Below are 56,749 nucleotides of genomic sequence, written 5' to 3'. Positions count from 1 at the left end.
CCAGCGCCAGCGCATCACCATCGCGATGGCGCTCGCCTGCGAGCCGGACCTCCTGATCGCGGACGAGCCGACCACCGCGCTCGACGTCACCATCCAGGGCCAGATCCTCGACCTCATTGCCGATCTCGTCGAGGAGCGCGGCATGTCGATGATCCTGATCTCGCACGATCTCGGCGTCATTGCCGAGAACGTGCAGCGCATGATGGTGATGTATGGCGGCGCCGTCGTCGAGAGCGGACCGACCGACGAGGTCTTCCGCCGCATGGGCCATCCCTACACGCAGGGCCTGTTCCGCGCGCGGCCGAAGCTCGGCGCGCGCAAGGGGACGCGGCTGCAGACGATATCGGGCACGGTGCCGGAGCTGGCTGATCTGCCGGCGGGGTGCACCTTCTCCGACCGCTGTCCCCTGGTGATCGATGCTTGCCGCGCCGCGCTGCCGCCGATGGTGGAGGTCGGACCGCGCCATGGCGTGCGCTGCATCAGGACTGATGTGTCGATGGCAGAACGCGTTGGAGCGCTGACCGCATGACCGCCGCGCCGCTTCTCGACGTGAAGGATCTCGAACAGCGCTATGCGCTGCCGCGGGAAAGCCTGTTTCGTCCGCCGGGGCAGGTGCGCGCGCTCAATGGGGTGAGCGTGCAGGTTGCCGCGGGCAAGAGCCTCGGCGTGGTCGGCGAATCCGGCTCGGGCAAGTCGACCTTCGCGCGGCTGGTGATGGCGCTGGAGCGGCCGACGTCGGGACAGGTCGCGCTGCTCGGCCGTGATCTCAACCGCATCCCCGCGGATGAATTGCGCCGCGCCCGCCGCGATTTCCAGATGGTGTTTCAGGATCCTTACGGCTCGCTCGATCCGCGCCAGACCATCGCGCGCATCGTGGCCGAGCCGCTGACCGTGCTGGAGGGGGTCGACCGCTCGACGTTTCGCGACCGCGTCGCGGCGGCACTGCGCCAGGTCGGCTTGCGCGATGCGGACATGGAGAAATATCCGCACGAGTTCTCCGGCGGCCAGCGCCAGCGCATCGCCATCGCGCGCGCGCTGATCACCCAGCCCAAGCTGATCGTCGCCGACGAGCCGGTCTCCGCGCTCGACGTCTCCGTGCAGGCCCAGGTGCTGAACTTGATGCAGGATCTCCAGGAGCAGTTCGGCCTCAGCTACATCCTGATCAGCCATGACCTCGCCGTCGTCGACTATCTCTGCGACGAGGTCGCGGTGATGTATCTCGGCCGCATCGTCGAGCAGGGGCGGCCCGAAGACCTGTTCGAGCATTGCGCCCATCCCTATACGCGGGCGCTGCTGGAGGCCGTGCCGCGGGCGCGTGCCGGCGGCGGTCGGCGGCGGCGCGGCGGTCAGGCGATCGCCTCGCAATCGGCGGCGACGGCCGGATGCCCCTATGTCGCGCGCTGTCCGCTCGCCGAGCAGCATTGCCGCGAGGCCCTGCCTGCGTTACGCAAGGTCGGCGAGGGACACCTTGCCGCCTGCCACAGGGCGGAGGCCGTGATGGCGTTGCCGCAGGTCGCCATGGAAGGTTAGTGTCCGGCGCCGGATTGGCGTAGGCTGAAGAACGGAACAGGCCGGGGAGTTACGCATGTTGAGGAAATTGTCGATTGTTGTCGTTGCGGCCGCGCTCGTCGCGGCGCCGTTGCCCGTGCTGGCGCAGAGCAAGAAGGACAGCGTCGTCATGGGGATGACGCTGGAGCCGCCGGGGCTCGATCCCACCAATGCCGCCGCCGCCGCGATCGCCGAGGTCACGCTCTACAACATCTACGAGACGCTGACCAAGATCAACGAGGACGGCTCGGTCTCGCCGCTGCTGGCCGAGAGCTGGACCGCTTCGCCCGATCTGAAGACCTACACCTTCAAGCTGCGCAAGGGCGTCAAATTCCACAACGGCGAGCCGTTCGATTCCGCGGCGGTGAAGTTCTCGTTCGAGCGCAACGCGGCGGCGACCAGCACCAACAAGGACAGGAGCCTGTTCCAGGCGTTCGAGAAAGTCGAGACGCCCGACGCCGACACCGTCGTGATCGCGTTGAAATATTCCGAGCCGAACCTGCCGTTCCTGCTGGGACAGGCGAGCGGCTCGATCGTCGAGCCCAAGAGCGCGGCGACTAACGTCACCCAGCCGGTCGGGACCGGACCCTATCAGCTGGGCGCCTGGGCCAAGGGCTCCTCGATCACGCTCAACAAATGGGCCGACTATCGCAACGCCTCGGCGATCAAGCTCTCGAAGGTGACGATCCGCTTCATCTCCGATCCGGCCGCCCAGGCCGCGGCGCTGCTCTCGAACGATGTCGACGCATTTCCGCGCATCGCAACCCGCGTCGTTGCTCAGTTCAAGAGCGATCCGCGCTTCACGGTGCTGATCGGCGGATCCAGGGCCAAGACCATCGTCGCGATCAATCATCGGAAGAAGCCGCTCGACGACGTCCGCGTTCGCCGCGCCATTCTCGCTGCGATCGACCGCAAGGCATTGATCGACGGTGCCGTCGAGGGGTTCGGCACGCCGATCGGCAGCTTCTACACGCCGGGATCGCTCGGCTATGTCGACACCACCGGCGTCAATCCCTACGACCCCGAGAAGGCCAAGAAGCTGCTCAGTGAGGCCGGCGTCACCGCGCCGCTCGAGCTGTCGCTGAAGCTGCCGCCGCCGCCTTATGCGCGGCAGGGCGGCGAGATCGTCGCGGCCCAGCTCGCCAAGGTAGGCATCGTCGCAAAGATCGAGAACGTCGAGTGGGCGCAGTGGCTGTCGCAGGTGTTCGCCGGCAATGGTCCGCACAATTTCGACCTCACCATCGTCAGCCATGTCGAGCCGTTCGACCTCGTCAAGATCACCGAGCCGGACTACTATCTCGGCTACAACAACGAGAAGTTCAACGCGCTCTACAAGCAGATTGTGTCGACGCCGGAGGAAGCCGCCCGCGCCAAGCTGCTCGGCGACGCCCAGCGCATGCTGGCCACCGACGCCGTGTCCGCCTACCTGTTCCAGCCGCAATGGCCGACCGTCATCAACAAGAAGCTCAAGGGCGTCTGGAAGGAAGTCCCGCAGTTCGAGAACGATTTTTCGGCGTGGGCCTGGGAGTAAGAGCAGCACTCGATCCAGTCGAGCCTCTCGCTTCAATTTTGGCCTCTCCCGTCGGGAGAGGCCAATCGTTTGGCAGGTCCAAGACAAAAACTGAAGAACAACCCCATGCACAGTAGCCGGGCGTAGTCATTTCAATGGCTTGCGCGTTGCGCGTTCAACGGTCGAGGCGATGCGCCGGGATGTTGATGCGTCGGGCAAAACACCGGCAATCGACCATCATCGCGTTCGCGTGGCTGGGGACGCCGTGAGGCGGCACGCCGTGAGCGGAGCGACCGATTGATCGACGTGCAATCCACCGCTTCACGCTTCGCCGCCGATCGAAGAGGCCGACCTTGGAAGGTTGTCGGCTGGTCGCGCCGGCCGTCGCCACGCAGTGGGAACGTAACGCAGTTCCCTGCGCGCAATCAAACTCTCTCCCGAATTCCTGCAAATCTCTGCCATGTGCCAAAGGTAGACTTGCTCCCGGTGAAGCGTGGTCAACAACGCGTCTTGCAAAGAAAAGAATTCTGCAGGCGTCAGGCCCGCTTCCGACAATGAAATGGGAGATACGCCATGCAGCATCTGCCGAACGACACCATCGACGTCCTGCTCGACCAGTTTGGCCAAATCGAATCCGTCATCGGAGATCCGAACTTTCCGACCGCCATGGACGCGTGGGGCGGCAACGACACCGTGACGGCGACCATCGGCCAGCCCGAAGCAGAAGTTACGATCTTCGGCGATGACAACACGACGCTGCATGGCCTGTCCCGCGGTGGCAACGACACGCTCACCGTCAATTTCAACTACGGCTGGAACGAAGCCCTCGTGGTCGGCGATGCCCAGGCGATGATCGACGACGCCAGGGGCGGCAACGACACGATCAATGTCGAGGCCGACTCGCTGTACACCAACGTGCATGCTTTCGGCGACGTCGCCGGCGACATGTCGGGCAATGCGCGGGGAGGCAGTGACACCATCACCGGTGCCGTGGGCTGGCGAAGCTACGACAATGTCTACGCCGGCGATGCCGGCGGTTCCATGAGCGGCACCGCGCAGGGCGGCAATGACACGCTCGAGATCGGTGTGAACACCCGGGAGGGCTCAGCGAACGCCAGCGGCGATGCCATCGGCTCCATCGGCGGCGATGCGCATGGCGGCAACGACAACATTACCATCACCTTCGGCGGCGACATTGTCATGACCGGCGGGTTTGCGTACGGAGATTCGGCGACCTCACTGACCGATAATGCCCAGGGCGGAGATGACATTCTGACGCTCAAGGCCGATGGCCCTGACACGCTCCAGCTGACGCACCCAACGCTTTACGGCGATGCACCGACCATGTCCGGCAATGCCCAGGGCGGCAACGATATTCTCACCGGCACAGTAACCAGTGATTTCCTGTATGGCGATGCGAAGGTCTATGCCCCGGCGGCGCCGGGCTCGATCACCGGCGGCCGCGATATTCTCGACGGCGGCGGCGGCGATGACCAGCTTTCGGGTGGAGGAAACAGCGACACCTTCGTCTTCAACGCCGGCTCCGGCAATGATCTCATCACCGACTTCGATCAAGGCAACACGGCCGTGGGCAGCACCATGACTGAGCACGATCTGATCGACGTGCAGGACTACGGGTTTGCGGACTGGACGGCGCTGTCGAGCCTGATCAGCGACAATGCCGCCGGTGATGCCGTGATCCATCTGTCGGCGAGCGATACCATCACGCTCGACGGCGTCCAGGCGGCGAACCTGCATGCGACCGACTTCCTGATCTGAGCGAATTGCTTTGGGCGTAAACGTCTCGCCCTGCCTCCAGCGGGGCGAGACACCGGTTACACCTTCGCCGCCGGCGGCACGACCATTTCCCCGCTTGGACGCCCGATCCTGTCCCGGCACCGAAAGAGCGGAGCGTGTCAGCCTCGCCGGCGATTCAGACTTCGATCCGCTCCGTGATGAGAAGCGCGTCGTCCACGTCCCACCTAAATATCGAGCGATGTTCACAATTCTTACGCCGCTGAACAAGAATTCGGCGTTAACCATCGCTGGCGGTTCCAATCTGAACGAACTCGCTTCGAAGTTTCTTAAAACTTGCTGGATACCTCTCTTGGGCATGGCGACCTGGGGAAGCAAATGAGCAAGCGGGCCAAGCGTAAGAAGGCGGAGACGCTCGCAATACCAATGGCCGCCAGAGTTGCAATTGGCGCCGTGGCCGTCGCCGCATTGGGCTACGGCTTGCTGTCTCGCCCGGCGAGCGTGCAACCGGCGCGGAAGCCGTCCGCGCCCCAAGCCCAGGCATCGTCAACGCCGGTTTACGTGGCACCTCCGGTTCATGCATCAGTGTCGGCTCCCGCTCCGGCTCCGATTCCGGCCCCGGCGCCTCTGGTCGAGCCACCAAAAGCCGCTGATGGTCCCGGCGCTTTTGTCCGGCAGGTGGTTGACTATGCAAGCCGCCAGGCACCGGGCACCGTGATCATCGATACCAAGAACACGTTTCTTTATTTCGTCCTGAACGACACGCAAGCGATGCGCTACGGCATCGGTGTCGGCCGCGAAGGTTTCACATGGTCCGGTGAACAGACTGTGGCTCGTAAGGCAGAATGGCCGGATTGGCATCCGCCCGCGGAGATGGTCTCGCGTCAGCCCTATCTGCCGCGGTTCATGGCAGGTGGCCCCGGCAACCCGCTCGGCGCCCGGGCGATGTATCTGGGCGACACCGAATATAGAATTCACGGCACCAACAAGCCCGATACGATCGGGAAGCGGGTTTCGTCCGGCTGTATCCGGCTGACCAACGAGGATGTGGTCGACCTCTATGAACGGGTGAAGATCGGAGCCAAAGTGATCGTGCTTCCGACGAGTGCTGCGCGTCGACCCTCCCAGGGCGGGCCGTCCGACGCCGCCTTCCGGTTGCCGGACCCGGCATCGCCGTCGAACCGGTCCTTGGCAGCCAACGCGAAGATGCCGTCGTTTGGACCGGAAATCGCCGAGGCCCGGTAACTCAACCCTCCGTCCGAGTGAAGGTGGCGGCGCATCGTTCGGAAAACGATGCGCCGCCCCTCTCATGCGGCTTTCGCTTCAAGATTGCCGATCCAGTCGTGGGCGAGCGTCACGTCGGCTTGCGACAATTGATGGCCCGCCGGCAGGACCCGGTGGGTCACGCTCGCGCCAGCTTGCGAGAGCAGGGCCGCAAGCCTTGCCGAATTGCCGGCCGGCACGATCGGGTCGCCTTGCCCGGACGACAGCAGGATTGGCTTGCCTGCAAGATCCGCCGTTGGCGGATCAGACAGCGGCACCATCGCGCGCAGCAGGATCGCGCCGGCAAGCACGTCCGGCTCCAGCAGCAACAGCGCGGCGGCGATGTTGGCGCCGTTGGAGAAGCCCACCGCGACGGGCGCGGCGATGCCGTAGCGCTGCCGCGCCTCGCTCACGAAGTCGCCGAGTTCATGCGCGCGGCGGCGCACATCAGCCTCGTCGAACACGCCTTCGGCGAGGCGGCGGAAGAACCGGGGCATGCCGTGCTCGAGCACGCGGCCGCGGGGCGAGAGCAGGGCGGAGCCGGGCGAGATCATCTTGCCGAGCCCAAGCAGGTCGTTCTCGTCGCCGCCGGTGCCGTGCAACAGCAGCAGCGGAGGGGAGCCCGCGCGGGTCGCGGGCTCGAAGCGGTGGATGAAGGCACTCTCGGTCATGACGCGGTCTCTTCCAGGCTCGGCAGCACGCCCTCGATCTGCTTGCGGTGCTGCTCGAGGAAAGCAGGCAGCTTGAGGTCCTGCCCCAGCGTCGCGACGGGCTCGTCGACGGCGAAGCCGGGGATGTCGGTCGCGATCTCGAACAGCACGCCGCCGGGCTCACGGAAGTAGATCGAGCGGAAGTAGTTGCGGTCCCTCTGCTCGGTCGGATGCAGGCCGTGATTGCTCACGAGCTTTTGCGCCATGCTGCCCTGCTCGGCATCGTCGGCCGCGCGGAACGCGATGTGATGGACCGACCCGCCGCCCTGATGCCCGCGCAAAAATCCCTTGGCCTCGTAGATGTCGACGATGCTGCCTTCGGCATCGCCCGCAGCCTTGAAGCGGATCACCGAGCCTTCGCGGCCGGTCTCCTTGAAGCCGAAGACGTCGGTGAGGATGGCGGCGGTCTTCGCAGCGCTGTCGAGCAGCAGGGTCACGCCGTGGAAGCCGCGGATGGCATGCTCGGCGGGCACGTCGCCATTGCTCCAGCCGGGTTCGCCTTCGGCGCCTGATACCCCGACCAGCGCGAGCGCCATGCCGTCAGGATCGGTGAACGGCAGCACGGATTCGCCGAAGCGCTTCTCCAGCGCCTCATAGGCAATGCCCTTCTCGGTGAAGCGCTGGGTCCAGTAGCCGAGCGAGCGCTGCGGCACGCGGAAGGCGGTCTGATGGGTCTCGCCGACGCCGCGGCGTCCGGGCGACACGCCGGCCCAGGGAAAGAAGGTCAGGATGGTGCCGGGGCGGCCGGTCTCATCGCCATAATAGAAGTGATAGGTGCCGGGATCGTCGAAATTGACCGTCTTCTTGACGAAGCGCAGGCCCAGATCCCGGGTGTAGAAGCCGAAATTGCGGATGGGGTCGCCGGCGATCGCGGTGACATGGTGCAGTCCAGACATGGTCGTCCTCCTGAGTTCGGGGAGCGTCTTGCTCTGGCCGGAAATATTGTTCCGCTTTGGATTGGAGACAATCCATGCAAATATGACCGCTATGTCTACGATTTGGAAACAATCGGCGAAGGCGGCCCTTGGATAAGCTCGGCAGCCTCCGGGCCTTCGTGAAGGTGGTGGAAAGCGGCAGCTTTGCGGAAGCCGGCCGGCAGCTGCGGCTGTCGCGCTCGGCGATCAGCAAATACATCGCCGACCTCGAGGAGAGCCTCGGGGTCCAGTTGCTTATCCGGACCACGCGGCACGCCAGCCCGACCGAGAACGGCAAGCGCTATTTCGAACGCGCGCTCGTCATCCTCTCGGAGGTCGAGGCGGCCGACCAGGCGGTGACGCAGGCGCAGTCGGCGCCACGCGGGCTGCTGCGCGTCAACGCGCCGATGTCGTTCGGCACGATGCGGCTCGGTCCCGTGCTCGCCGATTTCATGGCGCGATATCCGGAGCTTCAGCTCCAGATCGTGCTCAGCGACGACCTGCTCGATCCGGTCCAGGACGGCTTTGACGTGACGTTGCGGATCGCGGAATTGGAATCGTCGAGCCTGATCGCGCGAAAGATCATGCCGGTGGCGCGCATGATCTGCGCTTCGCCGGATTATCTCGCCCGTCACGGCACGCCCAGGCATCCGCAGGATCTGCGCGAGCATGTCTCGCTGACCTACGGCTTCCTGCTGACCGGCAATCAGTGGAAGCTCACAGGCCGCGATGGCGACCACTGGATCCAGCCGGCCTGGTCGCTTTGCGTCAACAATGCCGAGGTGCTGCGTGATGTCGCGATCAAGGGCAGGGGGCTGGCGCTGCTGCCGGAGTTCATCGCTGCCGACGCGTTGACGAAGGGCGAGCTGCGAGCCGTGCTCGACGATTATGCCGCGCCGCCGCTCGCGCTCTATGCGGTGTATCCGCCGACGCGGCATCTGTCGGTGAAGGTGCGGCTCTTCATCGACTTCCTGGTTGAGCGGTTTGGCCGCGAGGACGAGGGCGTGCGAACGCGCTGAAGACAACTCATGATCGCGCCTAAGTCAGGTCTCGATTTCGAGCCGAACTTCCACATCCTCACCAATGCGGGCAAGCCTGCGCGCTCGTGTCTCCGCAATCGCTGAGGCGCTCCCATTGCAGCCTTGAGCGCTAGTCGAAAGTCCTGAGCCGTTTTCCAACTGCTTGCATCGAGTTGTATGTCGTGCATGGCATACCAAGTGATTGTCTAGCCGACCGTACGCTGCTCGGCCGGCCGCAGCAATTGGTCCAATGCGTCCATCGAGGCCTCCTGAAGCGCAGCGAGTCCCTGCGCGGCTTCTTCGCATTCGGCGGGAGACATCGAGGGCGCAGCCAACTCGACCTCGCGGCAGCGTTCGAACAGGCGGACGAGGCCGAGCGCGCCGGCGGCGCTGCCGAGCTGGTGCGCGGAACGCGCCACCTGCTTGTGATCGCCGGCTGCCGCGGCGCTGACGATGTCGGCGATCAGCCTGTCGCTGGTTTCCCGTAGCAGACGGTGCAGGCTTGCGATCTGTGCGGCACCCAGCAGCTCGCGCTGGTCGTCGAAAAAATGCCGGTCGATCAATGCGCCCGCGGCAAGCTGCGTGGCGGTCGGCTCGGCTTCCGGATCGTCCTCGATCGCCTCGCGCAGCGCGCCGATCAGGATCGGCTTGCTGATGATCCGGACGATGCCGGCGTCTGCGAGCCGCTCGCGCGCGCTGGACGACACGTCCGCCGTCACGGCGATGATGCGCGGGATCTTCGGCAGATCGAGCGCGCCGATCCGGGTCGCGGCCTCGACGCCGTCCATGTCGGGCATGTGCAGATCCATCAGGATGACGTCGAACGAATGATCGCCGGCGAGCTCGACGGCCGATGCGCCGCTCCTGGCGATCGTGGGGTGATGGCCAAGCCGCTTCAGGATCGCCTCCCCGACCTCGCAATTGACGGGATCGTCGTCGACCAGCAGCACGCGGCGCGGCCGCGACGGCGGCGGAAGCGCGCCCTGCGCGATGCCGCCTGCGGCCGGGCCCAGCGGCACCTCAAAGCTGAATGTGCTGCCCACCTCTGGCGTGCTCGCAACCGTCAACTGGCCGCACATCAGGCGGGCCAGGCGCCGCGCGATCGCAAGGCCGAGGCCCGTGCCGCCGAACCGTCGCGCGATGCTGTCGTCGGCCTGGACGAAATCCTCAAAAATCCGCTCGTGCATATCGGGGGCAATGCCGATGCCGGTGTCGCGCACGGTGACGCGCAGCAGGACATGATCGTCGTGCCGCTCGGCGGCCGCGGCCACGGCGATCCCGCCCGACGGCGTGAACTTGACGGCGTTGCCGATCAGGTTGAGCAGGATGCGATTGAGCCTGACGGGGTCGCCGTGCACCGAGGTATGGACCGACGCATCGCAGGCAAGATCGAAGGTCAGTCCCTTGCCGACGGCCTGCGGACGCATCAGCTCGGCGGCGGTCTCGATCAGTTGGTCGAGGCGGAAATTGCGCGGCTCCAGCGTTTCGGCGCTGGCCTCCAGGCGCGCATATTCGAGGATGGTGTCGACCAGCGCGATCAGCGTCTCGCCCGACGCGGCCGCGGTCGCGAGGTGGCGCCGCTGCGCCTCACCGAGGCTGCCGTCGTCGAGCAGCTGCACAACGCCCATGACGCCGTTCAGTGGCGTGCGCAGCTCGTGGCTGACGACGGCGAGGAAGCGCGACTTGGTCTCGTTGGCCGCCACCGCCGCGCTGCGCGCGCGCTCGGCGGCATCGTGCTCGGCGAGCGCGTGATCGCGAGCCTTCTCCAGCTCGGAGGTGCGCTCGATCACCTTGCGCTCGAGCGTCGCGTAGGACTCGCGCAAGTGTGCCGCCATCCGGTTGAACTGGTCGCCGAGCGCTTCCAGCTCGTCGCCGGTCCTGATCGCGAGCCGCAGACCGAGATCGCCGCTGCCGATCCGCCGGGCGCCCTGCGTCAGCAGCTGGATCGGCACGGTCATGCGCCGGCTGAGGAAGAGCGACACCAGCACCGCACCGATCAGCAGGACGACGAGGAGAAAGGTCGAACGGCCGATCGATGCATAGATCGGCGCATAGGCTTCGCTGAGCGGCAGCTCGACGAACACCAGCCAGCCGAGCGAGGGCACCGTCGCATAGGTCGACAGCACGCGCTGGCCGGTCAGACCCTCCTTGACCAACCCGCCCGAGGGCGGCCCCACGCCATCGAGCGCGGCGCGTACGTCCGCATGGCCGGAGAGATCGCTGCGCTGCAGTGCCCGCCACAGATCGGGATGGGCGATCAAGACCCCCATGCGGTCGACCACGTAGGCCTTGCCGGTGTTGCCGACCCTGATCCCGGTGACGAGGTCCCAGATGAAGCGCAGATTCACCTCGGCGACAATCACGTTCGGATTGCGGCCGGTGCCGCGCGTGGCGAGCGTCATGAACGGCTCGGTGTCGGCGAAGAAATAGACCGGCCCGTAAAAGGCGCGGCTTTCGTTGGCGCCGCGGAAGGCGGGCGAAGCGGACAGATCGGCCTTGCTGCCGGTCCTGTCGGCGACGCGGCGGGACACGCGCACCTGCTCGAGCCCGCGCGAGTCGAGCTCGGCGATTTCCGCGATCGCCGGCGAAAGGCGCAGGAGACGGATGGCGTTGAGGCGCTCGTCTTCGTTGGTCGACAGCTCCGGCGGCAGGCGCGAGAGCCATCTGATCTGGCTCTCGATCTGGCCGACGAACTGGCCGATCTGGATCGCCGCGGACGCTGCCTGCTCGCGCTGAGTTGCCGCCAGAAGCTGCTTCTGCTCGCGATAGGAGAACCAGACGTCGAAGCCGGTGTTGATGGCGAGCGCGGCAAAGGCGAGGGCGAGGATCGAGTAGAGATATTTGCGGAACAGCCGCCCGGGAGGCGTCCGCAAATGTCCCTGGTCGACCGTCTCGTTCACTCGCGGATCTCGTCGGCGCGCGCGAGCAGCGTGAACGGAATGGTCAATCCCAGCGAGCGCGCAACCGTGCGGTTGATCAGGAGCTCGTATTTCCGCGGCGATTGCACCGGAAGATCACCTGCCTTGGTGCCGCGCAGGATGAGATCGACATAGTCGGCCGAGCGTACTTCCAGCGTCGGCCCGTAGCTCATCAGCCCGCCGGCATCCATGAAGTAATGGAACGGATAGATCGTCGGCACGCGATACTTGACCGCCGCCGCGACGACCGCCTGCCGGTTGACGATGAGGAAGCTGTCGACCAGCGCAATCATCGCCGCCTTGGGCGGTTCGGAGAAGCGCCTGACGGCTTCGTCGATGTCCGCCGGCGCATTGACGGGGGCGGGGAGGACCGACACGCCGGACTCGGCCCCCTGTTGCTCGATGGAGTCGAGGAAGAAGCGTCCCGCCCGAGGCGAGGTCGCCGGATTGAACATGACGCCCACGCGCGCGAGATCCGGCACGGCCTCCCGGATGAGCTGAAGCCATTTGCCGCCCATCTCGGCGGTGCTGTTGGTGAAACCGGTCACGTTGCCGCCGGGATGGGCAAGGCTATCGACGAAGCCATTGCCGACGGGATCGTTGGCGGTCGCAAAGACGATCGGAACGGTCTTGGTGGCGGCGAGGACCGCTGCGGTTTCGACGGTCGATCCCGTCAGGATCACATCCGGCTTGAGCTCGAGCAGTTCCTGAACGGCCGCCTTCAGCCGGTCCGGTGCGCCGAAGCTCGAACGCAGCTCGAGGCGGAAGTTGACGCCTTCGACCCAGCCGCGCTGTCTCAAGCCGACGATGAGGCTGCCGAGACGAGAGGTCGCGCTGTCGATCATGCTCCGCCTCGTCAGCTCGTCGTCGAGCGGCAATGCGGTCAACGATGCGACGATCCGCATGCGGTCCGACGTTGCGCCGAGCGCGATCCATCCCGCGGCGGTTGCTCCCGCAACACGAATGAAGCCGCGGCGATCGACCGCGAAAGCGGAAGGCCGTTTGGTCATGGAGTGCTTTGCATGATGGCTTGCCCCGGTTCGGATGCTTAGCGCGAACGGCCGGTGTCCACAATTGATCAAAAAGCGCTTGTGAATGTTCATTCGCAGCGTTTGGCAGCTCGATACCGTTTTCGTACGCGGCCCGAGGGATGGCGCGGTGCGCTAACGCCGCAGCGTAAACTCGTCCGCCCCGCGCCGATGCTCCCATCTCGCCTGCTCCAGCTCCGGCCGGTCGCATTCGGTCTCGGGATAGCCGATGCAGAGATAGGCGATGAACTTCCAGGGATCTGGCACGTCGAGGATCGCGTGCACGCGATCCGGATTGAGGATCGACACCCAGCCGAGGCCGATGCCTTCCGCGCGCGCGGCGAGCCACATCGCGGTGATGGCGGCGACCACGGAATATTCCGTGGTCTCAGGCATGGTCGCGCGACCGAGACCGTGGCCGATGTCGCTGGTCTTGTCGGCGAACACGGCGAGATGGCCAGGCGCCTGTTCAAGGCCCGACAGTTTCAGCGTGGCATAGCGCGCGGCGCGTTCGCCGGAATAGCAACTCAGCGCATCGGCGTTGCACGCCTTGAAATCGTCGATCACGGCGCGGCGGCGCACGGCACCGTCCACGATGACGAAGCGCCAGGGCTGGCTGAGGCCGACCGAGGGCGAGAGGCAGGCGGTCTCGATCAGGCGGTCCATGGCGCTGTCCGGCAGGGGATCGCTGCGAAAGCGGCGCACGTCGCGGCGCCACACGAACAGCTCGCGCAATTGCCGGCGGAAGGTGTCGTCGAATTCGACCATGAGGTCAGCCTCCCGTCTGGAAGGAAGCGGCGACCAGCAGGATGAGAATCTCGCCCAACTGCTCGAACGCGCCGAGGATGTCGCCGGTCTGCCCGCCGATCTGGCGGACCGCAAGCCGCGCCAGCATCAATCCAGCGAGCGACAGCAGGACCAGGCCGACCAGCGCCTTGCCCGGCCCCAAAGCCAGGGCGAGCGCGAGCGTTCCGACTGCAAAGGCGATGGCGATGCTCCGGCCCGGCGGCGCGCCGGCGCTTGCCGACAGCCCGTCCGGCCGGGCGGGCGGGACCAGGGCCATGAAGGCCGGCACGCCGGCGCGGGCTGCAGCATGCGCGGCGCAAAGCGCGAGTGCGACGGAATACGGATTGGCGATGGTCGCGAGCGCGCTCCAGCGCAGGCCGAATGACAGGATCAGCGCGCAGACGCCGTAGGTGCCGATCCGGCTGTCGCGCATGATCTCCAGCTTGCGCTCGCGCGTGCGGCCGCCGCCGAGCCCGTCGGCGGCATCTGCGAGACCATCCTCGTGCAGCGCGCCGGTGATGAGGGCGGTGGTCGCCAGGGCGAGCAGGGCAGCAAGGTTCGGCGTCAATCCGAAACGGATAGCGACCTTGTAGGCGAAAGCGCCGGCAAGGCCGACCAGCAGTCCTGCGACGGGAAGCGCCCAGGTCGCGCGCGCGACGGCGCCGTCGGCCGCCGGCTTCGACGATGCCACCGGAAGGATCGTGACGAACGATGCCGCCATCCTGAGATCGGCAATGACGTCCTTGAGAAGCTCGGCGCGCGGCATCATTTCAATTTCATGGGAAGGCCGGCGACGACGAACTCGACTTCATCGGCGGCGGCCGCGATCGTCTGGTTCATGATCCCGGCGGCGTCGCGAAAACTGCGCGCCAGCGCGTTGTCGGGCACGATGCCGAGGCCGACCTCGTTGGTGACGAGGACGACGGGGCTCTTCAAGCGGGGCAGGGCGCTGGCGAGCTCGGTCACCTCACGCTCCCAGTCGCGCGTCGCATGCATCAGGTTGGAAAGCCACAGCGTCAGGCAATCCACCAGTCGTGCGCCGCCGCCATCGCTCGCGACCAGCGCATCCACGAGATCGAGCGGCACCTCGCGCTCGATCCAGTCGGCTCCGCGCCGCGCGCGATGTTTGGCGATACGTGCTTCCATCTCGGTGTCGAGCGGCTCGGCCGTCGCGACATAGACCGGCTGGCCGGGAAAGGCGCGCGTGCGCATTTCCGCGCGCTTGCTCTTGCCCGATCGCGCTCCGCCGGTGATCAAGATGACGGCCATAAAGGTCTCCTGGAGGCCTGACTAACCACCAATCGCGGCCAAAGACAAAGCCGAAATCGGGCGTGGAGGGGCTTGCGCTCGCGCCTTGCTTTGCGCAACAGGGGCGGGACAGGAGGCAGGATTGGGCTTTGCGGGCGCGATGGTGGTGGCGATGGCGGTGGATGCCCTCTCGGGCTGGCCGTCATGGCTGTTCGCGCGGATCGGCCATCCCGTGACCTGGCTGGGGCGGCTGATCGGCGCCATCGATCGCGGCTGGAATCGCGCAGCCGATCCGCCGGCGCTGCGCCGTGCGGCCGGCATCGCCGGAGCGCTTTTTGTGATTGCAGTCTCCGTTGTGATCGGCTGGATGATTCAGACCTTGCTTCCCAAGGGTTGGATCGAGATCGTGCTGGTCGGCATCCTCTCCTGGCCTCTGGTCGCGCTGCGCTCGCTGCACGATCATGTGGCTGCCGTGGCGAAGCCGCTGCGGGCCGGCGACATCGCCGCCGCACGCGAGGCGGTCTCGCGGATCGTCGGCCGTGATCCCGCGGCGCTCGACGAGGCCGGCATCGCGCGCGCGGCTATCGAGAGCCTCGCGGAAAACGCCTCGGACGGCATCGTTGCGCCGGTGTTCTGGGGCGCGCTGTTCGGCCTTCCCGGCATTCTCGGTTACAAGGCGATCAACACGCTGGACTCCATGATCGGCCATCGCAGCGAGCGGCACGAAGCCTTTGGCTCGGCCGCGGCGCGCATCGACGATATCGCCAATTTCATTCCGGCGCGCCTGACCGGATTTTTGTTCGTGCTGCTGGCGGCGCGGCGATCGGAGGCGCTGTCATGCATGACGCGGGATGCGCGCCGTCACCGCTCGCCGAATGCCGGCTGGCCCGAAGCGGCGATGGCCGGCGCACTCGGCGTACGGCTCAGCGGTCCCCGCATCTATCACGGCAGCATCACGAACGAACCCTGGCTCAACGAGGGCGCGCGCGATCCGCTTGCCGCGGATATCGGCGAGGGACTGACGGTCTACCGCCGTGCCATGCTGCTGCTCGCCGGCGTGCTTGCGATCCTGGCCTTCGCGTGAAAGAACGGGGCATGCGCGAGCACGGCGGAAATCTCGATCAAGCCCAAGAGCGTTTTGGCGGACGCGCCGAGGACTGGATCGACCTGTCGACCGGGATCAACCGGTTGCCTTATCCCGTCGGCGAGGTGAGTGCGCGTGCGTGGAGCGCGCTGCCCTCGCGCGCCGAGATCGAGGCGCTGCATCAGGCCGCGCAGCACGCCTACCGCACCAGCGCGCCGATCGTCGCGCTCGGCGGCGCGCAGGCCGCCATTCAATTGCTGCCGCAACTCGCGCCGCCCGGCCGCGCGCGCATCCTCGCGCCGACCTATAATGAATATGTCGGCGTGCTGTCGGCCGCGGGGTGGGATGTGCATGAGGCCGGCGAGCTCGACGCGCTGGCCGGTGCGGACCTCGCCGTCGTCGTCAATCCCAACAATCCCGACGGCCGGACTCATGCGCCGAAGGATTTGCTGGCGCTGCTGCCGCGCGTCGGCCGACTCGTGGTCGACGAGAGCTTTGCCGATGCGGTTCCGCTGTCGCTTGCACCTGAGGCGGGACGACCGGGGCTGCTGGTCCTGCGCTCGTTCGGAAAGTTTTATGGCCTTGCCGGCCTGCGGCTGGGCTCTGCTCTTGGCGATGCGGCTGATGTGGCCAAGCTCGCGGCGGCTTCAGGGCCATGGCCGGTCTCAGGGGCAGCGATCGCAATCGGTTGTCGCGCGCTGCATGACGATGCCTGGGCCGAGGCCACATCCGCGCGGCTTGCGCGCGACTGCGTTCGCCTCGACGGGATGGCGCGAGCGCAAGGCTGGACATTGGTCGGCGGCACCCCGCTGTTTCGTCTCTACGAGACGCCTGACGCACGTGCTGCGCAGGAGAACCTGGCTCATGGCCATGTCTGGTCGCGCGTGTTTGCGCGAGAGCCGACATGGCTGCGGCTCGGGCTTCCCGGCAGCGAAGCCGAATGGACGCGCCTCGCCGAAGCCCTAGCGCGCTAGCGCGAGCAGGCCTGCGACGTCGAGATGTTTTTCGATGTGATCGGCCAGCGCCTCGAGCGCGCTTTCGACCCGGGCCATATAGGGCTCGTTGCCGGCGGGAATGTCGAGCTTGGCCAGATACGCCTTGCGGAAATCATCCGACGTGAACAGGCCGTGCAGATAGCTGCCCTGCACGCGGCCGTCGCGCGAGACCGCGCCTTCCGGCTCGCCGTTCAGCGTCGCGAAGGGGCGGATGCGATCCGGTCCGTCGGTGCGCCCGATGTGGATTTCGTAAGCCTCGATCGCCTGCTTCGTGGCGGCATGCACGGCCGCGACACGCGTCAGCGTCTTCTGCGGGCTCATCACCGTCCCGACATCCAGCAGCCCAAGTCCCGGCGTATCGCCCGCGGGGCCCTCGATGCCATCAGGATCAGCAACGCTGCGCCCCAGCATCTGATAGCCGCCGCAGAGGCCGAGCACGTGGCCGCCGCGGCGATGGTGCGCGAGCAGGTCGATGTCCCAACCCTGCGCGCGCAAAAAGGCGAGATCGCCGCGGGTCGATTTCGAGCCGGGGATGATGACGAGGCGCACGTCGCCGGGAATCGCTTCGCCGGGCCGCACCATTACGAGATCGACGCCAGGCTCGAGCTTCAGCGGATCGAGATCGTCGAAATTGGCGATCCGCGACAGCGCAAGACAGGCGATCTTGCATTGGCCGGGCTTGCGCGCGTCGCTCAGGCCCAGCGCGTCCTCGGCCGGCAGCTCGCCGGCGCGGGCAAACCAGGGCAGCACGCCGAAGCCGCGCCAGGCGGTCTTTTGTTCGATGAGCCTGTAGCCGTCGTCGAACAGGGTAGGATCGCCGCGGAACTTGTTGATGACGAAACCCTGGACCATCGCGGCATCGTCGGGGTCGATCACCGTCTTGATGCCGACGAGCTGCGCGATGATGCCGCCGCGGTCGATGTCGCCGATCAGCACGACCGGCACGTCGGCCTTGCGGGCAAAGCCCATATTGGCGATGTCGGACTTGCGCAAATTCACCTCGGCCGGACTGCCGGCGCCCTCGACCAGCACGAGATCGGCGCGGGCCTTCAGCCGTTCAAAACTCTCCAGCACCGCGCCCATCAGCGAGGGCTTCATTGCGGCGTAGTCGCGCGCGCGGGCGGTGGCAATGCGTTTGCCGTGGACCACGATTTGCGCGCCGACATCGGTCTCGGGCTTCAGCAGCACCGGGTTCATGTCGGTGTGCGGCTCCACGCCTGCGGCGAGCGCCTGCAATGCCTGGGCGCGGCCGATCTCGCCGCCGTCGATCGTGACGGCCGCGTTGTTCGACATGTTCTGCGGCTTGAACGGGAGCACGCGCAAGTCCCGCCGCGTGAACGCGCGCGCGAGGCCGGCGACGATGAGCGACTTGCCCACGTCTGAGCCGGCTCCCTGGATCATCAGCGCGCGTGCCATCGTCGTTCAGAACTCGACGCCGGCCTGCGCCTTGATGCCGGAGCGGAAGGGATGCTTGACCAGCGTCATCTCGGTGACGAGGTCGGCGATCTCGATCAGCTCGTCCTTGGCGTTGCGCCCGGTGAGCACGACGTGCGTCATCGGCGGCTTCGAGGTGGTCAGGAAGTCGACGACCTCGGCGATGTCGAGATAATCGTAGCGCAGCGCGATGTTGATCTCGTCGAGCACGACCATGCGCAGGTTCTCATCGAGGATCAGCTCCTTGGCCTTCTCCCAGCCGGCGCGCGCCGCGGCGATGTCGCGGGCGCGGTCCTGCGTCTCCCAGGTGAAGCCTTCGCCCATCGCATGGAACTGGCAGAGTTCGCCGAAATGACCGGTGAGCAGGCGGCGCTCGCCGGTGTCCCAGGCGCCCTTGATGAATTGCACCACCGCGCAGGGGAAGCCATGGGCGACGCAGCGCACGATCATGCCGAAGGCGGAGGAGGACTTGCCCTTGCCGGCGCCGGTATGGACGATGATGAGGCCTTTTTCGCCGCTCTTGGTCGCCATGATCTTGTCGCGGGCGGCTTTCTTCTTCGCCATTTTCTGGGCGTGCCGGGCGTCGGTTTCCTCAGGTGTTTGGGTGTCCGGTTCAGGCGTCATTGGATCCGGTCCTTCGGCTTGACAAGAGGCGGCCACCGGCAAATGGTGGCCCGGCGTTGGTTCCTGTCCTATGACAGGCGAAGAGGGAATGCGATAGGGTCCGAATCGGCAAGATTTGGGTCCAAAATGCAGCCGCCCCCGCGACCGTGACCGGAGAGATGCCCGAAGCCACTGATTCCCCAGGGAATCGGGAAGGCGGGGATCGAAGGGCCTAGACCCTGCTCCGCAAGCCGGGAGACCTGCCAGCGCGGACGAGTTTTGGACCGGCGGACGGGGTGTTCCGCGACGGGGAAACGGGCCTTCTGACGAATGGTCCGTGTGCCTCATCGCCTCCCGCTGTTATCTGGAAGAGGCGATGACCGTCACACTTCACGTCTGCATCACCTGCCGTGCCGGCCAGACGCTTGGCGAGGGCGAGACCACGCCCGGCAAGCGCCTGCACGGTGCGATCCTCGAGGCCGGCGTGCCCGACGGCGTCAATGTGGTTCCCGTCGAATGCCTGTCGGCCTGCAGCCAGGGCTGCTCGGTGGCGCTGAGCGCACCCGGCCGCTGGTCCTATGTTTATGGCCGCCTGTCGGATGCGAATGCGCAGGACGTTGTCGCAGGCGCTGCGGCCTATGCGGCCGCGCCGGACGGGCTCGTGCCCTGGCGCAGCCGCCCCGAAATCTTCCGCAAGCAGTCGCTTGCCCGCATTCCCCCCATTGCAATCGTGCCGGAGGCCGCCGAATGAGCTCGCTCGCAAAAGTCCCGGTCACGGTGGTCACCGGTTTCCTCGGCTCCGGCAAGACAACGCTGATCCAGCATCTTCTCGCAAATCCCAACGGCAAGAGGCTCGCCGTGCTCGTCAACGAGTTCGGCAGCGAGGGCGTCGACGGCGAGATCCTGAAGTCCTGCGCCGATGCGAACTGCCCGGAAGAGAACATCGTCGAGCTTGCCAATGGCTGCATCTGCTGCACCGTCGCCGACGATTTCATTCCGACCATGGAGAAATTGCTGGCGCGGCCGGTGCGGCCCGATCACATCCTGATCGAGACCTCGGGCCTGGCGCTGCCGAAGCCGCTGCTGAAGGCGTTCGACTGGCCACAGATCCGCTCGCGCATCACGGTCGACGGCGTGATCGCACTCGCCGACGCCGAGGCCGTGGCGGCGGGCCGCTTCGCGCCCGATCCTGACGCCGTCGAGGCGCAGCGCGCGGCCGACGCCAATCTCGACCACGAGACGCCGCTGTCGGAAGTGTTCGAGGACCAGATCGCCTGCGCCGACATCGTGCTGCTGACCAAGGCCGATCTCGCGGGCGCCGCCGGCATCGAAGCCGCCAGGGCGGCCATCACCGCCGAGATGCCGCGCCGCGTGCCGATGCTGCCCGTCACCGACGGCGCGATCGACGCCCGCGTCATCCTCGGCCTCGGCGCGGCCGCCGAGAACGATCTCGCCGCGCGCCCCTCGCATCATGACGGCGAGGAGGAGCACGAGCACGACGATTTCGCTTCCGTCGTGATCGACCTTCCGGAAGTCGCCGACATCGATGCGCTCGTTGCCTCCGTGCAGCGCCTGGCGCGCGAGCAGAACGTGCTGCGTGCCAAGGGCTATATCGCGGTCGCGGGCAAGCCGATGCGTCTCTTGCTTCAGGCCGTGGGCGAGCGCGTGCGCCACCAGTTCGACAAGCCCTGGGACGCAGGTCTCAGGCAGTCCAAGCTCGTCGTGATCGGCGAGCACGGCGATATCGATGAGGCCGCGATCAGGTCAGGACTTGGTATCTGATGCACGTCGTTTTCCGCGAGAGCCGCGGTCTGGAGGAGACCGCGACACCCAGAGACATCGGCCAGGACCCGGCCGATCTCGTGGTGCTCTCGTATTCGGATTCCGACCTTGCCGCGTTCGCAGCCGGCTGGCGGCGTGGCCGCAGCAGCCTGCCATCATTGCGGCTCGCCAATCTCGCCGAGCTGCGCCATCCGCTCTCGGTCGACACCTATATCGAGAAGACGCTGTCGCAGGCGCGGGGCATTCTGGTGCGGCTGATCGGCGGCGAATCCTATTGGCAATACGGGCTCGCTGCGCTCCAACAGCTCGCGAAGGACCGCAACATCGTGCTCGCCGTGCTGCCGGCCGACGGTCGCGATGACACGCGGCTCGATTCATATTCGACCTTGCCGGTCTCGACGCTGCGACGGCTCAAGGTGCTCTGCGACACCGGCGGTCCGGTCGCCGCGCAGGCGGCGATCGCGCAGCTCGCGCTGGCCTCGGGGCTTTATGCCGGGCCCGTCACCGGCGAGATGACCGTGCCGGAGATGGGCTTCTACGATCCCTCGCGCGGCGTCATTGCTGCGCCGGCCTCGAGTGAGGACAGGCCGCTCGCGCTGGTGACATTCTATCGCTCGTACCTTACGGCCGCAGATGCAGGCCCGGTCGATGCCCTGATCGCCGCGCTGCGCGAGAAGGGCTTTGACGCATATGGCGCGTTCGTCACCTCTTTGAAGGCCCCGGGCGTTGCCGATTGGTTGCGCGCGCATCTCGCGCAAAATCCTCCGGCCGCGATCGTCAACGCGACGGCGTTCTCGGCCATCGGCGAGGACGGCACGACGCCGTTCGATGCCGCATCCTGTCCGGTGTTCCAGGTCGCGCTCTCGACGGCGCGGCGCGAAGACTGGGCAGAGTCGCTGCGAGGTCTCTCGCCCGGCGATCTCGCGATGCATGTGGTGCTGCCCGAGGTCGATGGCCGGCTGTTCACGGGTGTCGTGAGCTTCAAGTCGGCAGGGATGCGCGATCCCGATCTGCAATTCGCCCATCTGGCGCACGGGCCCGACGAGGAGCGCGTCAAGGCCGTCGCCGCGCGCGTTGCGGCCTGGCGGCGACTTGCACAGAAGCCCGCCGCCGAGAAACGGGTGGCGATCGTGCTCTCGAACTATCCGGGTCGGCCGCACCAGATCGCGCATGCGGTCGGGCTCGATGCGCTGGCTTCGGTGGAAGCACTGGTGTCAGATCTCGCCGAGGCCGGCTTCGATGCCGCGCCGGTCCACAGGCTCGGCGAGACGCTGCTGAAGCAAAACTTGTCCTGGAGGGTGGCCGATTATCGCGCGGCCCTCTCGCGCCTGCCGCAATCCCTGCAAGACGATCTCGCGCAGGCCTGGGGCGCGCCTGAGGATGATCCCAGCTGCAACGGCGGTGCGTTTCAATTCGCGGCCATCGCAAGCGGCCACTCCATCATCGCGGTGCAGCCGGAGCGGGGCGATGCGGTCACGCGCGATGCCGATTATCATGATCTCGCCCGCACGCCGCGCCACGCTTATGTCGCGTTCTATCTCTGGCTCCGCGCGCAGGAGATCGATGCCGTCGTGCATATGGGCGCGCATGGCACGCTGGAATGGCTGCCCGGAAAATCCGTCGCGCTGTCGTCCGCGTGCTGGCCGGAAGCGCTGATCGGCGATCTGCCCGTCATCTATCCCTTCATCGTCAACGATCCCGGTGAAGCCGCGCAGGCCAAGCGCCGTATCGGCGCGGTCACCATCGGCCATCTGCCGCCGCCGCTCGCGCAATCTGCGGTGCCGGAGGGGTTGCGCCGGCTCGAACGTCTGCTCGACGAATATTCGACCGCCGATGGTCTCGATCCCGCGCGCCGCCAGCGGCTGATCGCGGCGATCCGCGACGAGGCACGCGCGGCCGGTCTCGAAGACGATCTCGGCCTCGATGCCTCGGCCGCGCCAGCTGAAGCTATTCCGCGGATCGATCGCTTCGTCTGCGATCTCAAGGAAAGCCAGTTCGGCGACGGCCTCCATGTGTTCGGCCGCGGCGCCTGCGGCGACGCCGAGCGCGATGCGCTGCGTTCCGCACTTGGCGGCAAGCGCGTCGCACCCGGGCCGTCGGGCTCGCCCTATCGCGGCCGCCAGGACGTGCTGCCGACCGGGCGCAATCTCTTTGCCGTCGACCCGCGCGCGGTGCCGACGCCGTCGGCGCATGCGCAGGGGATAAAACTCGCGGAGGAACTGCTGCGCCGTCACCTGCAGGATCACGGCGACTGGCCGAAGGGCCTCGTCGTCGATCTCTGGGGCTCGGCGACTATGCGCACGGCGGGCGAGGAATTTGCGATGGCGCTGCATCTGGCCGGCCTCGCGCCGCGCTGGGATCACGCCTCCGGCCGCGTCACCGGCTATGACATCATCGCCCCGGCCGAGCTCGGCCGCCCCCGCATCGACGTCACGTTGCGGGTCTCGGGCCTGTTCCGCGACGTTTTTTCGGGCCTCGCGCAATTGTTCGAGGCCGCCTGCGAGGCGCTCGCCGCGCGCGAGGACGAGGGCGAGGAGAATCCGTATCGCCACCGGACCTCCCGTGTGTTCGCGCCGCGTCCCGGCCAATATGGTGTCGGCCTCTTGGCGATCCCCGATGCGTTCACGCCGGAGACACGCGAGGCCGCCGGCGAAGCCTGGCTGTCGGCCTCGTCCTGGGCATTCTCGGCCGATGGCGAGATGCAGCACGATCGCGCTGGGATCGAAGCGCGGCTTGCCTCTGCCGACGCCTTCGTCCACGTCCAGGATTTGCCGGAAACCGACCTGCTGCTCGCCGCCGACTATGCCGCGCATGAAGCCGGCATTGCGGCCGCCGCAGCGCATCTCGGCGCGGCAGGGCCGGCGCTCTATCACCTCGACACGACACGTCCCGAACAGCCGTATGCGCGTACGCTGACTGAGGAGATTTCCCGCGTCGTCCGGGCGCGCGCCGCCAATCCGGCCTGGATCGCCGGCATGATGCGCCATGGTTTCCGCGGCGCCGCCGAGATCGCCGCGACGCTGGAGCACATGGCCGCGTTCGCCCATCTTGCCGGCGCCGTGCCGCCACATCTGTTTGATCTCTACTACGATGCGACGCTCGGCAATGACGATATCCGGGCTTTCATGGCGCGCGAAAATCCGTCGGCGCTCGCCGCGATGCAGACCTGCTTTGCGCGCCTGCATGATGCGGCGCTGTGGCAGACGCGCCGCAACTCGATCGCCGCGGCACTGCGGGAGGCCTCATGAGCGCTTCCGCGGTCAAGGGCTGGTGTCCCGGCGCGCTACGCCCGATGCTGTCGGGCGATGGGCTCGTGGTGCGGGTGCGCCCGTTCGGCGGGCGCCTCGAACCCCCACAGATCACCGGGCTTGCCGAGCTCGCCGGGCAACACGGCAATGGCCTGATCGACGTCACGAGCCGCGCCAATCTCCAGATCAGAGGCGTCAGCGAGCAAGGCCATCGGCCGCTGCTCGACGGCCTCGCGCAACTGGCGCTGCTCGACCCCGACGCCGAGATCGAAGCTCGGCGCAACATTCTGGTGACGCCGTTCTGGGACGGCGGCGACGAAACGCAGTCGCTCGCTGCCGAACTGGAGGAGGCGCTCGCCGATAGCGGCCTCGCTCTTCCGACCAAGTTCGGGTTCGCCATCGATGACGGAAGGTCACGGGTGCTCGCCGGCGATTCCGCCGACATCCGCATCGAGCGCGATCGCTCGGGCCGTCTCCTGGTGCGGGCCGATGGTGCGAGGCTCGGCCGCTCCGTCGCACGCGGACAGGCCGTGAGCACGGCGCTGGCGCTCGCAAGCTGGTTCCTGGTCTCCGGCGGCGCGAGGAGCGGGCGAGGGCGGATGGCGGCCCACATCGCGTCCGATGTGGCATTGCCTCAATCGCTGCGCGGCGAGACCGAGCCTGCGCCCGTGATGGCCGCCTCGCGGCCCGGGCACTATCCGCAAGGCGCGATGGTCGGCGTTGCGTTCGGGCAGATGCTGCACACGACGCTGCATCAGTTCGCCGGTTGCGGACACGCGCTACGCATGACGCCCTGGCGGATGCTGCTGAGCGAAGGCAAGCGCGAGATGCCGAGCGCGCCGGGGCTCATCACCGAGCCGTTCGATCCTGCGTTGCGCGTCATCGCCTGCAGCGGTGCGCCGCGCTGCCGCGAAGCCCACGCCGATACGCGCGCGCTGGCCGCGGCGCTCGCGCCGCGCATCGCCGCCGATGCGCGGCTGCACGTCTCGGGCTGCGGCAAAGGCTGTGCCCATTCCGGCACGGCCGCAGTCACACTGGTTGCGACGCGTGCCGGCTTTGATCTCGTTCGCGACGGCTCGACGCGCGATGAGCCGGTGCTGCGTGGCCTCAACGGCGCCGACATCGTCAGCGACCCCTCCATCCTGGTGGGAGGGAACTGATGCCGCACACCTACGAGACCGACGGCGCGGCGATCTACCGGCAGTCCTTCGCCACGATCCGGGCCGAGGCCGATCTTGCCCGCTTCACGCCGGACGAGGAGCAGGTGGTGGTGCGGATGATCCACGCCGCCGGCATGGTCGGGCTGGAGTCGCATATCCGCTTCACGCCAGGCATGGCGATAGCCGCGCGCGCGGCCTTGCAGAAGGGGGCGCCGATCCTGTGCGACGCGCGCATGGTCTCCGAAGGGATCACGCGCGCGAGGCTGCCCGCGGCCAACGCCGTCATCTGCACCCTTGGCGACGAGACCGTGCCCGCGCTCGCGCAATCGATGCGCAACACCCGGTCGGCCGCGGCGCTCGAGCTGTGGCGGCCGCATCTCGCCGGTGCGATCGTTGCGATCGGCAATGCGCCGACGGCGCTGTTTCATCTGCTCAACATGCTGGAGGATCGTGACTGCCCGCGGCCCGCCGCGATCATCGGTTGCCCTGTCGGCTTCGTCGGTGCGGCCGAATCCAAGGCGGCGCTGATGGCCGATCCGCCGGCGCCGGCGTTGACCGTCGCGGGCCGCCTTGGCGGTTCCGCAATCACGGTCGCGGCCGTGAACGCCCTGGCGAGCCGGAGCGAATAGCGATGGGACGCATCATCTGTTGCGGTCTCGGCCCCGGCGATCCTGATCTGATGAGCGTGCGCGCCGATCGCACCGTGCGCGGTGCCAGCCACGTCGCCTATTTCCGCAAGAAGGGCAGGTCGGGCCAGGCGCGGCGTATCGTCGAGGGCATGCTGGCAGCCGGCGTCACCGAGTATCCGATGGAGTATCCGGTCACGACCGAGATCGCATTCGACAGTCCGGAATACATGCACTTGCTCGCCGGTTTCTACGATGAATGGGCCGAGCGCTTGGCGCGGCTCGCGCGCGCGGTCGATGTCGTCGTGCTCTGCGAGGGCGATCCCTACTTCTACGGCTCCTTCATGCATCTCCATACGCGCCTGCAAGGCCGCGTCGAGATTGAGGTGATCGCGGGCATTCCTGGCATGGTCGGCTGCTGGAACGGCGTCGGACAGCCGATCGCGCTCGGCGACGACGTGACGACCGTGCTGATGGGGACGCTGGCTGAAAGCGAGCTCGAGCGGCGCATGCGCGATTCCGATGCGCTCGTCGTCATGAAGACCGGCCGCAATCTCGCAAAGGTGCGCCGCGCGCTCAGCTCAGCAGGCCGGCTGGACGACGCCTGGCTGGTCGAGCGCGGCACCATGCCGGGCGAGCGCGTGGTGCGGCTCGCCGAGATCGACGCCGCCGACTGTCCCTATTTCGCGATCGTGCTGGTTCACGGCAAGGGCCGGCATCTGGACGCCGCCGAATGACGGGCACGCTGACCATCGCGGGCCTTGGTCCCGGCAGCGATGCGCTGGTGACGCCCGAGGTCACGGCCGCGCTTGCATCCGCGACCGACATTCTGGGCTACGCGCCCTATGTCGCGCGCGTGCCGCGGCGAGCCGGTCTCACCCTGCATCCTTCGGATAACCGCGAGGAGCTGCAGCGCGCCCGCGAGGCATTGCGGCTTGCGTTCGAAGGCGGGCAGGTGGTCGTCGTGTCCTCCGGCGATCCCGGCGTGTTCGCGATGGCCTCCGCCGTGTTCGAGGCGCTCGAACAGGCGCCGCACTATCAGGCGCTTCCGATCCGCGTGCTGCCCGGCATCACCGCGATGCTGGCGGCTGCCGCCCGAGCCGGCGCCCCGCTCGGCCATGATTTCTGCGCCATCAACCTTTCCGACAATCTCAAGCCCTGGGCCGTGATCGAGAAGCGCTTGCGTCTCGCGGCCGAAGCCGATTTCGCGATCGCGATGTACAATCCGCGCTCGGCGAGCCGGCCGGAAGGATTTGGCCGCGCGCTTGCGGTGCTGAAGGACGCGCGCTGTGGCGAGCGCCTCGTGATCTTCGCGCGCGCGATCAGCGCGGCTGATGAGAAGATCGAGATCGTGACGCTGAATGAAGCGACGCCAGAAATGGCCGACATGCGCACGCTGGTGATCGTCGGCAATTCGCAGACACGCCGGGTCGGCCGCTGGGTCTATGCGCCGAGGCGGGTCGAATGACCGAGCCATTGCATCACATCAGTAACGCTCTCGACCCGCCGCCGCTCGGGCAGCGCCGGTCGCGAGATCATGATTACGGGCAGGCCGAGCCTCCGGGCCGCGTCGATCTTGGCGCGCGCGCCATCGCCGCCGGAATTGCGGGCGACGATCCAGGCGATGCCGCGCCTGCGCATCATCTCGAGCTCGCTATCAAGCGTGAACGGTCCGCGCGATACGATCACGTCGGCCGCAAAGGGCAGGGGCGCTTCGGGCGGATCGACGAAGCGCAGCGTGTAGGTGTGCTGCGGCTTGGTCGCAAACGGCGCGATATGCTGACGGCCGATGGCGAGGAACACGCTTGCTGGCGCCTCGGTCAGCGCAGCGGCCGCGGTGTTGACATCGGCGACGTCGATCCAATTGTCGCCGGAGGCCCTCGTCCAGGGCGCGCGCTCCAGCGCGATCAGCGGCGTGGCGGTTTCCGCGCACGCTTCGACCGCATGACGGCTCATCTCGGCTGCGAACGGATGCGTCGCGTCGATCACCTGGGTGATCCCCTCGCGACCGATGTAGTCCGCAAGCCCGCTCACGCCGCCGAAGCCGCCGATGCGGGTCGGCAGCGGCTGGTCGGCGGGCGTGCGGGTGCGGCCGCCATAGGAATAAACGGCATCAAGCCCGGCGCGCGCGATCTCCGCGGCGAGCAGGCTCGCGTCGGCCGTTCCGCCCAGTATGAGGGCGCGCATCGTGTCTGATCCCTGGCTGACCATCATCGGTATCGGCGAAGATGGCCTTGCCGGCCTGTCCGAGGCAAGCCGAAAGGCGCTCGATGGGGCCGAAACTGTGTTCGGCGGTGAGCGGCACCTTGCGCTTGCCGGCGTCGGCAGTCGTGGCCGACCGTGGCCGGCGCCCTTCGACGCCGCTGTCGTTCTGAGCTGTCGCGGCCGGCCGACGGTGGTGCTCGCCTCCGGCGATCCGTTCTGGCACGGCGCCGGCGCCGTCCTCGCCGAGATGCTCGGCGGCGGCGAGTGGATCGCGCATCCGGCACCGTCGACCTTCTCGCTCGCGGCCGCGCGGTTGGGCTGGCGGCTGGAGACCACGACATGCATCGGCCTTCATGCCGCGCCGTTCGAGCGCCTGATACCGCATCTGGTGCGAGATGCGCGCATCATCTGCCTGATGCGTGACGCAAGAGCGGTCGGCGATCTCGTGAAATGGCTGACGGAACGCGGATGGGGCGCCTCATTGTTGTGGACGCTCGAGGCGCTTGGCGGGCCGCGAGAATACATTGACCAGCATCGCGTCGACCTCTTTGCCGAGGAGGTCGCCGCAAATCTGGTCGCGGTGGCGGTTTGGGCGAGGGGAACGCAGGGCATTCCCCGCAGCTCGGGCTTGCCAGACGATCTGTTCGTTCACGACGGCCAGATCACCAAGCGGCCGGTGCGCGCGCTGGCGCTCTCGGCGCTGGCGCCGCGTCCGGGCGAGCGACTGTGGGACGTCGGCGCCGGCTCGGGGTCGATCTCGGTCGAGTGGGCGCTGTGCGGGGGGACGGCGACCGCCGTCGAGCCGCGCGAGGATCGCGTCGCGAACATTCGCAAGAATGCAGCCGCGTTCGGACTGGCGCATCGGGTTGCTGCCGTCACCGGGAAGGCGCCGGAAGCTCTTGCCGGGCTAGACGCGCCGCTAGACGCGCCGGATGCCGTCTTCATTGGCGGCGGTCTCGACAGCGCGATGTTCGATGCGATCTGGTCGCGCCTCGCACCTGGAGCGCGGCTCGTTGCACATTCGGTCACGCTGGAAACGGAAGCGCTGCTTGGCGATCTGCAGCAGCGCCACGGCGGCGAGCTGATGCGGGTCGAGATCGCGCATGCGGGCCCGCTCGGCCGCTATCGTTCCTGGGAGGCGGCACGGCCGGTGGTGCAGTGGAGCGCGGTCCGATGAAGGTGGCCGGGCTTGGATTCAGAAAGGACGTCACGCTGGCTTCGCTGCGTGAGGCGCTGCTGGCAGCCGGAGGACCCGCAGGTCTTGCTGCGGTGGCGACCGTCAGCGACAAGGCCGATACAGAATCGCTGAAGCAGCTCGCGCGTGAGTGCGGTGTGCCGATCAGGCCTATTCCGGCCGAGACGCTGGCTGGCATTGACACGCTCACGCAATCGGAGCTCGTCGCGGAGAAGTTCGGCACGGGATCGGTTGCGGAAGCCGCGGCCCTCGCGGCGGCTGGCCCTCGGGCGCGGCTGATTGCGACGCGCGTAATCTCGCGAGATCGCACCGCAACCGCCGCAATCGCGGAAGGAGACGGGGCATGACGGTGCATTTCATCGGCGCAGGGCCGGGCGCACCTGATTTGCTGACATTGCGCGGACGCGATCTGATCGCCGCGTGCCCGGTCTGTCTCTATGCCGGCTCCCTGATCCCTGATGGCGTACTGGCGCATTGCCCGCCTGGCGCGCGCATCGTCAATACGGCGCCGCTGTCGCTCGACGAGATCATCGTGGAGATTGCCGCCGCGCATGCGGACGGCAAGGATGTCGCGCGGCTGCATTCCGGCGATCTCTCGATCTGGTCGGCGATGGGCGAGCAGCTCCGCCGCCTGCGCGCGCTCGGCATTCCCTATACGGTCACGCCAGGTGTGCCGTCCTTTTCCGCCGCTGCGGCCGCGCTGGAGGCCGAGCTGACGCTGCCGGGGCTTGCCCAGACGGTGGTGCTGACGCGTACGCCGGGCCGCGCTAGCGCAATGCCTGATGGCGAGAAGCTGGCCGCGTTCGCCGCGACCGGCGCGGTGCTCGCGATCCATCTGTCGATCCACCTGCTCGACAAGGTCGTGGCCGAGCTCACGCCGCATTATGGCGGGGACTGCCCGGTCGCCATCGTCTGGCGCGCGAGCTGGCCGGACCAGCGTATCGTGCGCGCGACGCTGGCCACGCTCGATGCTGCCGTCGGCACGGAGATGGAGCGCACTGCGCTGATCCTGGTCGGCGAGACGCTTGGCGCTGCGGATTTCGACGAGAGCCGTCTCTACGCTGCCGACTACGACCGCCGCTATCGGCCTGTTGGCGCCGAGCCGCGCTTTCCGGAGGCGTCGTGATGGCGGCAGGCCTCGTCATCTCCGCACCGGCCTCCGGCGTCGGCAAGACCACGCTGACGCTGGCGCTGGCGCGGGCCTGGCGCCATCGCGGCTTGAACGTGCAGTGCTTCAAGAGCGGGCCGGATTACATCGATCCCGCCTTTCACGCCGCCGCCACGGGACGCGCCTCCGTCAACGTCGACAGCTGGGCGATGGACCGCGGGACGATCCTGCATCTGGTCAGCCGCGGCAGGGATGCCGATATCGTGCTCGCCGAGGGCTCGATGGGCCTGTTCGACGGCGTCGCCGCGCGCGGCGTCTGCGGCACCGGTGCCACCGCCGACATCGCGGAGATGCTCGGCTGGCCGGTGCTGCTGGTGATCGATCCCTCGGGCCAGGCGCAGACCGCCGCCGCAATCGCCGCGGGCCTGCGCGATTATCGCCCCGGCGTCAGACTTGCGGGCGTCGTGCTCAATCGCGTCGCCAGCCCGCGCCACGAAGACCTGGTGCGGCGTGCGCTTGTTGATGCCGGCATCGCTGTGTTCGGCGCGCTGCCGCGCCATGCCGAGATCAGCCTGCCGAAGCGGCATCTCGGTCTGGTGCAGGCCGAAGAGCAGGCCGAGATCGGCAAGCTGGTCGACGAGGCCGCGCGCTTCGTCGCCGAGCATGTCGATCTCGATGCGGTGCTGCGCTCCGCAGCCGGATGGTCGCCGCAACCGGCGGCGAGCGGCCTGAACGTGGTGCCGCCGGGGCAGCGCATTGCGCTGGCGCGCGATGCGGCGTTCTCCTTCATCTATCCGCATATGCTGGAAGCCTGGCGCGCGGCGGGCGCCGAGATCTTGCCGTTCTCGCCGCTGGCCGATGAAACGCCTCATGCGAGCGCCGATGTGTGCTGGTTGCCCGGGGGCTATCCCGAGCTTCATGCCGGCAGGATCGCGTCCAATGCCCGGTTTCGCGACGGCCTGCGCGCCTTCGCGGAAACGCGGCCGGTGCATGGCGAATGCGGGGGCTATATGGTGCTGGGAACCGCTTTGATCGATGCGGACGGGATCCGCCATGAGATGACAGGCCTGCTTGGCCTCGAGACGAGCTTTGCCAAACGCCGCATGCATCTGGGCTATCGCCTCGCGGCGCTCGCCGCGCCGATGCCGGGCCATCGTTCCGGCGCGCGTCTGCGCGGTCACGAGTTTCACTATTCGACCATTGTTGCCCAGCCTGACACGCCGCTGGCGGTCGTGCATGATGCAACGGGCGCGGTCATCGCCGAGACCGGCTCGCAGCGCGGCTACGTCAGCGGCACCTTCTTTCATCTGATCGCGGAGGACCGGTGAGCGGGTTCGTTTCCTTCATCTCCGCCGGACCCGGCGACCCCGAGCTGCTTACGCTCAAGGGCGCCGCGCGGCTGCGCGAGGCCGACGTCGTGCTCTATGACGATCTCGCCTCGGGCGCGATCCTCGATCTCGCCCGGCCGGGCGCCAATCTCGTCGCGGTCGGCAAGCGCGCAGGGCGGCCCTCGACCAAGCAGCATCACGTCAACCGTCTCCTGGTCGACTATGCCGCAACCGGCGCGCGCGTGGTGCGGCTCAAGTCCGGCGATGCCGGCATTTTCGGCCGGCTCGAGGAGGAGATCGAGACGTTGCGCGGGGCCGGCATCGGCTATGAGATCGTTCCCGGCGTCACCTCGGCTTGCGTCGCCGCCGCGCAGGCCGGCATTCCCCTGACCCGGCGCCACACCTCGCGCCGGGTGCAGTTCATCACCGGCGCCGACGTCACCGGCGAGCTGCCGCCGAATCTGAACTGGGCGGCGCTGGCCGATCCCGAGGCGACGACCGTGGTCTATATGGGCCGGCGCACCTTTCCGGCGCTTGCCGCAAAATTGATCGCGCACGGCCTCGCCGCGGAGACCCCGGCGCTGTTCGCCGAATCCCTCGGCCGATCCGACGAGCGGCTGGTTCGCACCACGATTGCCGAGCTTGCCGAGCAGCTTGCCCGCGGCGGCGCCGCTTCCACCGCCGCCGTGATCCTGTTCGGCGCGCTGGCGGGGGATTATCCGTCATGATTGTCTCGGCCGCGCCTCGCCCCTTGACGCAGGCTCGGCGAAAGGGGCACACAGGAGAGGCAAGGTGCTCAACGCGGCGCAAAGCGCCGGAGCATAATCGGGAATGGAGATGGGCGGACCAAGTTGCGGCGCCCAAAACCCCAGCCGCCCCCGCGACTGTAAGCGGTGAGGGGCTCCGATCAGCCACTGGGCCGCAAGGTCCGGGAAGGCCGGAGAACCCAGTGAACCGCGAGCCAGGAGACCGGCCCTGCACGTTTTGAGGCCAAGGCCGTCGGGTGTGACGGCAGGAAGGATCTGAGCCATGCATATCGAACCCGGGGTAGTGACGGGCGCCAAGCTCGTGTTGAGTTACGCAACCGGCATCGCCGCAGGCGGCGTTGCCTTGAAGCTCGCAGCCGAGACCGTGCGCGAGCAGGGCATCGGCTCGTTCGCGGCGCGGACGCTCGCCACCACCGCTCTCGTCTTCGTCTTCTTCGAGATCCTGCCGCACTTCCCGGTCGGCGTCTCCGAGGTGCACTTCATCCTCGGCTCGACCTTGTTCCTGCTGTTCGGTGCTGCGCCCGCGGCCTTCGGCCTGGCGTTCGGCCTGCTGCTTCAGGGCGTGTTGCTCGAGCCGGTCGACCTGCCGCAATACGGCATGAACGTCACGACGCTGCTGGTGCCGCTGTTCGCGATCCAGGCGATCGCCACGCGGATCATTCCGCGCAACACGGCCTATGTCGACCTGAAGTATCGGCAGGCGTTGGCGCTGTCGACGACCTATCAGGCCGGCGTGATCGCCTGGGTGGCGTTCTGGGCGCTCTATGGCTCCGGCTTTGCGATGAGCAACCTCGCCAGCATCGCGACGTTTGCGGCTTCCTACGCGCTGGTGATCGTGATCGAGCCGCTCGCCGATCTCGCCGTGCTGGCGCTGGCGAAGTCGCTGCGCGGCGTCACCGCGCCCGGCCTCGTCACCCCGCGCCTGCACAACGCAGCTTAAGCGAGACAGGGGGCGGCCGTCATGGCCGCCCCCACGCGCGATGCTCACGCTTTCCCTGATCGGCATCGGTTGCGGCGATCCTGGCCAGCTCACGCGCGCCGCCGTTCAAGCCATCAACGCCGCCGACCTCGTGCTGATCCCGCGCAAGGGAACGGCGAAGTCCGATCTCGCCGATCTCAGGCGGACGATCTGCGCGGATGTGCTCACCAGCGACACGACTGCCATCGCCGAGTTCGATCTTCCGGTGCGCGATGCCGCCGAGGCGGATTACCGCAAGGGCGTGGACGATTGGCACGATGCGGTCGCCGCGACCTGGTCGCGGACGATTGCAGATCATCTCGGAAGCAAGGGCAAGGTCGCGCTGCTGATCTGGGGCGATCCTTCGCTGTACGATTCCTCGCTGCGCATTGCGCGGCGGCTCGATCCCTTGCCCAAGATCGAGGTCGTGCCCGGCATCACGTCGATCCAGGCGCTGTGTGCGGCCCATGCGCTGCCGCTGAACGATATCGGCGAGCCGTTTCTGGTCACGACGGGGCGGCGCTTGCGCGAAGGCGGCTGGCCGCAAGGCATCGACACCGTGGTGGTGATGCTCGACGGCGGCACGGCATTCGAATCGCTCGATCCGGCAGGGATTCACATCTACTGGGGTGCCTATCTCGGCATGCCCGATCAAATCATCATGTCCGGCGCCCTCGCCGAAACCGGCCCGGGCATCGTCGCGGCACGGCAGGAAGCGCGCGCGCGGCATGGCTGGATCATGGATAGCTATATTCTCAAGCGCAGGCGTTAAGCGAGGCAGCATGCTCCCCGAATGGGTCACCCGGAACTGCCCCGCGATCTCCGCGATCCATCGCGATGCGGCGATCGCGCGGCAGGGGCAGCTGACGAAGCCGACCGGCGCGCTCGGCCGGCTCGAGCAGCTCGCGATCGAGCTCGCAGGTCTGCAGGCAACCGAGCAGCCGCGCGCGGCGCGCGTGCCGATCATCGTCTTCGCCGGCGACCACGGCATCGTCGCGCAAGGCGTCTCGGCCTATCCGCAAGAAGTGACCATCGCGATGATGGCGAATTTTGCCTCCGGCGGTGCCGCGATCTCGGTGCTGGCGCGCGAGCTTGGCTCCAGCCTGGAGGTGGTCGACGCCGGCACGCTGGCGCAACAGGAGATGGCGGGGATCGTCACCGACAAGCCGCGCCACGGCACCCGCGATTTCAGCGTGGAGGCTGCGCTCACACCGGCCGAGCTGGCGTTTGCCTTCGAGGCCGGCCAGCGCGCGGTTGCGCGCGCGGAGGCCAACCAGCCCGACCTCCTGATCTTCGGCGAAATGGGCATCGGCAACACCACGACGTCGGCAGCGATTGCGGCGAGCCTGCTCGGCATCAGCGCCGAGGAGATTGCGGGCAGCGGCACCGGCGTCGACGCGGCCGGCCGGGCACACAAGGCCCGCGTGATCGATGTCGCGATTGCACGTCACGGCGTTGTGGGCGCGGCGCCTGAGAAGATCCTGTGTGCCGTCGGGGGGCTGGAAATTGCTGCGATCTCGGGCGCGATCATCGCCGCCGCGCAGCGCCGCGTCCCGGTGCTGATCGACGGCTTCATCGTGTCGGTCGCAGCGCTCGCAGCGGTGCGGCTGAACCCGTCATGTCAGCCCTATCTGCTGCCGTCGCATCAATCGGCCGAGCAGGGCCATCGCCTGGTGCTGCGCGCCCTGAACGCGCAGCCGCTGATCAGCCTCGATCTCAGGCTCGGTGAGGGATCGGGCGCCGCCATCGCGCTGCCGCTGGTGCGCGTCGCCTGCGCGCTTCACAACGGCATGGCGACCTTTGCAGAGGCCAACGTGCCCGATCGGCCTAGCTGATCCGCTGGTTGACCGAGACGACGCGCCAGCCGGCCGCGAGGCGATCGATCCGGGTCAGCGACAGCGGCTCGATCACGAAGCGCAAGGCGGCTTGTGGCGTGAGATCGAGCGCGATGCACAGCGCGGCGCGGATGGTGCCGGAATGCACGGTGAGCGTGGCTGGTCCCGCACCGATCCGCGACAGACCGAGCCTGACGCGCGCGACCTGATCCGCAAAGCTTTCGCCGCCCGGCGGCCGTCCGCCGGCCGGATCGTTCCAGAACTGCGCATAGGCCTCGCCGCCGGCGGCAGCGAGCGCGTCGTGCCGATGGCCGGTCCAGTCGCCGAAATCCTGCTCGCGGAATTCGCTGACCTGCTCCGGTTCGAGGCCCAGCGCTTGCGCGGTCTCGACCGTGCGCCGCGACGGGCTGGCGTAGCTCGCAGCGTCCCGCGGCAGGCGCTGCCGCAGCACCTCCAGTTGCGCGCGATCGCGGAGGTCGGCCGGCGCATCGGCGGCATGGATCGTCCCTTTGACGCCATCGACCGGCGCATGCCGTATCAGCCAGAGGAAGGTCTCGCCTTCCATGCTCATCTCCAAGGAAGTTGGTCGCTGTGGCAATAACGCCGCAACTGGCACATTGACTCTGTTGTGACGGTAATCCTAGATGCTCGCGACGGTTTCCCCGAGAGGGGATGAAAAGGGAATGCGGTGCGGGGACGTTGTCCCCAATGCCGTGGCTGCCCCCGCAACTGTGAGCGGATAATCCTTCGTCAGAAGCCACTGGGTCCTCGGTCCCGGGAAGGCGACGAAGTGGTGATGACCCGCGAGCCAGGAGACCTGCCGTCAGCCGTGGTCACACGCGAAGATGTCGGTCGGGGAGTACAGACATTCGGCTTCATTGGGCGGCCGCAAGGCCAAAAGGTGAGACCTCGTTCGCTGTGACGTGCCACTGACGTCATACCGAGGTTTCCAGCCGTGTCTTCCATCCGCATCTTCCGACCGCGCCATTTCCTGCTTGCTTCGGCGGCTCTCACGTCCTTTGCAGCGCTCGATCTGCCCGCCGCACAGGCGCAGCAGGCTCGCGAACCGCTGCCGCCGGTCGAAGTGTCGCCCGCCCAATCCCGCAAGCCAGCCAGATCAGCCGGCCGGGAGGCGCAAGGCCCACGCCGCGCGGCAACGCGCAGGTCTGCCGCCGCATCCGCAGCGCCCAAGCCCGTCGCACCGGTTGCGACGGTGCAGACGCCGCTCAACTCCAATGCCGTGGCCGAAAGCGCCTCGCGGCTCGGCCTGACGGTGCGCGAGATGCCCGCGACCGTCGAGGTGATCTCGGCCGAGACCATGCGCGAGCAGGGCTATCGCACCGTCTCCGACGTGGCCCAGGGCGCGGTCGGCGTCACCTCCGGCGACAATCCGGCCGAGCCGTCCGCCTTCTCGATGCGCGGCTTCACTAACAGCCAGATCAACACGCTCTATAACGGCATCAAGATCGGCCCGCAGAACATGACCTCGCGGATCATGGACACCACCAATCTGGAAGCCGTGGAATTCTTGAAAGGCCCGGCCTCGCTGATCTCGGGCGAGGGGGCCGCGGGCGGTGCGATCAATTTGGTCACCAGGCAGCCGCACACGGGACCGATCCGGAACGAGGCCGATTTCTCTTGGGATTCCCTGAACTCGTTCCGCGCGCATTACGGCTCGGGCGGCAGCACCAACGTGCAAGGCCTCGACTACCGCTTCGACGTCAGCCGCTCCGCGCTCAACGGCTTTGCCGACGACACCAACACCAAGATGCTGGATGTGTCCGGCCAGCTCAACTACCGCATCTCCGACAGCCTCAAGGTCTGGGGCGCGATCGAATATCGCGAAGACCGCTCGAAGGCCTATTGGGGCGCGCCGCTGGTGCCGATCGCCTTCAGCGGCTCGCATGCGACGAGCGGGATCGTTTCGGGCAATTACGTCTCGAACTACAACAAGACCGACCTCGGCGCCGTCACCATCGACGACCGGACCTTCAACACCAATTATAACGTCCTCGACAATCGCAACGTCGCGCAGGAAGTCTGGTTGCGCGGTGGCTTCGAACTGAAGCTCGCGCCCGATCTCACGCTGAAAAGTCAGGCCTATGGCTATGGCGCCGAGCGCACGTGGTTCAATAACGAGATCGAGGCGTTCAACTCGACCACGAACCTGGTCGATCGCGAACGCTTCTATGTCGCGCACAGCCAGCGTCTCGTCGGCAACATCACCGACCTGATCTGGGACACGAACATCGCAGGTTTCGACAATCGGCTGGTCACGACGTTGTCCTCGAGCTATCTCGATTTCGTCAGGCCGGGCGCGGCCAATTTCCCTGGCGATTCCGTTTCGCTGGTCGATCCCAACCGCGGCTTCTACGGCCTTCTCACGACGCAGCAACAGACTGCGCGTATCGACAACGAAGCCCTCTCGTTCGAGGACCGGCTGAAGCTGACCCGGACCTTCGCGCTGATCGGAGGCATCCGCGTCGAGCATATCGGACTTGATCGCAACTCGACCGACAAGAGCGGCTTGGCGAAAGCAGGCTTCCCGTACACGAAGGACTGGGCGCCTGTGACGGGGCGCATCGGCTACACTTGGGAGGCCGTGCCCGGCCTGACCTTCTTCAGCCAGTACGCGACCGGCGCGGATGTGTCGGCCAACAACATCTTCCTGCTCACGCCGACCCAGCCGCTGGACCTCACCACCGCACGCACCTACGAGACCGGCGTCAAGCATCTGTTCTGGGACAACAGGGCGGAGTGGTCGTTCTCGGCTTACGACATCGTGCGCAAGAACGTCTATGCCGCGGCCGGCGGGCAGGCGCTCAACATCGCCGGGCGGCAGGAGTCCAAGGGCGTCGAGCTTGCGGCGTCGTTGCGTCCGATCGAGCCGCTGCGGCTCTGGGGCAACATCGCCTATGTCGATGCGCGCTATGCCGATTACAATTTCGTTGGCGGCTCGTTCACCGGCAACACGCCGCCGAACGTCCCGCGCATCGTCGCCAATGCCGGCGCGTCCTGGCGCTTCTTCACGCCCTGGCCGGTGGAGCTCGGCATCACCGGCCGCCATGTCGGCGACCGCTACAACACCGATGCCAATGTCGTGACGATGAAAGCCTACACGGTGGCCGACGTCTACGCCTTCGTCGACATCCCCAAGACGGTGTTCAACGCAGTCGACCAGGCCCGCCTGACCTTCCGCGTCCGCAACATCACCGACAAGCGCTATGCGATCTGGGGCGATCCGTTCTATCCGGACCAGATCCTGCTCGGCGCGCCGCGGACTTACGAGCTCTCGGCGGCGTTCAAATGGTAGGACGCTGACCGCATGCTGGGCGCGGTCGTCCTGTTGCATCGCTGGCTCGGGGTCGCATTCTGCGTGCTGTTCGCGATGTGGTTCGCGACCGGCATCGTGATGCACTTCGTTCCGTTTCCGTCGCTGACGGAAGCGGAGCGCTTTGCCGGCCTCGCGCCGGTGGAGCATGCGGAGACGAGGATCTCGGTCGCCGACGCGGTCGCCGCGAGCGGGGTCATCGATGCCACCCGCGTGCGTTTGGTCCAGCGGATCGGCGGATCAGTCTATATCGTGTCGGGAGCATCGCGCGTCCGTGCGGTCCGTGCCGCCGACGGGCAGGACGCAGCTTTGATGTCTGCCGATCTCGCGCTCGCCATCGCGCAAGATCACGCCCGCCGCCGCGGGCTCGATGCCGCGCGGGCCGGGAACGTCGCGCTGGAAGACTACGATCAATGGAGCGTGCCGAACGGCTTTGACCGCCATCGGCCCTTGTTTCGCATCGCCCTCGGCGACGCCGCTGGAACGGAGATCTATCTGTCGTCGCGCAGCGGCGAGGTCGTCCTCGATACGACGCGAGGCGAGCGCGGCTGGAATTGGGCCGGCAGTGTGCTGCACTGGATCTATCCCACGGTCCTGCGGAGCAACTGGTTGCTGTGGGATCGCCTCGTCTGGACGCTGTCGCTGCTGGCCTTGCTCGCGGCTTCGCTGGGCGCGCTGCTCGGGATGGTGCGGATCAGCATGCGAGATCGCCGGATCTCGACGCCCTACCGCGGCTGGCATGCGCTGCATCACCTCGTTGGCCTCGCGGCAACGGTGTTCGTGCTGACCTGGATTTTCAGCGGCTGGCTTTCGATGGATCACGGCCGGCTGTTCTCGCGCGGGGAGCTGAGCCCCACCGAAGCCGGCGTGATGAACGCCGCAGCGGACTGGAAGGCGGCTCCGTCATTCGATCGACAGCCGACAGCGGCGCCGGTCCGCGAGGTTGAATGGTTTGCCTTCGGCGGTCATGTCTATCGCCGCGATCGCTCCGCCCTCGGCGTCCAGACCTTGGCCATGGCAGGGGATGCGTCCCGTGCGGAATTTCTGACCGCGCGCGACGTCGAAGCGCTCGCGGTGCGGCTCGCCGCTGGATGCGGCACGCCGTCAATTTTGGCCGGAAACGACGACTATCCCGCGCATTCCGCCGTCCCCGGAGCACCCGTCTACCGCGCGCGCTGCGGCGATCTCTGGTTCGACATCGACGGTGCCGGCGGCCAGGTGCTGCAACGGCTGGATGACTCGCGGCGCGCCTATCGCTGGTTCTACAGCGCGCTGCACACGCTCGATTTTCCGGTCCTCATGGCGCATCCACGATTGCGCGATATCGTGATTGTCGGGCTCTGTGCGCTGGGCTTCGTGTTCTCCATGACCGGTGTGGTCATCGGCTGGCGCCGCTTGCGGCTCTCTCTGATGGTCTGACCAGGCGAATCAGCCGCGATCTCGGCGCGCTGCACACGTTCTGCGACCGCACCCTCGTGGATCGCAACGTTGGCGACAACTCTTTGAGGCCCCGGGCGGCTCAAAATCGCGATGAGATCCTGCTGGCGAAGGGCCGGTTAGTGGCATACCATTTGCAAGCGAATGGGCTCTGGTTTCAACTGCTCTTGGCCAACGATTGGCCGGCATCACGGCATTACTTGGAGGACTTCATGGATCGCAGGACCGTATTGAAGGGACTGGCTGGCGCGGGTGGTTTGGCATTGACCGGCCTCGCGGCCCCGGCGATCGCACAAGGCGCATCGGCCCGCACCCTGCGCTTCGTGCCCCAGGCCAATCTCGCCAATTTCGATCCGATCTGGGGCACGCAATATGTCGTGCGCAACGCCGCCGCGATGGTCTGGGACACGCTCTACGGCATCGATTCCTCGCTGCAGCCGCAGCGTCAGATGGTCGAGTCCGAGGAAGTGACGGACGACGGCACCACCTGGACGTTCAAATTGCGGCCGGGCCTCAAGTTCCATGACGGCGAGCCGGTGCTGAGCAAGGACGTCGTTGCGAGCCTGTCGCGCTGGTCGGCGCGCGACCCCATGGGATTGATGATCAAGGCGCTCCAGCAGGAGCTCACTGCCGTCGACGACCGCACCTTCAAATGGGTGCTCAAGCAGCCCTTCCCGAAGATGCTTTACGCGCTGGCCAAGAACAACTCGCCGTGCAGCTTCATCATGCCGGAGCGAATCGCGCAGACCGATCCGTTCAAGCAGATCACCGAATATGTCGGCTCGGGGCCAATGAAGTTCGCCAAGGGCGAGTGGGTTCCCGGCGCAAAGGCGGTGTTCGAGAAGTTTGCGGACTACGTGCCGCGGCAGGAGAAGGCCTCCTGGCTCGCCGGCGGCAAGCAGATGCAGCTCGACCGCATCGAATGGATCGTGATGCCGGATCCGGCCACGGCAGCCGCAGCGTTGCAGAACGGCGAGGTCGACTGGTGGGAAAACCCGATTGCGGACCTCGTTCCGGTGCTGAAGAAGAACAAGAACATCAGCGTCGACATCGGCGATCCGCTCGGCAATATCGGCTCGTTCCGCATGAACCATCTGTTCGCGCCCTTCAACGACGTGCGGGCGCGGCGCGCGGTGCTGATGGCGCTCAGCCAGGAAGACTACATGCGCGCGATCGTCGGCGACGACAACGCGCTCTGGAAGCCGCTGCCCGGCTTCTTCACGCCGGGCACGCCGCTCTATAGCGAGGTGGGCGGCGAGATCCTGAAGGGCAAGCGCGATCTCGATGCGGCCAAGAAACTGCTCGCCGAGAGCGGCTATTCCGGGCAGCCAGTGACGTGCATCGTGGCGCAGGACCAGCCGATCACCAAGGCGCTGGGCGACGTCACCGCCGACCTGCTGAAGAGGCTCGGCATGAATGTCGACTTCGTCGCTACCGATTGGGGCACGGTCGGCTCGCGCCGCGCGCAGAAGACCCCGCCGGGGCAGGGCGGCTGGAACATGTTCCACACCTGGCACGCGGGCGCCGACTGCATCAATCCGGCACCGTACACCGCCATTCGCGCCAACGGCGACAAGGCCTGGTTCGGCTGGCCGAACAGCCCCGGCACGGAGAAGGAGGTCGCGTCCTGGTTCGAGGCCAAGAACCTCGACGAGGAGAAGGCCGCCATCGGCCGCCTCAACAAGGCGGCGCTCGATGACGTCGTCTACGCGCCGACGGGCTTCTTCCTGAGCTACACTGCGTGGCGCAAGAACGTCTCCGGCATCACCAAGGGGCCGCTGCCGTTCTTCTGGGGCGTCTCCAAGTCTGCATGATCGTGCGCTGAGGCCAGATGCTCTCCTATATCCTCCGCCGCATCGCCGCGACCCTGCCGGTCATGGCCATCGTCGCGCTGTTCGTGTTCAGCCTGCTCTACATCGCGCCGGGTGATCCGGCCGTGGTGATCGCGGGCGACCAGGCGAGTCCGGAGGATGTGGAGCGCATCCGGCAGAGCCTCGGCCTCAACCGTCCGTTCCTGGTCCAGTTCGGAAGCTGGGTCTGGCGCATCCTGCACGGTGATCTCGGCACCTCGATCTTCACCAATCTGCCGGTGTCGGCGATGATCGGGCAGCGTCTCGGACCGACGCTGTCGCTGATGATCGTCACGCTGCTGCTCACGATCGTGGTGGCGGTGCCGCTCGGCGTGGTGGCGGCGTGGAAGGCCGGCAGCCTGATCGACCGCGTCATCATGGGCTTTGCCGTGTTCGGCTTCTCGCTGCCCGTCTTCGTGGTCGGCTACATGCTCGCCTACATCTTCGCACTAGAGCTCGAATGGCTGCCGGTGCAAGGCTACACGCCGCTCAGCTCAGGCTTCTGGCCGTGGCTGGAAAACCTGATCCTGCCGGCGATTGCGCTCGGCTGCGTCTACATCGCGCTGGTCGCGCGCATCACCCGCGCGTCCATGCTCGAAGTGCTGCAGCAGGATTATATCCGCACGGCCAAGGCGAAGGGCCTCGGCCAGGGCGGCATCCTGTTCATTCACGCGCTGAAGAACGCGGCGGTGCCGATCGTGACGGTGATCGGGATCGGCATCGCGCTGCTGATCGGCGGCGCGGTCGTGACCGAGAGCGTGTTCGCGATTCCCGGCCTCGGCCGGCTCACGATCGATGCGATCCTGCGGCGCGACTACCCCGTCATCCAGGGCATCGTGCTGCTGTTCAGCTTCGTCTACGTTCTCGTCAATCTGATGATCGACGTCATTTACACGCTCGTTGACCCGAGGATCCGCTATTGACCGACACGACCGTCAATCCGCAATCGCTTCCAGCCGGGTTCGTCCTTGCACCACAACTGCCTGAAATTCTGCGACCGGTCACGATCCGGCGCGGCTTCCTCGGATTCCTGCGCGGCCATCCCACCGTTGCGATCGGCGGCGCATTGCTGCTGACGCTGGTGCTGATCGCAATTTTTGCGCCCTATCTCGGGTCGGTCGATCCGACCGCGCTGGCGCCAGCCAAACGCACGCGCGCGCCGTCAGCCGATTTCTGGTTCGGCACCGACGTGCTCGGCCGCGACATCTATTCGCGCGTGCTCTACGGCGCGCGGGTCTCGCTCACGGTCGGGCTATCGGTCGCAATCTTTGCGTCCGCCGCGGGGCTGGCCATCGGCATGGTCTCCGGCTTCATCCGCTGGGCCGACGGCATTCTGATGCGCTTCATGGACGGGCTGATGTCGATCCCGCCGATCCTGCTCGCGATCGCGCTGATGGCGCTGACCCGGGGCAGCGTCGGCAACGTCATCCTGGCCATCACCGTTGCCGAGATCCCGCGCGTCTCCCGTCTCGTCCGCAGCGTCGTGTTGTCGCTCCGCGAGCAACCCTATGTGGATGCGGCGGTTGCCTGCGGCACGCGCACGCCGATGATCATCCTGCGCCACATCCTGCCCAACACGGTGGCGCCCATGCTGGTGCAGGCGACCTATATCTGCGCCAGCGCCATGATCACCGAGGCGATCCTGTCCTTCATCGGCGCCGGCACGCCGCCGACCATTCCGTCCTGGGGCAACATCATGGCCGAGGGCCGCGCGCTGTGGCAGGTCAAGCCCTACATCGTGTTCTTCCCGGCGGCGTTCCTGTCCGTGACCGTGCTCGCCGTGAATCTCCTCGGCGACGGCCTTCGCGATGCGCTCGACCCGCGCATGGCCAAAAGCCTGTGATGGATCGAGGCTGATCGCAATGGCCCTGCTCGAAGTCGACAACCTCCAGACCCATTTCCGCACCCCTGGCGGCATCAACCGCGCCGTCGACGGCGTATCCTTCCATGTCAATGAAGGCGAGACGCTGGCCATCGTCGGCGAGTCCGGCTGCGGCAAGTCGGTGACCTCGATGTCCTTGATGCGGCTGATCCCGGAGCCGCCGGGCCGGATCGCAGGCAGCATCCGCTTTGCGGGCAAGGACCTCCTCAAGCTGTCCGATCGCGAGATGCGCGCCATCCGCGGCAACGACATCTCGATGATCTTCCAGGAGCCGATGACCAGCCTCAATCCGGTCCTCACCGTCGGCCGCCAGATCCGCGAGACGCTGATGATCCATCAGGGCCTGGACAAGCAGGCCGCCGAGGCGCACGCGATCGAGATGCTGACGCTGGTCGGCATCCCCGAGCCGGGGCGGCGGGTGCGCGAATATCCGCACCAGCTCTCCGGCGGCATGCGCCAGCGCGTGATGATCGCCATCGCGCTCGCCTGCAACCCGAAGCTTCTGATTGCGGACGAGCCCACCACCGCGCTCGACGTGACGATCCAGGCCCAGATCCTCAAGCTGATGCTGGACCTCAAGCGCCGGGTCGGCGCCGCCATCATCCTGATCACCCACGATCTCGGCGTCGTTGCCGAGATCGCCGAGCGCGTCATGGTGATGTATGCCGGCCGCAAGGTCGAGGAGGCGCCGGTCGCCGAACTGTTCCGCTCCCCGCGTCATCCCTACACGCAAGGCCTGTTGGGCGCGGTGCCGCGGCTCGGCTCCTCGTTGACGGGCACCGCGAGACGGCTGGCCGAGATTCCCGGGCAGGTGCCGGATCTGCGCAAACCGATCGTCGGCTGCGTCTTCGCCGGCCGCTGCGCGCTCGCGACCGATCTGTGCCGGCAATACGCGCCGGGGCTCGAAGAGAAGGGCCCGCGCCACATCGCCGCCTGTCACTATGCGGCCAAGGGAGCCGTCGCGGCATGAGCCCTCCGTTGCTCCAGGTCAACGACCTCAAGAAACATTTTCCGGTCAAGGCCGGGCTGTTCAGCCGCAAGTCCGAATTCGTCTATGCGGTCGACGGCGTGTCCTTCGAGATCGCGCGCGGCGAAACGCTGTCGCTGGTCGGCGAGTCCGGCTGCGGCAAGTCGACGGTCGGCCGCGCCATCCTGCGGCTGTTCGACATCACCGCGGGGCAGGTGATCCTCGACGGCCAGCGTATCGACGATGCCGCGCCGAGCACGATGCGCCAGATGCGACGGCGCGTGCAGGTGGTGTTCCAGGATCCGTTCTCCAGCCTCAACCCGCGCATGCGGGTGCGCGATATCCTGGCCGAGCCGATCCGCAATTTCGGCCTCGCCAAATCCGCCGAGGATCTCGAAGTTCGCCTCACAGCGCTGATGGACACCGTGCGATTGCCGCGCGAGGCGCTCAATCGCAGGCCGCACGAATTCTCCGGCGGCCAGCGTCAGCGCATCGGCATCGCCCGGGCGCTTGCGGCCGAGCCCGAGCTGATCGTGTGCGACGAGGCGGTGTCGGCGCTCGACGTCTCGGTCAAGGCGCAGATCGTCAATCTGCTGCAGGATCTCCAGAGCGAGTTCGGCCTCGCGCTGCTCTTCATTAGCCACGACCTCGCGATCGTCGAGCACATGACCCACCGGGTTGCGGTGATGTATCTCGGCAAGATCGTGGAGGTGGCGCCGCGCCGCGAGATCTTTGCCGCGCCCAGACATCCCTATACCAAGGCGCTGCTCTCCGCGGTGCCGCTGCCGGAGCCGGGTGCCCAGCGCAATCCGATCATCCTCAAGGGCGACGTGCCGAGCCCGATCAATCCGCCGAAAGGCTGCCGCTTCCATACCCGCTGCCCGCTCGTGTTCGATCGCTGCCGGGTCGAGGAGCCGGTGCTTCGCGCAGCCGGAGCCGAGCAATGGGTGGCCTGTCATCTCGAAGAGGGCGCGCCAGCGGCGAGCCCTGAAGGGTGAGATTCGCGTTGGAAATTCGTTAGCAAAAACAACCCCGTTCTACTGTGCATGGGGTTGTTTTCGCGTTTTTGACGTGGCCGGCCTCAGCCTTGGCGGCGCAGGAAGCCGGTGATCGTGACCTTGTCCCAGATCCCGGCGGCGGCAAAGGGATCGGCGCGGTTGAAGGCCTCGACCTCGCTGCGGCCGGGGGCCTCGATCAGGAACAGGCTGCCGATCATGGTCTGGCCGTCCTCGGAGACCAGCGGTCCCGACATCACGATCTTGACGCCGAAGCGCGAGGTGTCGCTCAGGAACGCCTTGTGGGCATCGTAATTGGCGAGCCGGGTCGGCAGCGCCCCGGCGCGGTCGAGGGCGTGAATGGCGAACAGCATGGGGTCTCCGTTTCTTGACTTGGTTTTGGGACGGCCGCTACGGCGGCCGTCCGGGCGTGATGGGTGGACTTACTTGGCGCCAAGCTTGCCGGCGTCCTCGAAGGTCGGGCAGGTGCGCTGCTCCAACGGGACGTCGAACGGCTGGTAGTTGTCCTTGGTGATGACGGTCGGCTTCAGCACGATCTCGCTGATGACGGGCTGATTGCGCAAGGAGCGGATCGCCATCATGGTGCCGAGGCAGCCTTGCGCAAAGCCGTTGTAGTCGCCGCTGGCGAGCAGCTTGCCGGACTTGATCGCGTCGATCGCCTCCTTGGTGCCGTTGATGCCGATCACCTGCGCCTTGCGGTTGGCGCCGTCGAGGGCTTCGATCGCGCCGACCGCCATGGCGTCGTTGGCGGCAAGCACGCCGTCGATCTGCGAATTCGACTGCATCAGGTTCTCCATGACCTGGAGCGCCTGCAGCCGCTGGTAATTGCCGGGCTGCGAGGCCAGCAGCTTGGCGCCGGGCGCTTCCTTCAGCGCGTCGTTGAAGCCGCGGACGCGGTCGACATTGGTCAGCGAGCCCTTGACGCCCTCGATGATGACGATGTTGCCCTTGCCGCCGAGCGTCTTCAGCAGGAAGCGTGCGGTCTCCAGGCCGAGGCTGTAATCGTCGGCGCCGACGAAGGACAGGAACTTGCCGCCTGCGGAACGATCAGTGATGTTGACGACCGGGATCTTGGCCTCGTTGATCTTCTCGACCCCCGGCACCATCGCCTTGTAGTCGACCGGCGTGAACACGATCGCGCTCGGCTTCTTCACCACGACGTCCTCGATCTGGCTGAGCTGCTCGGGGATCGAGTCCGGCTTGGTCGGGATGTATTGCAGGGTCTTCGCGTTCAGCGTCTTCGCCATGCTGTCGGCGCCGACCCGCACCGTCTGGAAGAACGGATTGGTCTGGTTCTTGGTGAAGACGGCGATGGTCTCGCCGTCGGCACGGGCCTGTGTCGTGAACGCGGCAGCCACCAATAACGGCACTGCCAAATATCCCAGTTTCTGTTTCATGTTGCCTCCATCCCTCGTTTTGCTTGTTGGACCTCTTGGAACTCATTGCGTGCGCCGGCGCGTCTTCATGTCGAGCCAGACCGCGAGAATGACGATGATGCCGGTCACCAGCGGCTGCCAGTTGGCGCTGACCGAGAGCAGGTTCATGCCGTTCAGCACCAGTGTCAGGATCAACGCGCCGATGAAGGTGCCGAACACGGTGCCGACGCCGCCGAACAGCGAGGTGCCGCCGATCAGCACGGCCGCGATCGCCGGCAATGTCAGGCTTTCGCCGATGTCGGCTTCGGCTGAATTGAGCCGCGACAGGAAGATGATCGAGGCGAGCCCCGCCATGAGGCCGGAGACGGCATAGACCAGCAGCAGGCGCCGCGCGACCGGAATGCCGGAGAGCCGCGCCGCGACCGGATTGGCGCCGATCGCATAGATCTCCTGGCCCCAGATCGTGCGCTGCGCGAAGAACGTGCCGATCCCGAGAAACACCAGCAGCAGATAGACCGGGATCGGAAGGCCGAACAGATAGCCGCTGCCGATCTGGCGGAAGCCGGCCGGGAAGCCGTGCAGGGTCTCGCCGGCCATGTACCAATAGGTCAGGCCGTTCAGCACCCAGAGCATGCCGTAGGTGGCGATGAAGGAGGGGATGCGGAGCGCGGTGACCATGATGCCGTTGAGCAATCCGACGATGCCGCCGCAGGCAAGTCCGGTGAGGATGCCGAGCGCCGGCGAGCCGGTCTTGTGGATCACGGTGCCGGCGATGCAGGCGGACAGCGCCACATTGGCGCCGACGGAAAGATCGAGGCCGGCTGTCAGCACCACCAGCGTCAGGCCGGAGGCGATGAAGAAGGTCAGGCTTGCCTGGCGGAGCACGTTGAGGATGTTGCCGAGGCTGAGGAAGGAATCGCTGAGCACGGCGAGCACGGCACAAATCAGAAGCGCCGCCAGCAGGCGGTAGAACACCTGGATCGCGTCCTGCGACAGGAAGGAGCGGGGCGGCATGATCGCCTCTTTGCTGATGTCGGTCATGCGCGGCTCCTGAGACCATCGAGGAACAGCGCGACGATGACGAGGACGCCGACGCTGGCGACTTGCACCGAGGAGGGCAGCGAGATCAGGTTCAGCCCATTGCGCAGCACGCCGACGGAGAGGACTCCGAGCAGGGTGCCGAGCAACCAGCCATTGCCGCGCTCGAACGAGGTGCCGCCGACGGCGACGGCCGCGATGGCATCGAATTCGAGGCCGAGGCCGGCGGTGGGGTGACCGGAATTCATCCGCGCGGTCATCAGCAGGCCGGCGATGCCGGCCATGGCGCCGCCGATCGCGTAGACCGCGATCAGCAGCCGGTTCGGCGACAGCCCGGCATAGCGCAAGGCTTCGCGGTTGCCGCCGAGCGCGAAGATGTAGGTGCCGAAACGGGTGTGATAGAGCAGGCCGTGGAACCCAGCGTAGGTGACCAGCGCCATCACGATCGGCACGGGAATGCCGACTAGCGTCGCCGAATAGATGTCGCGCACGTTGTGGGGGATGCCGACCACGCTCTGGCCGTCGCTGACGATCAGCGACAGGCCCTGCGCCATGCCGAGCGTGCCCAGCGTCGCGACGAAGGGCGGAATGCCGAGGATGGCGACCAGCCAGCCGTTGACCGTGCCGAAGGCCACGCCGACCAGCAGGCCGGCACCCAAGCCCAGCAGCATCGACTTGGTCGCGAGCGAGACGATGGCGACGCAGAGCGAGGTCAGCGTCAGCACCGCGCCCATCGACAGGTCGAGCCCCTCGGTCATGATGATCAGCGTCATCGGCAGCGCGAGCATGGTCAGGATGGTCGACTGGACCAGCACGTTGGAGAGGTTCGCGACCGACAGGAATCCGGGCGCGATCGCGCCGAACAGGGCGATGAGCAGCACCAGCACGATGGCAACGCCGGGAATGCGTTGCAGCGGATTGGGCTCTGAAGCGACTGCGGCCTCACGCATGATGCATCCCCAGTCGCACGATGTTCTCCTCGGTCAGTTCGTTGCGGGTCAGATGTCCGGCAATGCGCCCCTCGCGCATCACATAGGCGCGGTCGCAGACATGGCAGATCTCGATCTGCTCGGACGAGATCATCAGCGCCGCCGCGCCGTCGGCGACCAGGCGGTCGATCAGCGCAAAGATCTCGGACTTGGCGCCAATGTCGATGCCGCGCGTCGGCTCGTCGAAGATGAAGAGTTTCGAGCCGGCCGCCAGCCACTTGCCGATCACGACCTTCTGCTGGTTGCCGCCGGAGAGCAGGCCGACGGTCTGTCGCGCGCTCGGGGTTGCGATGCGCAGCTGACGAATCAGGCCGTCGGCAGTGCGCTGTGCCCTGCGTTGGTCGAACAGGCCGCTCGGAAAAAGCTTTCGCAGCGCCGATACCACGAGATTGTCGCTGACCGAGCGCAGCAGCGCGAGGCCTTCGCTCTTGCGGCTCTCGGGGATCAGCGCAATGCCGCGGCGGGCGGCGAGGTCGGGCTCGCCGGAAATGCTCTTGCCGTCGAAGATGATCTCGCCTGACGTCATGGGATCGGCACCGAAGATGGCGCGCGCGACCTCGCTGCGGCCGGAGCCGACCAGGCCGCACAGGCCGACGATCTCGCCCCGGCGTACCTCGATGTTGATGTCGGAGATGCCGGTTGGCGCGGTCAGGCCCTTGACCTCGAGCAGCAGCTCGCCGGGCTTGTCGGCAAAATGGCGCGGATAGGTCATGTCGACGTTGCGGCCGACCATCATGCGGACGAGCTGATCCGGCGTCACGTCGGCGGGGCGAACGCCGTCGATACGGCGGCCGTCGCGCAGCACCGTAATCCGATCGCCGAGCGCGAACACCTCCGCCATGCGGTGCGAGATATAGACGATGGCGACGCCGTCGGCCTTCAGCCGCGCGATCAGCGCAAACAGCAGCTCGGTCTCGCGGTCGGACAGCGCCGCGGTCGGCTCGTCCATCACGAGGATGCGGGCGTCCTGGCTGATCGCCTTGGCGATCTCGACCATCTGCTGCTGGGCCACGCCGAGCTTGTCGACAGTGGTGGAGGGATCGATGTCGAAGCCGATCGTATCGAGCACGCGCTTCGCATCGGCCAGGATCTTGCGGCGGTCGATGGTGCCGGGGATGCGGCCCTTCGGCTCGCGGCCCAGGAAGATGTTCTGGGCGATGTCGAGATAGGGGACCAGCGAGAATTCCTGGAAGATCACGGCAATGCCGAGCTTCTGCGCGTCCGCGGTCGATGTAATCGCGACCTTCTCGCCCTTGTAGAAGAACTCGCCGGCATCGGCGCCATAGGCACCGCACAGCACCTTCATCAGGCTCGATTTGCCGGCGCCGTTCTCGCCCAGCAGCATGTGCACTTCGCCGGGATAGACGGCAAAGGACACATCATCCAGCGCCTTGACGCCGGGAAACTCCTTGCTGATGCCGCGCAGCTCCAGCAGCGGCGTGGGCGAGGAGACCTCGATCGGGAGCGCGTCGCTCATGCCGTCTCCTTCATGCTTTGGCTCCGCTCGCAAAGATCTTGCCGGGATTCATCAGGCCATTCGGATCGAGCGCTGTCTTGATCGACCGCATCACGTCGACGGCCTCGCCGAGCTCGTCGGTGAGATAGTCGATCTTGCCGAGCCCGATGCCGTGCTCGCCGGTGCAGGTGCCGTCCATGGCGATGGCGCGGGCGACCATGCGGGACTGCAGCGTCTTGGCGCCTTCGGCTTCCTCCGGCCTGGCCGGATCGATCAGGATCAGCATGTGAAAGTTGCCGTCGCCGACATGGCCGACGATCGGCGCGGTGAAGCCGTGCTCGTCCGCATCCCGCCGCGTCTCGGTCAGGCATTCCGCCAGCCGCGAGATCGGCACGCAGACATCGGTGATCACCGCGCGCGCACCCGGCCGCAGGCCCAGGCCGGCATAGAGCGTGTTGTCGCGGGCGTGCCAGAGCCGGCTGCGGTCCTCCGGTGCTTTGGCCCAGGCAAAGCCATGGCCGCCATGATCGGCGGCGATCGCCTGTGCGCCCTCGGCCTGCTCGGCGACGGAGCTCTCGGAACCATGGAATTCGAAGAACAGGGTCGGTGCCTCGCGATAGCCGAGCTTGGCGTAGGCGTTGATGCCGCGCATCATGACGTCGTCGAGCAGCTCGATGCGGGCCACGGGGATCGCGGACTGGATCACGGAGATCGCGGTGTCGACAGCGTCATGCAGCGTGTCGAAGCTGCAAACGGCAGCCGAGATCGCCTGCGGCACCGGATGCACCTTCAGCGTGATCTCGGTGATCACACCGAGCGTGCCTTCCGCGCCGACGAACATGCGGGTCAGGTCATAGCCTGCTGCCGATTTCCGCGCGCGCCTGGCGGTGCGGATCACGCGGCCATCGGCCAGCACCACCTCGAGCGCCATGACGTTGTCCTTCATGGTGCCGTAGCGCACGGCCATGGTGCCGGAGGCGCGCGTCGAGGTCATGCCGCCGATCGAAGCGTCGGCGCCGGGATCGATCGGGAAGAACAGGCCGGTATTGCGCAGCTCCGCATTGAGCTGCTTGCGGGTGATGCCCGGCTGCACCACGACGTCCATGTCGCTGTCGTGCACGGCCAGCACTCTGTTCATGCGTGCGAAGTCGAGGCAGACGCCGCCCGCGACCGCGGCCGCGTTGCCTTCGAGCGAGGTGCCGGCGCCGAACGGCACGATCGGCACGGCTGCGCCGGCGCACAGCTTGACGATCTCGGCCACTTCCTGCGTCGTCTCGGGAAAGACGACGATGTCGGGCGGCAGATTGCGATAATGCGACTCGCTCTGCCCATGCTGATCGAGCACGCCGCGCGCAACGCTCGCGCGCGGTCCGATCATGCCGGTGAGGCGATCGGCCAAAACGCTCGTCGTGACCCGCGGTCCCATCCTCAGCTCCCTGTCTGCCCGATCGCGGACTCTTGCGGTCCGCTGTGGTGTCGTCCGGCTTAGGCGGCTCTTGCGTTGCTCGCAACCTGCTTCAAGCCGAAATCATAGTTGAGATGAAAATACTCGCGCTCCACCATGCGACCATCCGGCGCACGGCCGGCGGGATGTCGGACGAACTCCCGGATCAGGCTGTCCTTGACGCCGAACACCACGTCGCTGTCGAGATACTGGTCGCCGGCAACGAACACGTGCGTCACGAGTTGTTCGAAACCGGGCGCCGAGATCATGAAGTGCACATGCGCCGGGCGCCAGGGATGGCGTCCCTGCGCCTCCAGCATGTCGCCGACCGGCCCGTCATGCGGGATCGGATAGGCGGCCGGCTTGATCGACCAGAAATGGAAGCGGCCGTTGGCATCGGTGTGGAAGCGGGCGCGCATCGCGAGATCGCCGATCCGGTCGAGCTGCTGCACGTCGTAATAGCCGTCATCGTCGGAGTGCCAGACGTCGACGACGGCGCCCGCCAGCGGCTTGCCGTCGACGGTCGAGACCGAACCGGTGACCAGCATCGGGTCGCCCTCCATCGGGCCGGAGATATCGGCGCCGTTGTCCTTCTCGGGCGCGGCCTGCACGAAGAACGGCCCGAGCACGGTTGTCTCGGTCGCGCCTTCCGGCACCGGATGGTTGATCGCGTCGACCAGCATGGAGACGCCGAGCGTGTCCGACAGCAGGATGAACTCCTGGCGCTTGTCGTTGCACATGTGTCCTGTGCGGGTCAGGAAGTCGATGCCGAACTCCCATTCCTTCTGGGTCGGCCGCACCTCGCGGACGAAGGCGTGAAGGTGACGCACCAGCGCTTCGCTCACCTCTTTGATCCGCGGATCGGTCGCGCCCGCGATCCGCTCCAGCACTGCGTCGGTGATCGTGTTCTCGTTGAAGTTGCGCATAGGGACTCCGTGGGTCAGAGTTCTGGCTCGCCGAGGCCGGACAGCCGCTCGAGATGCTTGACGGTCGCGATGAAGTCCGTGTTGCCGTCGCCCTGCGCGACCAGCGCGCCATAGGTCTCGCGCACTTGCGCGGCGAGCTGCAGCGGCACGCCGACCGCATGGCCGGCGCCCAGGATCAGGTCGAGGTCCTTGGCCATCTGCTTGCAGGAGAAGGTCGATGCGAAATCGCGCGTCCTGAGCGGCGCGGTCTTGTACTTCACCATCGGCGAGGCAACCGCGCTGTCGTCCAGCACCTTCAGGATGTCCGGCCAGGCGATGCCGCCCTTGCGCGCCAGCGCGAGGCTCTCTGCCATCATCGCGGCCGAGACCGCGATCATCAGATTGACCGAGAGTTTTGCGTAGCGCGCTTCCTCGGCAGGGCCGAGATAAGTCTGGGCGCGGGTGAAAGCTGCGAACAGCGGCTTTGCGCTCTCGAAGGCGTCCCTCGGTCCCGAGACGAAGCAGGTCAGCGCGCCCGTGTGCACAATGCTGGCATTGCCGGAGACCGGCGCGCGCAGATAGGCAATGCCACGCGCCTGCGCGGCGGCCGCGACTTCAGCCGAGGCTTCGACGCTGACGGTGCTGGTTTCGATCAAGCCGGCACCTTGTGCCATCGCGGCGATCAGGCCGGCGGGGCCGAGCAGCGCGCCGCGCAAGGCGGCGTCGTCGGGCAGGGACGTGATCACAGTGGCTTTGCCGATCACGGCCTCGGCCGGCGAAGCGGCAATCGCAATGCCTTGCGCGCGTGCCTCGTCGATGCGTGCCGCGCTCTGGTCGAACGCGGTGACGGCGTAGCCGGCCTTGGCAACGAGCACCGACATCGGCAGGCCCATCTTGCCGATCCCGATGAAAGCGATGTTCCTTGAACTGTCTGTCATTATTATTGTCCATTGGCGCCTTCAGGCGGCGCGTCCCTGTCGTTCGATATCCTGCACCAGCCGCCGGCCGGATTGCGCCAGCAGCTCCTTCTTCGTCTCGAGCCCCTCGACCAGCAGTCGGCCGTTCCGCTTCTTCCAGGCGCCGCCGATCATCACGGCCTCGATGTTGGCAAGGCTCGTCTGCATCACGACGGTTGCGACGGGATCATGTACCGGGTGGAGATTGAGGTCGGAGGCGTTGATGATGACGAGGTCGGCGAGCTTGCCTGGCGTCAGCGAGCCGACCTGGTGCTCGCGGCCGAGCATGCGGGCGCCTTCCGTCGTAATCCAGCGCAGCGCCTCGCGCACAGGGATCGTGGTCGTCGCCGGAATCGTGCCTCCGGTCTTTCGCGACTCCGCATTGTCGAGCGCGCGCTGCATCGACAGCGCAACGCGCGCGGCGGAGAGGAGATCGCCGGCCAGAACGGATTCGAGATCGATGCCGATCGTCGGGCGGACGCCGCGCTTGAGCAGCCGGCCGGTGATCGGGAAGCCGTGGCCCTGGATCATCTCGTTCTCCGGCGTCACCGAGAAGGACACGCCGAGATCGACGAGACGATCGAGCAGATCGTCAGGCAGATCGTTGCCATGGACGATGTTGATGCCGGAGCCGACGAGGCCGGCCTCGATCAGCCTGTCCCAGCCGCCCGGCGTCTTGGCAGGTCCCCCGCCCTGGTGCATCGATGCGATCAGCTTGTGCTCACGCGCCAGACGGAAATCCTGCATGGCGACGTCGAGCGTCGAATAATGTGGGCCGAGAATGGCGAGTCCGAGCGTGACGAGGCCGTCGCGGTCGGCGAGGGGGCCCGCCAGCAGCCGCTCAACCTCGCGGCGCGGATGCGGCACTTCCGAGAAATGCGGCTCGCCCAGCTTCGGCTCCGGCTTCGGTGAGCCATGGAAGAAGGCGGCGCGGATGCCGCTCTCGATCAGGCCGCGCACGGCAGCGTCGGTATGATCTGGCGTCGGATTGTTGTGGCACCAGTCGACCAGTGTGGTGACGCCATGGTTGATCTGGTTCAGCGCGCCGACCAGCGTTGCGATATGGATATCGTCGGGCCGGAACACGGTGGCCAGGCCCGCATGCATGCGGCGGAAATATTCCAGCAGCGTCCAGTTCGCGGCAAAGCCGCGCAAGCCGGTTTGCCAGGTGTGCATATGCGCGTTGATCAGGCCGGGGATGACGATGCGGCCCTTGCCGTCAATGATCTCCGTGTCCGCCGCGATATCGATCGTCGGCCGCACGTCGGCGATGCGACTGCCCTCGACCAGCACGTCGCCGGTTGCGAGGTCGCCGATCGAGTCATCCATACTGATGATCGTTGCAGATCTGATCAGCGTGCGCGGCATCGTTTCAAGCCGCCGCTTTGACGGCGACCGGCGGCTCGCCGGCCCAGGCGCGTGCGATCACGTCGCGAATGGCGTTTCGGTCGAGCGGGCGCGGATTCCAGTAGGCATTCGTCACCGCGAGATCGGCCGCCTTGTCGATGCCGCCTTCGGGCATGCCGATGTCGCGCAGCGCCAGCTTCGCGCCCAGCCGCTTGGCGAGATCGTAAAGACCTCGCGGGGCGTCAGCCGCGCCGATGGCACGCGCGATGCGCGTCATCGCCTCGGGCACGGCCGGCGCGTTGTAGCCCAGCGCATGCGGCAGCACGATGGTGTGGGTCTCGGCGTGCGGCAGGTCGAAGGTGCCGCCGAGCGTATGGCAGAGCTTGTGATGCAGCGCCATGCCGACGGTGCCAAGGCAGACGCCGCACAGCCAGGCGCCGTAGAGAGCCTCGGTGCGGGCCTCGCGGTCGTTGGCCTTGACGGCGATCGCGGGCAGGGCACGTGCCAGCGCGCGGATGCCTTCCTCGGCCATCAGCGACGTCACCGGATTGGCGTCGCGCGCATACAGCGCTTCCACCGCATGCGCGATCGCGTTGATGCCGGATGTTGCGGCCAGATTCGCCGGCAGCGTCAGGGTCAGATCGACATCGTAGATCACGGTCTCGGGCAGGATCGCCGCGTCGCGCACCGTGGTCTTCAGGCCGTTCTCGATTTGGCCGACGATCGGCGTCATCTCGGAGCCGGCATAGGTGGTGGGAATGCAGAGCTGGTTGACGCCGGTGCGCAAGGCCAGCGCCTTGCCGAGGCCCGTGGTCGAGCCGCCGCCGAGCGAGACGACGCAGTCGGCCTCGCACGCCGTCATCGCCGCGAGCGCGCGCTCGGTGACCTCGACCGGCGTGTGCATGGTGGCGCCGGGAAAGAGCCCGGCATAGAGCGGGCCGAGCGCTGCCCCCAGGCTCTCGCCCTGCGCCTCCTGCTGCGGCGTCGTCAGCACCAGCGCGCGCTTGCCGCCGAGCCGCTCGACCTCGGCCTTGGCACTCGCCAGCGTTCCGCTGCCGAACACGACGCGGCAGGGCAGGTTTTCGAAGGTGAACGAACCGATCATGCGCCGGTCTCTTTGATGGGATAATCGACCTGGAAGCGACCGATCCGCAAGTCGCCCAATGCTTCGCGTACCCGCAGATGTTCCGGATGGTTGGCGTAGGCGCTGAGTGCCGTCTGGTCGGTGAATTCGGAGAACAGTACGACGTCGCAGGCGTAATCGACCGCGCTGACGTCGATTCCGACCTCGATGTGGGTGAGGCCGTCGATCCGGCCCTTGAGGCCCTCGAACAGGGTCTTGACCTTGAGCCGGGCGGCGGAGCGCTCCTCGGGGGTCTCCCCGCGCAGCCGCCACATCACGATGTGCCTGATCGGGCCCGACATTTCCTGATTTCCTCGCCTGTATCGCGCTTTGTTGGCACCATTTTGCCTTGCAGAAATCGGAAATAAAGGTCAAAAATTGTAAGTCTCTTTTCCTAATTTCGCAAAAATGGACCGGCTGCTTCAACTCGAGGTCTTCTCCAAAACCGCTGAGCTCGGCAGCCTTTCCAAAGCTGCCGAGCTCCTGCGGATGTCGAACGCGGCCGCGAGCCGTCATCTCAGTGCGCTGGAGGAGCGGCTTGCGGTCAGGCTGATCGAGCGCAACACGCGTCGGCAATGGCTGACCGAGGCAGGGCAGGAGCTATT

Annotated in this window: 53 protein-coding genes and 3 riboswitches (2 of these 56 only partly in view); of the genes, 31 read left to right on the top strand and 22 right to left on the bottom strand. The window is 66.8% G+C overall.

The features are described from left to right. From D6B98_RS05885 to D6B98_RS05865, 5 genes are all read left to right on the top strand, one after another. A protein-coding gene (locus tag D6B98_RS05885) for an ABC transporter ATP-binding protein (protein ID WP_164718428.1) crosses the window boundary here: on the top strand, positions 1-529 show its 3' portion. The gene continues 485 nt to the left of window position 1, outside the view; 529 of the gene's 1,014 nt are visible here — the last part of the coding sequence; the start codon falls outside the window, past its left edge; it ends in the stop codon at positions 527-529. After that, complete coding sequence (locus tag D6B98_RS05880; protein WP_126256000.1) at positions 526-1,530, top strand: ABC transporter ATP-binding protein; 1,005 nt, start codon at positions 526-528, stop codon at positions 1,528-1,530. Before D6B98_RS05885 ends, D6B98_RS05880 begins: the two co-directional genes overlap by 4 nt. A gap of 55 nt (positions 1,531-1,585) precedes the next feature. Then, the gene (locus tag D6B98_RS05875) at positions 1,586-3,079 is read left to right on the top strand and encodes an ABC transporter substrate-binding protein (protein ID WP_126255999.1); all 1,494 of its coding nucleotides are present in this window, start codon (positions 1,586-1,588) and stop codon (positions 3,077-3,079) included. 552 nt (positions 3,080-3,631) lie between these two features. Further along, entirely contained in the window at positions 3,632-4,837 is a 1,206-nt protein-coding gene (locus tag D6B98_RS05870; RefSeq protein ID WP_126255998.1) for a hypothetical protein, read from the top strand. A gap of 354 nt (positions 4,838-5,191) precedes the next feature. Then, the gene (locus tag D6B98_RS05865; protein ID WP_126255997.1) at positions 5,192-6,058 is read left to right on the top strand and encodes a L,D-transpeptidase; all 867 of its coding nucleotides are present in this window, start codon (positions 5,192-5,194) and stop codon (positions 6,056-6,058) included. A gap of 62 nt (positions 6,059-6,120) precedes the next feature. Here the strand turns inward: D6B98_RS05865 and D6B98_RS05860 are convergent, their stop codons facing one another. Together D6B98_RS05860 and D6B98_RS05855 are read right to left on the bottom strand one after the other, a co-directional pair. After that, a complete protein-coding gene (locus D6B98_RS05860) occupies positions 6,121-6,747 on the bottom strand; it encodes an alpha/beta hydrolase (protein WP_126255996.1) in 627 nt (208 codons plus the stop codon). Next, positions 6,744-7,682, bottom strand: a complete 939-nt coding sequence (locus D6B98_RS05855) for a ring-cleaving dioxygenase (RefSeq protein ID WP_126255995.1) — start codon at positions 7,680-7,682, stop codon at positions 6,744-6,746. The genes D6B98_RS05860 and D6B98_RS05855 overlap by 4 nt, the downstream gene beginning before the upstream one ends. Before the next feature lie 128 nt (positions 7,683-7,810). On the opposite strand from D6B98_RS05855, the gene D6B98_RS05850 reads away from it, so the two are divergent. Continuing rightward, entirely contained in the window at positions 7,811-8,719 is a 909-nt protein-coding gene (locus tag D6B98_RS05850; protein WP_164718427.1) for a LysR family transcriptional regulator, read from the top strand. 206 nt (positions 8,720-8,925) lie between these two features. Here the strand turns inward: D6B98_RS05850 and D6B98_RS05845 are convergent, their stop codons facing one another. From D6B98_RS05845 to cobU, 5 genes are all read right to left on the bottom strand, one after another. Further along, positions 8,926-11,619 carry a hybrid sensor histidine kinase/response regulator gene (locus D6B98_RS05845; protein WP_126255994.1) on the bottom strand — a complete coding sequence of 898 codons (2,694 nt, stop codon included), beginning with the start codon at positions 11,617-11,619 and terminating at the stop codon, positions 8,926-8,928. Beyond that, positions 11,616-12,647 carry an ABC transporter substrate-binding protein gene (locus D6B98_RS05840; RefSeq protein ID WP_126255993.1) on the bottom strand — a complete coding sequence of 344 codons (1,032 nt, stop codon included), beginning with the start codon at positions 12,645-12,647 and terminating at the stop codon, positions 11,616-11,618. Before D6B98_RS05840 ends, D6B98_RS05845 begins: the two co-directional genes overlap by 4 nt. Before the next feature lie 153 nt (positions 12,648-12,800). After that, entirely contained in the window at positions 12,801-13,433 is a 633-nt protein-coding gene (gene bluB / locus D6B98_RS05835; protein WP_126255992.1) for a 5,6-dimethylbenzimidazole synthase, read from the bottom strand. A gap of 4 nt (positions 13,434-13,437) precedes the next feature. Continuing rightward, positions 13,438-14,220 (bottom strand): adenosylcobinamide-GDP ribazoletransferase, encoded by a 783-nt coding sequence (cobS, locus tag D6B98_RS05830; RefSeq protein ID WP_126255991.1) that lies wholly within the window; start codon positions 14,218-14,220, stop codon positions 13,438-13,440. Beyond that, the gene (gene cobU, locus D6B98_RS05825; protein WP_126255990.1) at positions 14,217-14,720 is read right to left on the bottom strand and encodes a bifunctional adenosylcobinamide kinase/adenosylcobinamide-phosphate guanylyltransferase; all 504 of its coding nucleotides are present in this window, start codon (positions 14,718-14,720) and stop codon (positions 14,217-14,219) included. The genes cobS and cobU overlap by 4 nt, the downstream gene beginning before the upstream one ends. 121 nt (positions 14,721-14,841) lie before the next feature. On the opposite strand from cobU, the gene cbiB reads away from it, so the two are divergent. Both cbiB and cobD read left to right on the top strand, forming a co-directional pair. Continuing rightward, positions 14,842-15,783, top strand: a complete 942-nt coding sequence (gene cbiB, locus D6B98_RS05820) for an adenosylcobinamide-phosphate synthase CbiB (RefSeq protein WP_164718426.1) — start codon at positions 14,842-14,844, stop codon at positions 15,781-15,783. Positions 15,784-15,794: 11 nt separating this feature from the next. Next, positions 15,795-16,757 (top strand): threonine-phosphate decarboxylase CobD, encoded by a 963-nt coding sequence (gene cobD / locus D6B98_RS05815; RefSeq protein ID WP_164718425.1) that lies wholly within the window; start codon positions 15,795-15,797, stop codon positions 16,755-16,757. Here the strand turns inward: cobD and D6B98_RS05810 are convergent. Beyond that, positions 16,746-18,194 (bottom strand): cobyric acid synthase, encoded by a 1,449-nt coding sequence (locus D6B98_RS05810; protein WP_126255988.1) that lies wholly within the window; start codon positions 18,192-18,194, stop codon positions 16,746-16,748. The two genes, cobD and D6B98_RS05810, sit on opposite strands and share 12 nt — an antisense overlap. Positions 18,195-18,200: 6 nt before the next feature. Continuing rightward, positions 18,201-18,836: a cob(I)yrinic acid a,c-diamide adenosyltransferase gene (gene cobO, locus D6B98_RS05805; RefSeq protein ID WP_126255987.1), complete on the bottom strand. Its 636-nt coding sequence runs from the start codon at positions 18,834-18,836 to the stop codon at positions 18,201-18,203. A gap of 40 nt (positions 18,837-18,876) precedes the next feature. Then, positions 18,877-19,097, top strand: a riboswitch (cobalamin riboswitch). Positions 19,098-19,191: 94 nt separating this feature from the next. On the opposite strand from cobO, the gene D6B98_RS05800 reads away from it, so the two are divergent. Genes D6B98_RS05800 through cobJ form a run of 7 tightly spaced genes read left to right on the top strand, consistent with a single transcriptional unit; the run spans position 19,192 to position 27,099 of the window. Beyond that, entirely contained in the window at positions 19,192-19,566 is a 375-nt protein-coding gene (locus D6B98_RS05800) for a DUF1636 family protein (RefSeq protein WP_126255986.1), read from the top strand. Next, positions 19,563-20,597, top strand: coding sequence for a cobalamin biosynthesis protein CobW (gene cobW / locus D6B98_RS05795; protein WP_126255985.1), 1,035 nt, complete (start codon positions 19,563-19,565; stop codon positions 20,595-20,597). The genes D6B98_RS05800 and cobW overlap by 4 nt, the downstream gene beginning before the upstream one ends. Then, positions 20,597-23,845 (top strand): cobaltochelatase subunit CobN, encoded by a 3,249-nt coding sequence (gene cobN / locus D6B98_RS05790; RefSeq protein ID WP_126255984.1) that lies wholly within the window; start codon positions 20,597-20,599, stop codon positions 23,843-23,845. Before cobW ends, cobN begins: the two co-directional genes overlap by 1 nt. After that, positions 23,842-25,005 carry a precorrin-3B synthase gene (gene cobG / locus D6B98_RS05785; protein ID WP_126255983.1) on the top strand — a complete coding sequence of 388 codons (1,164 nt, stop codon included), beginning with the start codon at positions 23,842-23,844 and terminating at the stop codon, positions 25,003-25,005. Before cobN ends, cobG begins: the two co-directional genes overlap by 4 nt. Further along, the gene (locus D6B98_RS05780) at positions 25,005-25,634 is read left to right on the top strand and encodes a precorrin-8X methylmutase (RefSeq protein WP_126255982.1); all 630 of its coding nucleotides are present in this window, start codon (positions 25,005-25,007) and stop codon (positions 25,632-25,634) included. Before cobG ends, D6B98_RS05780 begins: the two co-directional genes overlap by 1 nt. 2 nt (positions 25,635-25,636) lie before the next feature. Then, positions 25,637-26,368, top strand: coding sequence for a precorrin-2 C(20)-methyltransferase (locus D6B98_RS05775; protein WP_126255981.1), 732 nt, complete (start codon positions 25,637-25,639; stop codon positions 26,366-26,368). Continuing rightward, positions 26,365-27,099: a precorrin-3B C(17)-methyltransferase gene (cobJ, locus tag D6B98_RS05770; protein ID WP_126255980.1), complete on the top strand. Its 735-nt coding sequence runs from the start codon at positions 26,365-26,367 to the stop codon at positions 27,097-27,099. The genes D6B98_RS05775 and cobJ overlap by 4 nt, the downstream gene beginning before the upstream one ends. Here the strand turns inward: cobJ and D6B98_RS05765 are convergent. Continuing rightward, the gene (locus tag D6B98_RS05765; RefSeq protein ID WP_126255979.1) at positions 27,075-27,818 is read right to left on the bottom strand and encodes a cobalt-precorrin-6A reductase; all 744 of its coding nucleotides are present in this window, start codon (positions 27,816-27,818) and stop codon (positions 27,075-27,077) included. The genes cobJ and D6B98_RS05765 overlap by 25 nt on opposite strands. 1 nt (position 27,819) lies before the next feature. Between D6B98_RS05765 and cbiE the strand changes: the two genes are divergently transcribed. The 8 genes from cbiE to cobT all read left to right on the top strand — a co-directional run bounded on the left by cbiE (position 27,820) and on the right by cobT (position 35,027). Then, positions 27,820-29,013 (top strand): precorrin-6y C5,15-methyltransferase (decarboxylating) subunit CbiE, encoded by a 1,194-nt coding sequence (gene cbiE, locus D6B98_RS05760; RefSeq protein ID WP_126255978.1) that lies wholly within the window; start codon positions 27,820-27,822, stop codon positions 29,011-29,013. Beyond that, positions 29,010-29,378 carry a cobalamin biosynthesis protein gene (locus tag D6B98_RS05755; protein ID WP_164718424.1) on the top strand — a complete coding sequence of 123 codons (369 nt, stop codon included), beginning with the start codon at positions 29,010-29,012 and terminating at the stop codon, positions 29,376-29,378. Before cbiE ends, D6B98_RS05755 begins: the two co-directional genes overlap by 4 nt. Continuing rightward, positions 29,375-30,157, top strand: coding sequence for a precorrin-4 C(11)-methyltransferase (cobM, locus tag D6B98_RS05750; RefSeq protein WP_126255976.1), 783 nt, complete (start codon positions 29,375-29,377; stop codon positions 30,155-30,157). Before D6B98_RS05755 ends, cobM begins: the two co-directional genes overlap by 4 nt. Further along, positions 30,157-31,467, top strand: a complete 1,311-nt coding sequence (locus tag D6B98_RS05745) for a cobyrinic acid a,c-diamide synthase CobB (protein WP_126255975.1) — start codon at positions 30,157-30,159, stop codon at positions 31,465-31,467. The genes cobM and D6B98_RS05745 overlap by 1 nt, the downstream gene beginning before the upstream one ends. After that, positions 31,464-32,195: a uroporphyrinogen-III C-methyltransferase gene (cobA, locus tag D6B98_RS05740; RefSeq protein WP_126255974.1), complete on the top strand. Its 732-nt coding sequence runs from the start codon at positions 31,464-31,466 to the stop codon at positions 32,193-32,195. Before D6B98_RS05745 ends, cobA begins: the two co-directional genes overlap by 4 nt. Positions 32,196-32,240: 45 nt before the next feature. Next, positions 32,241-32,459: riboswitch (cobalamin riboswitch) on the top strand. A gap of 37 nt (positions 32,460-32,496) precedes the next feature. After that, positions 32,497-33,174 (top strand): energy-coupling factor ABC transporter permease, encoded by a 678-nt coding sequence (locus tag D6B98_RS05735; protein WP_126255973.1) that lies wholly within the window; start codon positions 32,497-32,499, stop codon positions 33,172-33,174. A 40-nt stretch (positions 33,175-33,214) separates the two neighbouring features. After that, complete coding sequence (gene cobF / locus D6B98_RS05730) at positions 33,215-33,964, top strand: precorrin-6A synthase (deacetylating) (RefSeq protein WP_126255972.1); 750 nt, start codon at positions 33,215-33,217, stop codon at positions 33,962-33,964. Positions 33,965-33,974: 10 nt separating this feature from the next. Continuing rightward, a complete protein-coding gene (cobT, locus tag D6B98_RS05725; RefSeq protein ID WP_126255971.1) occupies positions 33,975-35,027 on the top strand; it encodes a nicotinate-nucleotide--dimethylbenzimidazole phosphoribosyltransferase in 1,053 nt (350 codons plus the stop codon). Here the strand turns inward: cobT and D6B98_RS05720 are convergent. After that, positions 35,020-35,592, bottom strand: a complete 573-nt coding sequence (locus D6B98_RS05720) for a histidine phosphatase family protein (RefSeq protein ID WP_164718423.1) — start codon at positions 35,590-35,592, stop codon at positions 35,020-35,022. The genes cobT and D6B98_RS05720 overlap by 8 nt on opposite strands. Positions 35,593-35,664: 72 nt before the next feature. After that, positions 35,665-35,866: riboswitch (cobalamin riboswitch) on the top strand. Between the two features lie 116 nt (positions 35,867-35,982). On the opposite strand from D6B98_RS05720, the gene D6B98_RS39725 reads away from it, so the two are divergent. From D6B98_RS39725 to D6B98_RS05680, 7 genes are all read left to right on the top strand, one after another. Next, positions 35,983-38,340 (top strand): TonB-dependent receptor, encoded by a 2,358-nt coding sequence (locus D6B98_RS39725; RefSeq protein WP_164718422.1) that lies wholly within the window; start codon positions 35,983-35,985, stop codon positions 38,338-38,340. A 12-nt stretch (positions 38,341-38,352) separates the two neighbouring features. Next, positions 38,353-39,777: a PepSY domain-containing protein gene (locus D6B98_RS05705; protein WP_126255968.1), complete on the top strand. Its 1,425-nt coding sequence runs from the start codon at positions 38,353-38,355 to the stop codon at positions 39,775-39,777. Between the two features lie 230 nt (positions 39,778-40,007). Next, on the top strand, positions 40,008-41,609 hold the full coding sequence (locus D6B98_RS05700) for an ABC transporter substrate-binding protein (protein WP_126255967.1): 1,602 nt from the start codon (positions 40,008-40,010) through the stop codon (positions 41,607-41,609). A gap of 17 nt (positions 41,610-41,626) precedes the next feature. Next, entirely contained in the window at positions 41,627-42,568 is a 942-nt protein-coding gene (locus D6B98_RS05695) for an ABC transporter permease (protein WP_126255966.1), read from the top strand. Then, positions 42,565-43,488, top strand: a complete 924-nt coding sequence (locus D6B98_RS05690; RefSeq protein WP_126255965.1) for an ABC transporter permease — start codon at positions 42,565-42,567, stop codon at positions 43,486-43,488. The genes D6B98_RS05695 and D6B98_RS05690 overlap by 4 nt, the downstream gene beginning before the upstream one ends. 19 nt (positions 43,489-43,507) lie before the next feature. Next, entirely contained in the window at positions 43,508-44,497 is a 990-nt protein-coding gene (locus tag D6B98_RS05685; RefSeq protein WP_164718421.1) for an ABC transporter ATP-binding protein, read from the top strand. Further along, complete coding sequence (locus D6B98_RS05680) at positions 44,494-45,492, top strand: ABC transporter ATP-binding protein (RefSeq protein ID WP_126255963.1); 999 nt, start codon at positions 44,494-44,496, stop codon at positions 45,490-45,492. The genes D6B98_RS05685 and D6B98_RS05680 overlap by 4 nt, the downstream gene beginning before the upstream one ends. Before the next feature lie 83 nt (positions 45,493-45,575). Here D6B98_RS05680 and D6B98_RS05675 read toward each other — a convergent pair whose 3' ends face one another. The 11 genes from D6B98_RS05675 to D6B98_RS05625 all read right to left on the bottom strand — a co-directional run bounded on the left by D6B98_RS05675 (position 45,576) and on the right by D6B98_RS05625 (position 56,446). Continuing rightward, entirely contained in the window at positions 45,576-45,863 is a 288-nt protein-coding gene (locus D6B98_RS05675; RefSeq protein ID WP_126255962.1) for a YciI family protein, read from the bottom strand. A gap of 69 nt (positions 45,864-45,932) precedes the next feature. Next, positions 45,933-46,907 (bottom strand): sugar ABC transporter substrate-binding protein, encoded by a 975-nt coding sequence (locus tag D6B98_RS05670; protein ID WP_126255961.1) that lies wholly within the window; start codon positions 46,905-46,907, stop codon positions 45,933-45,935. Positions 46,908-46,949: 42 nt separating this feature from the next. Next, the gene (locus D6B98_RS05665) at positions 46,950-47,927 is read right to left on the bottom strand and encodes an ABC transporter permease (protein WP_126255960.1); all 978 of its coding nucleotides are present in this window, start codon (positions 47,925-47,927) and stop codon (positions 46,950-46,952) included. Beyond that, entirely contained in the window at positions 47,924-48,874 is a 951-nt protein-coding gene (locus D6B98_RS05660) for an ABC transporter permease (RefSeq protein ID WP_126255959.1), read from the bottom strand. The genes D6B98_RS05665 and D6B98_RS05660 overlap by 4 nt, the downstream gene beginning before the upstream one ends. Then, a complete protein-coding gene (locus D6B98_RS05655) occupies positions 48,867-50,390 on the bottom strand; it encodes a sugar ABC transporter ATP-binding protein (protein WP_126255958.1) in 1,524 nt (507 codons plus the stop codon). The genes D6B98_RS05660 and D6B98_RS05655 overlap by 8 nt, the downstream gene beginning before the upstream one ends. Positions 50,391-50,400: 10 nt before the next feature. Then, entirely contained in the window at positions 50,401-51,795 is a 1,395-nt protein-coding gene (locus D6B98_RS05650; protein WP_126255957.1) for an FAD-linked oxidase C-terminal domain-containing protein, read from the bottom strand. A gap of 59 nt (positions 51,796-51,854) precedes the next feature. Further along, positions 51,855-52,739 carry an intradiol ring-cleavage dioxygenase gene (locus D6B98_RS05645; RefSeq protein ID WP_126255956.1) on the bottom strand — a complete coding sequence of 295 codons (885 nt, stop codon included), beginning with the start codon at positions 52,737-52,739 and terminating at the stop codon, positions 51,855-51,857. A 14-nt stretch (positions 52,740-52,753) separates the two neighbouring features. Then, positions 52,754-53,656: an NAD(P)-dependent oxidoreductase gene (locus D6B98_RS05640; RefSeq protein WP_126255955.1), complete on the bottom strand. Its 903-nt coding sequence runs from the start codon at positions 53,654-53,656 to the stop codon at positions 52,754-52,756. A gap of 21 nt (positions 53,657-53,677) precedes the next feature. Then, the gene (locus D6B98_RS05635; RefSeq protein WP_126255954.1) at positions 53,678-55,042 is read right to left on the bottom strand and encodes an amidohydrolase family protein; all 1,365 of its coding nucleotides are present in this window, start codon (positions 55,040-55,042) and stop codon (positions 53,678-53,680) included. Between the two features lie 4 nt (positions 55,043-55,046). Then, positions 55,047-56,126 carry a maleylacetate reductase gene (locus D6B98_RS05630; protein ID WP_126255953.1) on the bottom strand — a complete coding sequence of 360 codons (1,080 nt, stop codon included), beginning with the start codon at positions 56,124-56,126 and terminating at the stop codon, positions 55,047-55,049. Continuing rightward, a complete protein-coding gene (locus tag D6B98_RS05625) occupies positions 56,123-56,446 on the bottom strand; it encodes a Dabb family protein (RefSeq protein ID WP_126255952.1) in 324 nt (107 codons plus the stop codon). The genes D6B98_RS05630 and D6B98_RS05625 overlap by 4 nt, the downstream gene beginning before the upstream one ends. A 106-nt stretch (positions 56,447-56,552) precedes the next feature. On the opposite strand from D6B98_RS05625, the gene D6B98_RS05620 reads away from it, so the two are divergent. After that, a protein-coding gene (locus D6B98_RS05620) for a LysR family transcriptional regulator (RefSeq protein ID WP_126255951.1) crosses the window boundary here: on the top strand, positions 56,553-56,749 show its beginning. The gene runs 727 nt beyond the window's last position; the window shows 197 of its 924 coding nt (coding positions 1-197); it begins with the start codon at positions 56,553-56,555; its stop codon lies beyond the right edge, outside the window.

The organism is Bradyrhizobium sp. LVM 105 (assembly GCF_003957705.1).
GTDB classification, from domain to species: domain Bacteria; phylum Pseudomonadota; class Alphaproteobacteria; order Rhizobiales; family Xanthobacteraceae; genus Bradyrhizobium; species Bradyrhizobium frederickii.
Note: the sequence above shows the minus strand (reverse complement) of the source record. Positions and strands in the feature narration are given on the sequence as shown.

Coding starts and splice junctions, on each gene's coding strand:
- D6B98_RS05880 (WP_126256000.1), top strand. CDS start 526: ATGACCGCCGCGCCGCTTCTCGACGTGAAGGATCTCGAACAGCGCTAT.
- D6B98_RS05875 (WP_126255999.1), top strand. CDS start 1,586: ATGTTGAGGAAATTGTCGATTGTTGTCGTTGCGGCCGCGCTCGTCGCG.
- D6B98_RS05870 (WP_126255998.1), top strand. CDS start 3,632: ATGCAGCATCTGCCGAACGACACCATCGACGTCCTGCTCGACCAGTTT.
- D6B98_RS05865 (WP_126255997.1), top strand. CDS start 5,192: ATGAGCAAGCGGGCCAAGCGTAAGAAGGCGGAGACGCTCGCAATACCA.
- D6B98_RS05860 (WP_126255996.1), bottom strand. CDS start 6,747: ATGACCGAGAGTGCCTTCATCCACCGCTTCGAGCCCGCGACCCGCGCG.
- D6B98_RS05855 (WP_126255995.1), bottom strand. CDS start 7,682: ATGTCTGGACTGCACCATGTCACCGCGATCGCCGGCGACCCCATCCGC.
- D6B98_RS05840 (WP_126255993.1), bottom strand. CDS start 12,647: ATGACCAAACGGCCTTCCGCTTTCGCGGTCGATCGCCGCGGCTTCATT.
- bluB (WP_126255992.1), bottom strand. CDS start 13,433: ATGGTCGAATTCGACGACACCTTCCGCCGGCAATTGCGCGAGCTGTTC.
- cobS (WP_126255991.1), bottom strand. CDS start 14,220: ATGATGCCGCGCGCCGAGCTTCTCAAGGACGTCATTGCCGATCTCAGG.
- cobU (WP_126255990.1), bottom strand. CDS start 14,720: ATGGCCGTCATCTTGATCACCGGCGGAGCGCGATCGGGCAAGAGCAAG.
- cobD (WP_164718425.1), top strand. CDS start 15,795: ATGCGCGAGCACGGCGGAAATCTCGATCAAGCCCAAGAGCGTTTTGGC.
- D6B98_RS05810 (WP_126255988.1), bottom strand. CDS start 18,194: ATGGCACGCGCGCTGATGATCCAGGGAGCCGGCTCAGACGTGGGCAAG.
- cobO (WP_126255987.1), bottom strand. CDS start 18,836: ATGACGCCTGAACCGGACACCCAAACACCTGAGGAAACCGACGCCCGG.
- D6B98_RS05800 (WP_126255986.1), top strand. CDS start 19,192: ATGACCGTCACACTTCACGTCTGCATCACCTGCCGTGCCGGCCAGACG.
- cobW (WP_126255985.1), top strand. CDS start 19,563: ATGAGCTCGCTCGCAAAAGTCCCGGTCACGGTGGTCACCGGTTTCCTC.
- cobN (WP_126255984.1), top strand. CDS start 20,597: ATGCACGTCGTTTTCCGCGAGAGCCGCGGTCTGGAGGAGACCGCGACA.
- cobG (WP_126255983.1), top strand. CDS start 23,842: ATGAGCGCTTCCGCGGTCAAGGGCTGGTGTCCCGGCGCGCTACGCCCG.
- D6B98_RS05780 (WP_126255982.1), top strand. CDS start 25,005: ATGCCGCACACCTACGAGACCGACGGCGCGGCGATCTACCGGCAGTCC.
- D6B98_RS05775 (WP_126255981.1), top strand. CDS start 25,637: ATGGGACGCATCATCTGTTGCGGTCTCGGCCCCGGCGATCCTGATCTG.
- cobJ (WP_126255980.1), top strand. CDS start 26,365: ATGACGGGCACGCTGACCATCGCGGGCCTTGGTCCCGGCAGCGATGCG.
- D6B98_RS05765 (WP_126255979.1), bottom strand. CDS start 27,818: ATGCGCGCCCTCATACTGGGCGGAACGGCCGACGCGAGCCTGCTCGCC.
- D6B98_RS05755 (WP_164718424.1), top strand. CDS start 29,010: ATGAAGGTGGCCGGGCTTGGATTCAGAAAGGACGTCACGCTGGCTTCG.
- cobM (WP_126255976.1), top strand. CDS start 29,375: ATGACGGTGCATTTCATCGGCGCAGGGCCGGGCGCACCTGATTTGCTG.
- D6B98_RS05745 (WP_126255975.1), top strand. CDS start 30,157: ATGGCGGCAGGCCTCGTCATCTCCGCACCGGCCTCCGGCGTCGGCAAG.
- D6B98_RS05735 (WP_126255973.1), top strand. CDS start 32,497: ATGCATATCGAACCCGGGGTAGTGACGGGCGCCAAGCTCGTGTTGAGT.
- cobF (WP_126255972.1), top strand. CDS start 33,215: ATGCTCACGCTTTCCCTGATCGGCATCGGTTGCGGCGATCCTGGCCAG.
- cobT (WP_126255971.1), top strand. CDS start 33,975: ATGCTCCCCGAATGGGTCACCCGGAACTGCCCCGCGATCTCCGCGATC.
- D6B98_RS05720 (WP_164718423.1), bottom strand. CDS start 35,592: ATGGAAGGCGAGACCTTCCTCTGGCTGATACGGCATGCGCCGGTCGAT.
- D6B98_RS05705 (WP_126255968.1), top strand. CDS start 38,353: ATGCTGGGCGCGGTCGTCCTGTTGCATCGCTGGCTCGGGGTCGCATTC.
- D6B98_RS05700 (WP_126255967.1), top strand. CDS start 40,008: ATGGATCGCAGGACCGTATTGAAGGGACTGGCTGGCGCGGGTGGTTTG.
- D6B98_RS05695 (WP_126255966.1), top strand. CDS start 41,627: ATGCTCTCCTATATCCTCCGCCGCATCGCCGCGACCCTGCCGGTCATG.
- D6B98_RS05685 (WP_164718421.1), top strand. CDS start 43,508: ATGGCCCTGCTCGAAGTCGACAACCTCCAGACCCATTTCCGCACCCCT.
- D6B98_RS05680 (WP_126255963.1), top strand. CDS start 44,494: ATGAGCCCTCCGTTGCTCCAGGTCAACGACCTCAAGAAACATTTTCCG.
- D6B98_RS05675 (WP_126255962.1), bottom strand. CDS start 45,863: ATGCTGTTCGCCATTCACGCCCTCGACCGCGCCGGGGCGCTGCCGACC.
- D6B98_RS05670 (WP_126255961.1), bottom strand. CDS start 46,907: ATGAAACAGAAACTGGGATATTTGGCAGTGCCGTTATTGGTGGCTGCC.
- D6B98_RS05665 (WP_126255960.1), bottom strand. CDS start 47,927: ATGACCGACATCAGCAAAGAGGCGATCATGCCGCCCCGCTCCTTCCTG.
- D6B98_RS05660 (WP_126255959.1), bottom strand. CDS start 48,874: ATGCGTGAGGCCGCAGTCGCTTCAGAGCCCAATCCGCTGCAACGCATT.
- D6B98_RS05655 (WP_126255958.1), bottom strand. CDS start 50,390: ATGAGCGACGCGCTCCCGATCGAGGTCTCCTCGCCCACGCCGCTGCTG.
- D6B98_RS05650 (WP_126255957.1), bottom strand. CDS start 51,795: ATGGGACCGCGGGTCACGACGAGCGTTTTGGCCGATCGCCTCACCGGC.
- D6B98_RS05645 (WP_126255956.1), bottom strand. CDS start 52,739: ATGCGCAACTTCAACGAGAACACGATCACCGACGCAGTGCTGGAGCGG.
- D6B98_RS05640 (WP_126255955.1), bottom strand. CDS start 53,656: ATGACAGACAGTTCAAGGAACATCGCTTTCATCGGGATCGGCAAGATG.
- D6B98_RS05635 (WP_126255954.1), bottom strand. CDS start 55,042: ATGCCGCGCACGCTGATCAGATCTGCAACGATCATCAGTATGGATGAC.
- D6B98_RS05630 (WP_126255953.1), bottom strand. CDS start 56,126: ATGATCGGTTCGTTCACCTTCGAAAACCTGCCCTGCCGCGTCGTGTTC.
- D6B98_RS05625 (WP_126255952.1), bottom strand. CDS start 56,446: ATGTCGGGCCCGATCAGGCACATCGTGATGTGGCGGCTGCGCGGGGAG.